We start from the raw sequence: 57,671 nt of genomic DNA on the forward strand, positions 1-57,671 counted from the left end.
TGTTCTTTAGTTCTTTTTTCATAATAAGCTGAGTTAGATGTCAACTTATTTCAGGACGGGACAAGCATAAAAAAGCAGTCCTAAAAATTAGGACTGCCTTTTTATCATGTTACCTTATTTAATTATGCGACTTTCTTTTTACCACCAATACTTGCTAAAAATAAATAACCGATTGCTCCTGAAAATAAAGATCCGATGAGTACTGCAAATTTTGCTTCTTCAATAAGCATGGGATCAGTAAAAGCTAATATAGATACAAAGATAGACATCGTAAAGCCTATACCGCCTAGTAAACCTACTCCAAAAATATGTTTCCAATTTGCACCCTCAGGCAACGTACATAACTTTAATTTCGTAGCAATGAAAGATATCCCTAATATTCCTACAGATTTTCCAACGACTAAACCGCCTATTATACCAATACCCAAAGCAGTGGTCAATCCGTGCACCATTTCACTTTGTATAGTAATATTGGTATTTGCGATTGCAAATAAAGGGATAATGATAAAATTGACGGGAGAAGTGAGTATATGTTCTAATTTTTCTAACGGTGATTCATCGTCTGTGGCATTTGTCGGCAACGATAGTGCTACCAATACCCCTGCTATTGTGGCATGTATACCTGAATGATGAATAAAATACCAGATAAATACTCCTGGTATCAAATAGGCCCATATTTTTTTTACTCCAAAAAAATTAAGCAACAATAAGAAAGCAAAAATTCCTAATGCAATGAATAAATAATTATAATGCAGATCGCTGCTATAAAACAGTGCAATAACTAAAATAGCCAACAAGTCATCAACAATTGCTAAAGCCGCTAAAAAGATTTTTAGACTTGCCGGAACCCGATTGCCCAATAAAGTGATCACGGCTAAGGCGAAAGCAATATCTGTAGCCATAGGGATACCCCAACCATGCTCAGTTGGTAACCCTTTATTAATATACAAATAAATAAGAGCTGGTAAAATAGCTCCACCCACAGCAGCCAATATGGGTAATAATGCTTTCTTTGGAGAAGATAACTCGCCCTCTACCAATTCACGCTTGATCTCCAAACCTACCAAAAGGAAAAATATTGCCATCAAGCCATCGTTAATCCAAAGCAGTACTGAATAATTTAACTGAATATGATCTGTTTCAAAACCTACAGTTGTATTTAATAGGGTACTGAATGAATCTGCTAAGGGACTATTGGCTACTATTAAAGAAAGAATAACGCAGATAAATAACAGAATACCGCCAATATTACTTGACTGTAAAAACTGCTTGAAAATTTTTAGATTAATTAATTTTGACATGAAGACTGTTTCATTTAGTGATCAATAAGGAAATATACAAGCTCCAAAATGACTGTGGAACTTTAACTATGTAATTCTACTAAGATAAGTTTTTCTTTTATAATAACAGGTGTTTTTGCCTCAATAATCATGGTTTTAGAATGAAAAAAACTTTCAATGTTAACAAAATCAACTTCACAAAACACTTAACAAAAACTTCACATACATTTTACGCAGAGATTAAAAACGATGTTTATCTTTATAATAAATAAAAAACAGAAAGATGATTAAAGATTTTGAAGTACAAACATTAGAAAGCTACACGGATGTAATCGAATTTACATTTGATGGAGATGATTTATTATCGGGTGAAGATTAACCTACATTGATAAACAATTTGTCGCACGCTTAAAGCGTGTTTTTTTTTATCTTATACATTCATAAAATAAAAAGGACCAATGTAAGCCATCAGTCCCTTCATATTATACCAATAATAGATTTTAAATACCTTGTTTTTAATGAACCTATGAAGGATGCTAATTAAACAGCGTGTATTTTGGCTGATCCATACCATACATAAGCAATGGTCAAATTAACTATTCAGGAGATAAAATCTTTATTTTTTCAACCAGCTAAACCAGCCGGAGCTCCATTCTTTCTTTTTCTCTAATGCCTTTTCATGCTTCGGAAAAAACTTTAGAATATTTTGTATTTTTTGTTTGCCGCTTTCTGTATCATTCAATTCAAATGAAGCTTCGGCAGACATCAACAACATTTCGCACCAATCATCATCTTCTTCCCAATTCTGACTTTTATACATTTCGTCAGACTCTTGAGCAATTCGAATAACATTGTTCCAGTCATTTAAATGAAAATAAGTACGGATTAAATGAAGCAGTATTAAATAAAAATCACCATGTGATTCCTCTTCTTCCAATGTTGCTTTTGTAGAGCTATACGCCACCAATAAATCCTGCAATGCTGCTGTATAGTTTGCAGTTAAAAAGTACGACTTCCCTCTGAGGTAATGTAACTTGCGATAATCAATTAATGCCATCTCCTGTATGGGTTTTGTCGCTTCATAATTATTAGCACAGGCGATACATTGTTCATATTGTTCCAATTGGAAATAGTTTTGCATTAACATGTACCAATTTGAAGCATCATCAGGTTTGCTTTCCAGCTCTTTCTGCCAATCCTTTAACGTTTCAGAATCTCCACGATGATTGATTAAATCAAAACGAGCATTTTGAATTTCCATATAGGCCTGACGCGTAACAAATAAATCTTCCTCATCGTATTCAGCATATTCTGAAGATTGAATCAATTCATCATATTCCCGAGAAATTGTTTTTAAACGCTCTTCAGCTTCCTTAATATACCCGAGCTTAAATTCGCATTTCGTTACATAAGCTGAAATTCGAAGGTAGTTTGGTAAATCAAATTCTTTAAAACTATCATCCAATAATTCATGATAATTGATTAGTGCATCTTCAAATTCATTTTTTTCAAAATAGGCATCTGCCATGGTATTATACAGCTCCCAGAATCTACTATATGTCAGTCCTTCTTTACAGATCTCAATCACTTCATCGTATTTTCGTTTACTGCTCAGTGCTAATGCATAATTATTACAGCACATGGACATGAGCTGATGGTTAATGAAGTAATTCGCTTCAAATTTATTTTCGTGGAAATAAGCTTTAAATGCGAGGTATGCTCTTTCAAAAAACTGTAAGCGATAATTCAATAAGGCCATATCGAGTATTGGTGAGCCAATTGAATTTTCGAATTCCGAAAATTCGCAACCGGAATTAAAATAGTCAATAGGTCCATCTTCCGGCCAATTTAATACAACGGGCAATTGTTTATGAACTTCGTAATAAGTGAGTATATAACGGTATATAGTAACTGAAAAACCACCTAATTCGACAGCTTTTACCAGATAGGGTAAAGCTTCTTCATAGTTACCACCTTCAAGAATATAAGTTCCGGCAAAGTGATAGGGTACAAACCAATCAGGATTAAGATCTATATAACGTTTTGCTTCGATGAGAGGATCGGATAAGTCCAATCCCAGTTCTTCACGAAAATTACGTTGGACCATAATTGCAAAGTAAATACATTGCTTGTTTTCTAAGCCACCATTTAATAGATCGATTACCTGTTCATAAAACTTAAATATCTCTGCGTCAAGTTCAGGATCTTCATTTCCATACAACACAGCCTTAGTACCGGCCCAACCGATCATGTCATAATCATGATACTCCATTGCAAGCTGTCCTATATCTAGGTAAAGCAATACATTATTGGAAAGAATATCATGTTTGTATTTTTTAAATTCAGCTAAGGCTTGTTGATGTTGATTTAAATTTTCACGGAGTATCATTGCTTTAAAGAGTAAACTCTCTGTTAGCAAAGCACATTTACTAATACGATCATGGGCGTATAGCACTTCATAAATAGATAGTAATTCATTAATGTTACCTATAGATTCATTAAACTTTTCATGCAAATAATTTAAATCAGCTTTAAAACGGCATACGTTCTCCAGTTCATCTTCATGAATACTCAACCTATCTATATACGATGCATACTCATCGTAATCTAGATCTTTATAAAAGAATCGTGTTGTTTCCAACAAACCAAAAAGAGCGGCCTCATTATTGGGCTCTATTTCAAGAATAGATTTATAAATTGTAATAACTTCCTGAAAATCTTCTAATAATAATTCCTTACTATCTTCTTCTGAATTTTGAAAATCAAGTTCTTTAAGTACAGTAGCTTTTAAAATAAGTGTGGGGATATCTTGAGGATTCAGTACCAGAAAAACTTCTAATTCGGACAAACAATCCTCATATCTTCCTTCCTCATACAAATTAACTAAATCTTGAAACTTCATAAACTACGGCTCTTTTATATAAAAATAAAAATATATTCCAAACTTCAAAAAAGTTAAAAAAAATAAAGCTTAAAAGAGCTCATTATTAAAACGATAAATAATCGAAAGTCTGTAACAACAAAAAAGGAACCCTGATGGGTTCCTTTCCAATATCTAACAAATTGACTCAGGGTTAAAACTCTATTTTACTGCGTCAATAACTGCTTTGAAAGCATCTGGGTTGTTTAAAGCTAAATCAGCTAAAACCTTACGGTTTAAACCAATATTTTTAGCGTTTAATTTACCAATCAACACTGAATAAGATAATCCTTGTTGACGGGCTCCAGCGTTAATACGTTGAATCCATAAAGCTCTAAACTCGCGTTTTTTGGTTTTACGGTCGCGGTAAGCGTACTGTAAACCTTTTTCTACTGTATTTTTAGCAATAGTATATACTTTGCTACGTGATCCATAATAGCCTTTCGCTAATTTAAGGATTTTTTTACGTCTTCTTCTCGAAGCAACTGCGTTAACCGAACGTGGCATATTTTTAAAATTATTTGGTAAAAGGCGTCATGTTTCTCAATGATCTTACAACCCTGTACCCGGTTAAAAAATTATTATTAATTAAATCGAATAAAACTTATTTACCGATAGCAAGCATACGTTTAACGTTGCCCATATCGCCATCAGATACATAACTTGTTGTTGTTAAGTTACGTTTACGTTTTGTGCTCTTTTTTGTCAAGATGTGGCTTTTGAAAGCGTTTTTTCTTGCGATTTTACCTGTTCCAGTAAGCTTAAAACGTTTTTTAGCGCTGGAATTGGTTTTTACTTTTGGCATAATACTTTAAATTTTATATCAATCTGTTAGAATTTTTTTATTATTTTTTAGCTACCAATTTAGGCGCCAAAGTTAAAAACATACGTTTTCCTTCTAATTTCGGTAATAATTCTACTTTACCTACTTCTTCTAACGCTTGTGCAAAACGCAATAACAGGATCTCTCCTTGTTCTTTGTGTACAATTGCACGGCCTTTAAAGTGTACGTAAGCACGAACTTTCTCACCGCTTTCAAGAAATTTGATCGCATGTTTCAATTTGAAGTCAAAATCATGTTCACTGGTATTAGGTCCGAAACGGATTTCCTTAATAACAGTTTGTTTTGCATTAGCTTTGATTTCTTTTTGTTTCTTCTTTTGCTCGTAAACAAATTTACTGTAGTCGATAATTTTACAAACCGGCGGAACAGCATTTGGCGAAATCTCAACTAAATCAAGTTCCAATTCATCTGCAAGCTCTAAAGCTTTACGTGTAGGATATACTCCTGTTTCCACATTGTCACCTACCAAACGTACCTCAGGCACACGGATTAGTTCATTAATGCGGTGATCTGGTTCTTTCTTCCTCATTGGTGGTCTAGGACCACCTGGTCTTTTTAATGCCAAATGTTTAAATATTTAAACGGTTATTTCTTTAATTAATACTTCTCTAAATTCGTCAGCAGTCATGGATCCCATGTCTACTGAACCATGTTTACGCACAGAAATCGTGCCACTCTCAGCCTCTTTCTCCCCTACAATCAACATATAAGGCAGTTTTTTCACCTCTGCATCTCTGATTTTGCGACCCACTTTTTCATCACGCAAGTCTATCAGTCCGCGAATATCGGAATTATTTAGCGATTCTAAAAGGTTTTTCGCATATTCTTCATATTTTTCTGACACTGGCAAGATGATAAATTGTTCTGGGGCAAGCCATAATGGAAATTCGCCAGCACAATGTTCGATCAATACAGCAATAAAACGTTCCATAGAACCAAATGGTGCTCTATGAATCATCACTGGTCTATGCTTTGCATTATCAGAACCTGTATACTCCAGTTCGAAGCGCTCAGGTAAATTATAATCCACTTGAATAGTACCTAGCTGCCATCTACGTCCCAAAGCATCCTTCACCATAAAATCCAGTTTAGGTCCATAGAAAGCTGCCTCGCCATATTCCACGACAGTCGATAATTCTTTTTCTGCAGCGGCCTCGATAATTGCACTTTCTGCAAGAGCCCAATTTTCATCGGTACCAATATATTTGGTACGATTTTCTGGATCTCTTAATGAAATCTGTGCAGTATACTCTTCAAAACCTAATGCTTTGAAAACATACAACACCAAGTCAATCACTTTTTTAAATTCTTCCTTAACCTGATCTGGGCGACAGAATAAATGTGCATCATCTTGTGTAAACCCTCTTACACGTGTCAAACCATGTAATTCTCCAGATTGTTCGTAGCGGTAAACCGTACCAAATTCTGCAAAACGTACAGGAAGATCTTTATAAGAGCGTGGCTTTGTTTTATAAATCTCACAGTGATGTGGACAGTTCATCGGCTTCAAGAAAAACTCTTCGTCTTCAACTGGAGTTCTTATCGGCTGGAATGAATCTTCGCCATATTTATCATAGTGCCCAGAAGTTACGTACAATTGTTTATTACCAATATGAGGTGTCATCACGGGTTCATAACCTGATTTTAACTGAGCCCTTTGTAAAAAATCTTGTAATTTTTGACGCAAAGCTGCTCCTTTCGGCAACCACAATGGTAATCCTGCTCCTACTTTCTCTGAAAAAGCAAACAACTCTAATTCCTTACCTAATTTACGATGATCACGCTTTTTTGCTTCTTCAATGAACTTCAAATATTCTGTTAATTCAGAAGCTTTTGGAAACGTTACCCCATAAATACGAGTCAATTGTTTACGAGACTCATCACCTCTCCAGTATGCACCGGCAACATTTGTTAATTTGATTGCTTTGATAAATCCCGTATTAGGAATATGTGGTCCACGACATAGATCGGTAAATTCTCCCTGTGTATAGAATGTAATCTTTCCATCTTCCAGATCTTTAATCAGATCTAATTTATATTCGTCTCCTTTTTCAGTAAAATATGCAATAGCATCAGCTTTAGAAACAGCTTTACGTTCGAAAATTTCTTTACGTTTTGCTAGTTCTAGCATCTTATCTTCAATTTGCTTAAAATCATCAGATGAGAATTCACGATCTCCAAAATCAACGTCATAATAGAAACCCGTCTCAATCGCGGGACCTATACCAAACTTGATACCTGGGTAAAGATCTTCTAATGCCTCTGCTAATAGATGCGCAGAAGAATGCCAAAAGGTAGATTTACCATTTGTATCATTCCAGGTCAACAACTTTACTGCAGAATCTTCTTCAATAGGACGAGATGAGTCCCAAATCTCTCCATTCACTTCGGCGGCTAACACATTTCTAGCTAAACCTTCCGAGATTGACAATGCTACTTGAGCAGCTGATGTTCCTTTTTCGTACTCACGAACGGAACCATCAGGTAATGTAATTTTAATCATCAACAAATATGATTATTTTTAGTAATTATTTATAAAACAACACCTTACAGATACACAACATACTAAATTGTTAATTATCAATAAGGCTTAATAAATTAAATCTATTCCTAGACCTATTATCCATCAAATATACTGAAAATAATCCATAATTGTACTTTTAAGTCTTTATTGCACTCCCATCATTGATCGACACATTTTAGTTCTACCCTTCAATTGGAAGATAGCACATCATAATGCAAACATAACATAGGAATATTCATCATAGAAAAGCTGAACTAACAGCTCATGATGAAATATTCGCTAATGATAAACATGGAGATATATAGAATCCTGTCTGCGACAAATAAGATCGTCAAGTGATTTGACTATCTAATCTAAAAGTAATGAATTGAAAACAATCCCGATATCACAATCTTTTTTATTATTTTTGCAATCTTAAATTCATTACTATGTCACATCAAGTTCCAGAAGACGGCACTTTACTTCCGTTGATGGAAGAGTTCTATACAATTCAGGGAGAGGGATTTCACACAGGAAAAGCTGCATATTTTATTCGATTGGGAGGATGTGATGTGGGGTGTCACTGGTGTGATGTTAAAGAAAGCTGGGATGCCACTTTACACCCGCTTACTTCTGCTGATCAGATTATTGAAAATGCAAAAAAATATCCTGCAAAGACAGTTGTCATCACTGGAGGAGAACCTTTAATCTACAATTTGGATTACTTAACAAGAGGTCTTCACGCAGCTGGAATTCAAACTTTTATAGAGACATCTGGTGCCTATCCACTAAGTGGCGAATGGGATTGGATCTGTCTTTCTCCAAAGAAATTTAAAGCTCCAAGAAAAGATGTTTTAGAAGCTGCCGGTGAATTAAAAGTCATTGTTTTTAATAAAAGTGATTTTGAATGGGCTGAAGAACATTCTAAATTAGTAAACAACGACTGTAAATTATATTTGCAACCTGAATGGTCCAAATATCCTGAAATGACCCCACTGATCATTGATCATGTCAAAGATAATCCTAAATGGAATATTTCACTTCAAACACATAAATATTTGAACATCCCTTAATCTAAATTTGGGATTAATAATAAAGCATAAAGGCGATCAATGATCGCCTTTATTTTTGAATGAATATTTTTTCGACTCTATTTCAAGTACTTCTCCTGAAAATCTGGTAGTGAATATTGTTGTACTTCGGAACTAATCTTCAAATCCTTAACCAGAATATTACCTTGCTCATCAGTATCAATAAAATCTAAAGTAGGTTTCAGAACAATCTTCCCATTAAAATCCAATAAACCTTGCTTATTGTTTTCAGAAAATAGCAAATATGATCCTACAAAGTTGCTGATATTGCTTAAGCCTCCAATAAGTGAGACTCCTGAAGCATTAATGATACCATATCGATCTTCTATTGCATACACCATGTTCTCATCATTAACAGCATAAAGCACTTCAAAACCTACATGATTTATCTTTTTTGCTTCATCATCAATAATCCAAAACAAACTACTACTATCAGAAACTATTGCTCTTTGTTTATTCAATACATCGATTGAATAAAAATTTGCAGGCTCCACAATTGTTCCATCCGCTTTTTTAACCCCAAACAAATGCTCATCACCATATGCGGCATTCTGCTGTGAAAACCATTTTAAAGGTGCTTTAAGTTCAAATGCATCTTGAAAAACACTTGCATCATCTAAGTTACTACCTTCATTTTCTGAAAGCTTAACAATTTTAACCTCATGAGGTAATTCAAATTCCTTTAAGTCACTTAGCTTAGTCAAAGCTGAGACTTCAAAACCTAAAGAATTATGCACCTGATCATTTAATTTCAAAACTGCTCCTGGTACATTAATCAAAAAGGGTAAACTACTTAGATAATAACTCGGTAGATCCGGAGCATACCAAATTGTCATTGCAACTTCACCTAAATAAGGGTCAACAACTTTCAACAATGCTTTTATACAGGAAACACCGTTGATGGTTTCTTTTTCGGCCCCGTTTTCCAAGATAAGATAAGCATCTTTTGGATCAGTCGGATTCTTCAATAAGGGATAATCTGAAGACAGCACATCCTGTGAAAGTAGATCATCACCTTTTGTAAATGAATATTCCTGTTTTTTAGTCCGATCTGCAATCAGAACGTGCCCTAGATTATCAACTGATTTAATCTTCGTAGGTGAGGTAAAAATCATAACCTCCTGAGCAGTAGTTCCTCCTTTTAAAAATGGCTCATAGAAATCTAACGCAAATTCAGGCACAGACTTTTCTAATTCTTCCACAGCGATCTGTCCTTTAAAACTCAATTTCATCTGCCATAGGTTATCCTGAGCTGTAGCAGAATGGGATAACAGTATAGTAAGAAATACAACATGAACCAATTTTTTCATACATTACAAATATAGCTCCTAAACAACAAAAGATAGACCAAAACGATCTATCTTTCACAATTAAAATTAATTTACTTTATTTCTCCACATTTTATTGTTTTAAATAAAATAGTGAACCATGGTTTACATATGCTGTTCTGCTAATTGCCCTATTACAAAATAACATGCCTAAAACCATTATTTCTCTATTAAAAGTTCTTTACAACGTTATTATACTTTTGGTTTTCACAGCTTGGTCACATGCAAAAGCAATACGTAAACTATTCAAAGCATCTTCCGATTGCTTCTTTAAATCCAAATCCTCTACAATTGCTTTTTGAAAAAACAACTGTTCTCTATTACAAAGATCTTGATGTGTAGGTTCGTCTTCTAAATGAATCCATTCATCCGCTTTTAAAAATTCATTATTTACATCAATATCAGCATGATGTACACGAATTGATTCTGTTTTGGTATGTGCTTCCACCGAATCCGACACTCCTTCTCTGACAGCATGATTTGGCACAATAGATACCGCCCCTTTAGGGCCAAACACATCTTTAACAAAAAAAGCAGTTTGACTGACCATAGGTCCCCATCCTGCTTCATACCATCCTACAGAGCCATCATCAAAATGTAACTGAAGCTGTCCATAATTATAATTCGTTTCGGGTATATCATTTGTCAATCGAGCTCCGATAGCGGAAACTCGAACAGGCTTAGCGTCTGTCATTTGACACATCACATCAATATAATGAACACCACAATCTACTATTGGACTTAAACTATTCATTAAATTGCGGTGTACATCCCACATATAACCATGACTCTGCTGATTGAGATTCATACGCATGACCAAAGGTGTTCCCATCTTACGGCTAATTGCGATAAACTTTTTCCATGAAGGGTGATATCGTAAAATATATCCTACCACCAATTTTTTATTATACTTTATTGCTGCATCGATAACATTTTGAGCGCCTAGTACTGTATCCGCTAAAGGTTTTTCAAGAAAAACATGTGCTCCTGCCTCAAAAGATCTGATTGCATAATTTTCATGCGTATCGGGATAGGTTGAAATACAGACTGCATTTGGTTTTGTTTGCAGTAACGCCTCTTCAAAATCATCAAATTCCGGATAAGCTGCCTGAAGCGATTTATTCAATCTACTTTTACTTTCTCCCCTGGATACCAGCCCAACAATTTCAAAACCCGGTAAGTCATGATAGGCGCGGGCATGAGATGCTCCCATATTACCACACCCGACTACTAATATCTTAATTCCTACGTCCATACCTAAACAAATGGTGTTTTTCCCGGCTGAGGAATCCCGCGATTATCAGCTTGCATTTTCCAATCATATTCTAATGAAGTAGGGCCTAAAACTTCTGTCGATTGCATAATCTGATCATACGTAATCGCTTTCCCCGTATAAGCGGCCGTTCGAGACCAAATTGCAAGTAGGGTACTATTCGCAAGGTGTGGTCCATCGTTAATCACTTTTTTATCACGGATGGCTGCGAAAAGTTCATCATGCTGGGTTTGATACATATTATTGTTCCGTCCAGTAAACTTCCACGCTTTGTCACCATAAATCTCGAAGTTTGAAGGAATATTTAAGTTTGCACGACCGTTCTTTCCTATGACGTCCACTGAATTTCGGGAATCAGTTCCATTTTGTTGACGACAAGAATGAAAGGCCTTTAATCCATTGCCATAATCAAATTCAATAGACATATGATCATAAACGTTGCCGAATTTATCCAACTCTCGGGACTGTCTTCCTCCAGTTGCAATAATAGTCTTAGGAACAATATCTCCTAATGCCCAAGACATCATATCAACACTATGTATAGCTTGCTCGACAATAAGATCGCCAGAATATCTTTGGAAATAGAACCAATTACGCAACTGATATTCTAAATCTGACCAACCGGACTGTCTTTCCTTATGACTTAACTCTCCTCCAAATCTAAAAGTAGAAACAGATTGTATATCACCAATATCACCTTGTTTTATCCTTTGAAAGATTTCACGGTTTGGTGTTGCATACCGAAAACAGAAACCACTCACCAAACAGAGATTCTTTTCTTTAGCAATCTTTACGCTTTCAAAAACTCTTTTCAAGTTTGGAATATCTACTGCAACAGGTTTTTCGCAAAAGATGTGTTTTCCTTTTTTGACGGCCTCTTCCAAATGATCTGGTCTAAAGTTTGGTGGAGAACAAAGTAAAACCACATCCACATCGGTATTCATCAATTTTTGAAATCCTAAAAATCCTAAAAAGATGTTTTTGCTATCGACCTTTACTTGATCATTTGATATCTGTCTCAATGAATCTAAACATAGGTCTACTTGATCTTGGAAGATATCTGCAACAGCGGTAATGACGACATTTGGATCTGCGCGCAATGCTTGAGAAGCGGCCCCTGTCCCCCTACCGCCACAGCCTACAAGTCCGATCTTAATTTTCTTTGGAGCACTGTTTGCATACAAATTAAGGCTTGATGCAGCCAGAGCAGTCCCCAGAACTACGGTATTTGTTTTCTTTAGAAAAGAACGGCGATTTAGATTTTCTAAATTCATATTTTAGCTTATTATTTTCGATTGTACAAGTCCCTATTCTTCTTACAGACATCGAGAATTTAAAATTAATATTAAATTTTATACTAAAAAAGTATAAATAGCTTCCAAATGTAATAATGTTGTGCATCATAACAACATCACGCAAAAAGAAGCTTGAAGCATACTTTAACGTAATTTCTATCGCTTATTAAATATTTTAGTAAGGTAAAATATGTTTAATTTCAATGCAGAAATGTCATATTTACGCTATCTCTATTTTATTTTTATCAATTAATAGCTATTTAAATTTGATTTCTATTAACAAAATACTATTTTTGACACATTATTAATACAAACATGATTTTTGCTCACGGACATCACTTTCATATGCATCATCGCCATTGCGGCGATATGTAATAAGTGTGTTTCTACGTGAAGCATTTTTTCCCTTGTGTTTGATTTCTATTTATTAATAATTTACAGCTAACATTATAAAGCTTTGAAAAATCTTAAAATTGCTATCCAAAAATCGGGTAGATTAAACGAAAAATCAGTTCAATTACTTAAAAACTGTGGTCTCGACTTCGAAAATTATAAAAGTTCTTTAATAACAACCGTTTCCAATTTCCCTCTTGAAATTCTTTTCCTTCGTGATGATGATATTCCAGGATATGTAGAGCAAGGAATTGCTGATCTCGGAATAGTTGGTGAAAATGTCATTGATGAAACTGAATCTGAAGTTAATTATCTACAACGTCTCGGTTTTGGAAAATGTACTTTAAAACTAGCGGTTCAAAAAGATAGTGATATTAAAGATTTAAGAGATCTTAATGGAAAATCTATTGCAACTTCTTATCCTGTTATTTTAAAGAAATTTTTAGATGAATACCGCATCGAGGCAGATATTCAGATGATATCCGGATCTGTTGAAATTGCCCCTGGCTTAGGTTTGAGCGACGCTATATGTGATATTGTCTCTACGGGCGGAACTCTTAAAAATAATGGATTAAAACAGTTTGCCGATGTCCGTAAATCTGAAGCAGTTCTTATCGGTCGTCCAGGATTGGAGGATAACGAAATCTTAGCAGAACTTTTACAGCGAATCCAGTCGGTGTTAATGGCAAAAGAAACTAAGTACGTTGTTCTGAATGTTGAGAAAGTTAATTTACCTACTATAACAGGTCTTTTACATGGTGTAAAATCACCGACTGTTGTTCCTTTAGCAGAAGAAGGTTGGGTTGCCGTTCATACCGTTATTTCAGAAGATGATTTCTGGGGTAAGATCAACAAGCTAAAGTCTGCAGGTGCCCAAGGAATTGTGGTCATGCCGATCGAAAAAATTATTATGTAGTTAATAAGCGCACTGCGCTTAAAATAAAATTCATCATGCTTAAAACTTTTGAATATGCTCAGTTAAATCCCATTGAATTGCAGGAATTAACAACGCGTAATACTGATCCTTCGCATGCTATCCAAGATACTGTCTTAGATATTATACAAGAAGTTCGTCAAAATGGTGATAAAGCTTTGATTAGCTATGCACAACAATTTGACAAAGTTGAATTAGAAAAACTTTACCTTGATGCTAACGATATTGATGCACTGGCATCAACGATTAATCGCGAACAACAAAGGGCTTTAGAAATTGCGTTCCAGAATATTCATAAATTCCACTCTTCACAAGTAAAGCGTGAGCGAGTTGTAGAGACCACGATAGGTGTAAAATGCTGGCGGGAGATCCGCCCTATTGAAAAAGTGGGTCTTTATATACCGGGAGGCTCCGCTGTTCTACCAAGTACACTATTAATGTTAGGTGTACCAGCACGAATTGCGGGATGTAAAGAAATCATTGTTTGTTCTCCTCCCCAAAAAAGTGGAAAAATAAACGGTTTCGTAGCCTATTGTCTCAAATTATTAAAAATCGAACGCATTTACCTTGTCGGTGGTGCTCAAGCTATAGCGGCAATGGCTTTTGGATCGGAAACGATCCCTAAAGTTGATAAAATATTTGGACCTGGCAATCAATTTGTGACAAAAGCAAAAAGCATTGTTCAAGGTATGGCCAATGTAAGTATCGACATGCCTGCTGGTCCATCTGAAGTTTTAGTAATTGCTGATGAAACTGCCACACCTGCTTATGTAGCTGCAGATCTATTAGCTCAAGCTGAACATGGTGCGGACAGTCAGGCTGTACTGGTAGCAACTTCCAAAGATATTATTGAAGCTGTAAATCTTGAATTAGAAAAGCAACTTGCTATTTTACCCCGTTTTGAATTAGCAAGCAAAGCAATCGAGAACTCCTATGCGGTGTTAGCAACTGATTTAAATGAGGCACTGGCGTTTAGTAATTATTATGCACCAGAACATCTGATCCTAGAAACCGATCAATGGGAACGTCTTGTTCGTCTTATTTTAAATGCAGGTTCTGTCTTTTTAGGACACTTAACGCCTGAAAGTGCGGGAGATTATGCTTCTGGAACAAACCATACTTTACCCACATCAGGATATGCAAGATCCTATTCAGGTGTATCTGTAGATTCATTTGTAAAAAAGATTACTTTCCAACATATAAGTCCGGAAGGACTACTTAATATTGGTTCTACTGTGGAGATCTTAGCAGAATTAGAGGGACTTCATGCACATAAGAATGCTGTTACCATTCGAAAAGAAAATTAAAAATTTCAAATTAAAAGAAAAGCCTTTCAGAAATTCTGAAAGGCTTTTTTATTAAAATCTTATTTCGATTTAGTTTTTCAATGCTTCACCAACTTTTTTAGCTTTGTCACCAACAGCTTTAGCGGCATCTTTGGTTCCTTCACCTACAGCTTTGGCAGCATCTTTAGTGCCTTCAACTGCAGATTTTCCAGCTTTAGCAGTCGCTTCGGCGGCTTTATCGATAGCATGACCAGTTGCATGAGCGGCATCCTTAACACCTTCTTCAACATCTCCCGCTACTTTAGCAGTACCTGAAGTAATTTTTTCCCAAGCAGTTTTTGTTTCATCTACCGTTTTACGTGCAGCTTCTTCAGCTTTCTTATCTCCTTTTGCTATTGCAGCATCTAGATCTTTTTGAGCTTGCTCATATTTAGCTTTCGCATCAGCTGCAGCAATGTCCGCATGTTTATCTAAACTATCAAGAGAATTATCTAACTTTTCTCCGACTGTGACTTCTCCATCACTATTTTTATCTTCTTTTGGCGTGTTATTACAAGCCGCAAAAGTTAATGAAACTCCTGCGAATAATGCTAAAAATGCAACTTTTTTCATTTCGTATATTTTTTTGGTTAACAGATTTAACCAAACAATATTTATGCCAATTATGCTTTAGGATAAATTGTGCCTTTTGCCGCTTCTAGTGTATTCTTAAGTAATCCTACAATCGTCATCAAGCCCACTCCTCCAGGTACAGGAGTTATCCATGAAGCTTTAGGAGCGACTTGCTCAAAATCTACATCTCCATATAATTTAAAGCCAGATTTTGTTTCTGTTGAGTCTTCTCTATTAATACCTACATCAATTACAACTGCGCCATCCTTCACCATATCTGCAGTAACAAAGTTTTTCTTCCCAATTGCAGCAACAATAATATCCGCACGTAAAACTTCTGTTTTAAGGTCTTTTGTACGACTATGTGTTAAAGTAACTGTACAGTTACCTGGATTAGAGTTTCGTGCTAAAAGAATACTCATTGGTGAACCAACGATATTACTTCTACCTACCACCACAGCATGTTTACCTGCAGTTTCAATTTTATAATGATCCAGCATCAACATAATACCATAAGGTGTTGCTGGGATAAAGCAAGGAAGATTTCGTTGCATTCTGCCCAAATTGATGGGATGAAAACCATCTACATCTTTTCGGTAATCTATTGCTTCAGTTATTTTATCGGGATCGATATGCTTTGGAAGTGGCAACTGCACGATCAAACCGTCAATATTTGCATCCGCATTTATTTCTTGAATTTTCGCGATCAATTGTTCTTCAGTCACATCAACATCGTAACGAATATTAGTAGATTCAAAACCTACCAATTCACAATTACGCATTTTACTCGCCACATAAGTTTCACTACCTCCGTCGTTTCCAACTAGGATAGCCACTAAATGAGGTTTACGTCCAGCTTGCGCTGTAAAATCAGCTGTATCTTTTTTGATATCTTCTTTGATTTTAGCTGATACGAGTTTACCGTCTAATAAATTCATTTTTATAGGAATAGGATTTTTTAAGTTTCTAATCTAATTTCAGTACCGCCATAAATGCCGATTGCGGTATTTCAACGTTACCTACTTGACGCATTCGTTTTTTACCTTTTTTCTGCTTTTCCAAAAGCTTACGCTTACGAGAAATATCACCGCCATAACATTTTGCTGTTACATCTTTACGTAAAGCAGAAATTGTCTCACGGGCAATAATTTTCATTCCAATAGATGCTTGGATACGAATTTCAAACTGCTGGCGAGGTAGTAATTCTTTTAATTTTTCACAAATTTTCTTACCAAAGTCATACGCATTACTTCTGTGAATTAGAGATGACAATGCATCTACAGGTTCATCATTTAAACGGATATCCAAACGGACCAAATCCGATTGACGATAACCTATCTGGGTATAATCAAAAGAAGCATAGCCCTTGGAAATCGTTTTTAACTTATCATAAAAATCAAATACAATTTCACCCATTGGCATCTCAAATACCAATTCAACACGGTCTGAAGTTAAATATGACTGATTAATGATTGCACCACGTTTTTGGATACATAAAGACATAATTGGTCCTACGAAATCAGATTTAGTAATGATATTTGCTTTAATATAAGGTTCCTCAATAGCATCTAATTTACTTGGATCTGGTAAATCGGATGGGTTATGAACCTGAACTTCTTCCTTATCTTTTGTTAAATACGCTTTGTAAGAAACGTTAGGAACAGTTGTGATAACAGTCATATCAAACTCACGCTCAAGACGCTCTTGGATAATCTCCATGTGAAGCATTCCTAAGAATCCACAACGGAATCCAAAACCTAGCGCTGCTGAAGACTCTGGTTCAAACACTAAAGATGCATCATTCAATTGCAAACGGTGCATAGATTCACGTAACTCTTCGTAATCTTCTGTATCAACAGGATATATTCCGGCAAAAACCATTGGTTTTACTTCTTCAAATCCTTGAATAGCACCATCACAAGGTCTTTCCTTATGAGTGATTGTATCGCCAACTTTTACTTCACGTGCTTCCTTAATCCCGGAGATGATGTATCCAACATCTCCTGTTCTAACGACATCTTTAGCAACTTGATTTAATTTCAAAGTTCCAATCTCATCCGCAGAATATTCTTTTCCTGTAGCAACAAATTTCACTTTATCACCTTTACGGATCTCGCCATTTTCAACTTTGAAATAAGCCATGATACCACGGAAAGAGTTATAAACTGAATCGAAGATTAAGGCTTGCAATGGCGCATTTGGATCTCCCACTGGTGCTGGAACCCGCGCTACAATGGCTTTTAAAATATCAGGAATCCCAAGGCCTGTTTTACCAGATGCTGGAATAATATCTTCTCGGTTACCACCAATTAAATCAATGATCTGGTCTTTCACTTCCTCTGGCATAGCACCAGGAAGATCCATCTTATTCAAAATTGGAATAATCTCTAAATCATGCTCTAATGCTAAATAAAGATTGGAGATCGTTTGTGCTTGTATACCTTGAGAAGCATCTACAATTAACAAAGCTCCTTCACAGGCAGCAATAGAACGTGATACTTCGTAAGAAAAATCGACGTGTCCGGGAGTATCAATTAAATTTAAGATATACTCCACTCCGTCTTGTATATAGTTCATTTGGATAGCGTGACTCTTAATGGTAATACCACGTTCACGTTCCAAATCCATATTATCTAGTAATTGTGCCTGCGCTTCACGTTGTGTAATGGTGTTGGTATACTCCAATAATCGATCGGCTAATGTACTTTTACCGTGATCAATGTGTGCGATGATACAGAAATTACGTATTTGCTTCATATAGGATTTTTAAAAATCGTTTCTAAAAAGCAAAGATACTTTTTTTGACAGACATTTAAGCTAAGCTGTCCCCTATTTATGCACATAATTTCATGATTTATCGATTAAGATAAAAAATGTTTTCGATTTGCTGTGACGTTTTCGACTTGCCATTCAATCTCAACTGTAAACTCTTGCGATCGTATCGGACAGTCTTTTACCTGACAGTAGCTGCAACATTCAGGGAGGCATGGATCTGCGTGAATAAAAAACTCCGTTTCAACAGACATTTTGGTATTAACGATTTTATCTAAAATCGAGATTTCATCGTGTACTTTAATTAAAGAATAATAATTTGGAAGTGTCAAGTGACAATCTACATGCAATTCATTGCCATATCGTTGCACGCGCAGATTGTGTATATCAATCCAATCTGTATGACGGTTTTCCTGCAAAACTTGAACGACTTCTTTTACAAGATCTACATCGGACTCATCCATAAGTCCACCCACTGACTGCCGTAACAATTTATACCCATTATATAAAATAAAAGTGCCCAAGACAAAAGAAATAGCAATATCGATCCACTTTAAGCCTGTTAATTTCATAAGAATAAGACCGACTACTAGGCCTATTGTACTATAGGCATCAACTTGTAGATGTTTACCGTCGGCTTCCAATGTAAGAGAACCCAATGCTCGCCCTCTTTTCATAATGTAGAATCCAATTATAAAATTAATCAGGGCCGTAACAGAAACTAAACCGATCCCTTCTTCCAAATTTGATAATGTAGATGGGAAAAAGATATTGTAAAATCCCTTTACCAGTATGATTGATCCGGCTATAAAAATAAGTCCCCCTTCCAAGAAAACAGAAAAGAATTCAACTTTTCCATGGCCATACGGATGATTGTTATCTTTAGGTTGAGCGGCTAAATAAATACTATAGAAAGCAAAACTTGAGGCAATGACATTGACAATACTTTCCGCAGCATCGGTGAAAATAGCATTGGAAGCAGTAAGGAAATACGCGACAAATTTGATGATCATCAATCCTAGCCCTGTCAAAAGGGATAGAAGAACTAATCTTTTTTGCTTAGACATAATATTACTTTATTTTCGCGACAAAGGTAGTCATATAACGCTACGATTTCCTTTTTAGTTTGAAACTACTAATCTTTTATCATACTCTTTTACGTCTATACAGACTAACAAATGAAATGGTGATCAATGCTAAGCTGAATTATCATTATAAAATTTATAGTAAATTTCTGAGATGGTAACATCGGTAATATACGAGATGAAAGATTAGAATAGCTGTTACTCCAAAGCAATCAAAATCTTAATAATTTTACATATTTTCAGTAAAAAAGAAGCAATCGTTTGTCTTTTTTCAAGAAATTAAAGTATTATTTGCATTCTAAATAATATCTTTGTCTTACCATGAGCACACAATCATATTTATCAGATAGGATAAACAACTTATCCGAGTCGGCTACGCTTAAAATGACTAAGCTTGGTCGCGAATTAGCCTCAAAAGGCGTTAATGTTATCAGCTTAAGTGTTGGCGAACCAGATTTCAATACTCCTGACCACGTTAAAGAAGCTGCTAAGGTAGCTTTAGACGAAAATTGGACACGTTACTCGCCAGTTCCGGGATACCCAGAATTACGTCAGGCTATTGTGAATAAATTGAAGATTGAAAATAATCTTGATTATGACATCTCTCAAATCGTAGTTTCTACAGGTGCAAAACAGTCTTTATCAAATGTTATTTTAACACTTGTTAATCCTGGTGATGAAGTTGTAATACCCACCCCATACTGGGTTTCTTATTCAGAAATGGTTGTTTTAGCTGAAGGAAAATCGGTTTTTATCAATACTGAAATCGATAATAACTTTAAAATTACTCCTGAGCAACTTGAGGCCGCTATCACGCCTAAAACTAAATTGTTCATGTTCTCATCACCAAATAACCCTACAGGTACGGTGTATAGTAAAGATGAGTTAGCTGCTTTGGCAAAAGTATTTGAAAAACATCCACAGGTATTTATCTTATCAGATGAAATCTATGAACATATCAATTTTGTAGACAAACATGAATCTATCGCTCAATTTGATAGCGTCAAGGACCGTGTGATTATCATTAATGGTTTCTCCAAAGCATTTGCAATGACCGGCTGGAGATTAGGTTATATTGCTTGTAATAAAGAGATCGCTGCTGCAAATGATAAATTACAAGGACAAACGACATCGGGAACATGTTCGATATCACAACGTGCAGGAATCGTTGCTTATGAGCAAGGATTAGCATCAGTGAATAAAATGAAAGAGGCATTTGCTCGTCGTCGTCAACTGGTTTATGATCTATTATCCGCAATTCCAGGAGTTAAAACAAACTTACCTGAAGGCGCTTTCTATTTCTTCCCAGAAATCAGTTCTTTCTTTGGAAAAAAAGATGAGAATGGAAATGTAATCAACAACTCATCTGACTTAGCACTTTATCTATTGAATGTGGGTCATGTTGCAACAGTTGGTGGTGATTCATTTGGAAATGATAAATACATCCGTCTGTCCTATGCTGCATCGGATGAAAGCTTAGTAGAAGCTTTAAGACGTATCAAAGAAGCATTAGGCAAATTAGCATAAACTTTTATAACCCATAACAAAAGAAGAGGCTGTCTTTAAAGATAGTCTCTTCTTTTGTTATATACTCAGATTAGCCCAATTTGCTACGTAACATGGCAAGGGAACAGATATGATTTATCTTGCCGCGGTATGGCGTATTCATAAATCCTTCTGCTAATTTTATTTCGGCATACGGCATATCAAAGCTGTTGTATGGGTTTTACGTCAATTCCGAATACAAAATAAGCTCCCCAATATGATGTTCAATAAATTCAACTAAAAATCAGACTTTCCCTAAGTGCATCGATTCTGTACGAAAAGCTCTTTTAATTTAAACAAAAGGCTAAACAATATCAGAATTTTACTCGCCAGTAAACTCAACTAACTTAATAGTAAAATAATATTTCTCTAAAAGCATGTTACGTAGGAATACCTATAAGCCATTCAGAGTTAATAATAAGCAATAGCGTAAAATGAACTACCGTAAGAATAAAGACAAACGGCCAAATTTCAATATACATTGGCCAGTGTGATGAATCAATTGGACATGGCGAATTACTACACCGCTGCAACGCAAAATGGTTTACCTAAAACACAAAGACAAACGGCTAAATTGGTATATACATTGACCAGAGTGATAAATCAATGAGCCATCGCGCATTGCTATCATACCTTTAAGCAAAATGAATGCGCAACACCACTTGTTAAAACTGCCAAGCACACAGGGACCTTTACCCTATTGTGGCCTTTCCAAATCTCAAAGCGAAAATTATGGAATGAAAAACATATTAGATTTTCTCAATCTCAAGTCTTGCTACAGACACTAGTTTTTTTTTAAATTATTGGTATCAATACGATTCAATGTAAAAGAAAAAGTACTTCCTGAACCATATTCACTATCAACAGTTATAGTCCCCCCCTGTGCTTCGATAAACTCTTTACTGATACTCAAACCCAAACCTGTACCTTCTTTTTTTGTTCCCGGAATTCGAAAATACCGTTCAAATATTTTATCCTTATACCGATCTTCTATACCTTGTCCAGCATCTTTAATTGCAAATTTCACTTTATCCTCACTAGATCCAATAGAGATCCCAATGATAGCATTTTCATAGGAATAACGTACTGCATTTGAAAGTAAGTTGGTCAATACCCAGGCTGTTTTTTCATTATCAGCGAGCACATCTGGTAGGTTATTTTCCATTTGCAATTGCAATTCTATATGTTTTTGTTCTGCCATCGCTTTTGTTGCCCGTATAGCATATTCTATGAGTTCGCTCACATTGGTCGGTGCTACATTTAACTGAATGGTCCCACTTTCAACCTGCGTCATATTCAAAAGCTCACCTGTAATTTTCAACAACCTCCCGGTATCCTCGCGGATACTTTGAACAAGATTATTTTGATCTTCATTGAGTACACCAATTTGTTTATTTTCTAAAAGTTGTAACCCCATCTTTATGGAGGCAATCGGTGTTTTAAGTTCATGCGATATGGTTGCTATAAAATTCGTTTTAGCGAAATCCATTTCTTTAAACTGGGTAATATTACGCAACATGATGACCTGTCCTATAAATTGAGAATCTAATTCTCCCGTCGGTACAATATTGATATCGACAATTTCCTTCTCAAAATAACTTTCTTTACCATTTGCATAAATCTTAAGAAGAGTAGCTTCTCGTTGTTTCTGATCCTGAAAAATATCTTTGATAAAATCACGTATCAGATCATTTGTCACCGCTACATCCTGTATTTGCTTTCCAATTAGCTGTTCATTTTGTAAACCAGAAATTTTCAAAGCTTCTTCATTCGCGAATAATACCACCTTCTGTTCATCAATCCCAATTACAGGATCATGCATGTTATTAATAAGAGTATCTATTCGTTTTTTCCCTTTTAATATTTTATCCAATTTACTTTCGGCATATTCTTCTAGTTTTTCAGCCATTGTATTAAAAGAATTTGCAAGCTCTCCAAATTCATTACGTTTATCATAATGTATTCGTTTTTTATAGTTTTCATTTGCAATCTGCTTAATGCTTTCTGTCAATTCTTTAATAGGATTTGCAATATTTGATGGCAGGTTAACGATCAGAACAAAAGCAATCAGAAAACACAATGTTCCGGTAATGGAAATGACAGCAATGGCTTTTTCTGCAGTTACAGAAGCAATATCACTTTTACGTTCTATGGCTTCCATATTGAGACGCATCAATTCAGTAATGTCTTTTCTTATTTTGGAAAGCAGCGTAACATCCGCTTTATTTTCAGTAAACTGATAGAAATGTTTTTCGACCATCTTTGTAGCCTGCACCTCTCCGATTTCAGTAACATTATGCTTTTGTTTCTCTAGATTTTCCTTAAAATCATGTAACGCTACTGGATCAACATCATATTCTTCCAATGCCAACAGCATATTGCGGGCATATTGCAAAGTATTATAATTGGCAACGAGAATATTATTGGTATCCCTTTTCAACTGATTGACATACCAGCCACTTACCACAACCAATAGTACAATCATCAGAAAAAGTGACCCAACACCAAAAGTTAATTTTGTCTTTATACGCATTATGAAAGAATTATAAGATCAATTTTTTCGTTTGAAAGCTTCGTCAGAAGTTTATTAAAAGTATTTGTTGCCCAAATGATTTTGATTAATCCCAAATGTGGCTTACCTATACAAACTGTCGTTATCTGTTTTGCTTCACATTGCTCAATAATGGCTGTAGCGATCTTGCTATGATTAACCTTTATAATCTCGGCGCCCAATTCTGTTGCTAATTTAAAATTATTAATCAAATGTCGCTGTTTATCCAGCGCTATTTTAGAAACACTTTCTTTAGGCGTTTGTACATAGAGAACAAACCATTTACTATTATAATAGTTTGCTAACCTTGCAGTCTTACGAATTACGATCGTAGCAGTCTTCTCATTTGAACTTACACAAGCTAGAAATTGCTCCTTCTTCATATATTTATGATGAATAACCTCCGTCTCAACTTTCCTTTGCACCTGTGAAGCAACTTCTTTTAAAGCCAGTTCACGTAATTGCAAAATATGATCACTATTAAAAAAATTTGCTAATGCCATTTCTATCTTAGCAGCATCATAAATTTTACCATCTTTCAATCTATTTATCAACTCTTCAGCTGTTAAATCAATATTAACGACCTCATCGGCCAATCCCAGCACACTATCGGGTATACGTTCCTGTACATCAACACCTGTTATATTCTTAATCTCATCATGCAGACTTTCAATGTGCTGAATATTGACTGCGCTGATCACACTGATACCTGCATCCAATATATCGACAACATCCTGCCAACGCTTAGCATTGACACTTCCTTCAATATTACTATGAGCAAGTTCATCAATTATGACAATTTCAGGATGTATGTTAATAACCGCCTGAACATCCAATTCTTCAAGCTCTTTTCCCTTATAAAAAAGTTTACGTCTGGTTATCAACGGAATACCATCCAATAATGCATGTGTTTCTTTTCTATTATGAGTTTCAATATAACCTATTTTAATATCTACCCCACTATGTAGAAGCATATGTGCCTCTTGTAGCATACGATAAGTCTTCCCTACACCAGCGCTCATACCGATATACAGTTTAAATTTTCCTTTCCTAGATTTTTTTATCAGCCCTAAGAAATGTTCCGCATCTTTTCTTTCTTCCATATAAGTGTAGATCATGTTATTAGCTCTCTTGTTATTTTATAAACCAGTATAAAACAACAAGAGAAATAATAATTTGATTAAAAACGTAATGCCAAAGAAGTAATTCCAATCATATTATCTTTTTCCAAAGAATCATTTCGATCAGCAAAAATAGCATCTTTACTCTGTAGTCTCTTTAACTCTGTTCGCCATACTAAATTTGAGAAAACCACATAATCTACTGAAAAGGAATAACCAAATGTTTGAAAACCATTTGTAGTTCCGGTATTAATAATTATCCCTTTCTTATCTTGATAATATTCACCTCGTAAAGCTATAGCAAAATCATCATGAGGTTTATAGGAAGCGATCAAAACTGGAGTAAACCATGTGTTATAATGACTGCTTCCTTTTTCTTTTTGTTCAGCACCAATATCAAACCCTGTTATAACCGTAAATTTATCATGCAGTTGGAACTGTCCATAAAAATTATGAAAATACCGCATCTGACGAACAGAATCGGCTTTATCATTACCAATAAACGAACTGCTGTTTAAAGTTATTTTATCCGTGGGCCTATACGTTAACTGATGCCCAAAAGCGGGGGTACTGTTTCCGTCAATCCGCTGAATTCTTTGCCAGCCATTTAAAACTAATCCGCTCATCATCCATTTACCGTCATCGGTCGTATACGATATCTTAGCTCCTGTTTCAAAATAAGGAGAGTTATCCGCTCCTATACTACGTGTCAGGGTATAGCAATCCTTACTAATGGCGCTTTCAAATCCAATATGAGATGGCAAAACACCAGCATCAATCCATAAATTATGCTTTTCTGAAATCTTGATACCGACATTTGCTTCGTAGATATTTTTCAACGTTACTGGTTCAGCAGCATAATTTGCATTCATATAAGTACCAGCCGCCAATGCCAGGTTAGTCCTGATTCTATCAGATTCATAATTTAATTTAATCATTCCAAAATTTAAATTAACCTCATTATTACGATGATGACTGTATACATATCCTGGTCGGGAATTATTTTTAGGGTTAGAAAAATCGTACTGACTGTATACTTCAACATAGCCACTAATCGTTAACGGATTTTTGATCTCAACGTTTTCTTGTGCTTGCAAAATATGGATAGTTCCTAATAACAATAGGGAACTGATGATATATTTTTTCATCTTAATTTTATCATTTTGTTGATAGAGCATTCGTGTATATCATGCTTAACATCCATAGCAGATGATTTTACAGCTTGATTTCACATTTGTTAATTGATTGTATAAGGATGCTATGAAATATCCAGACTGCGTACACATCACTCTTGACAGAATTACATTTATTCGAATGTGTATGACATGGATATTTCATATTAAATTATTTTGCAGATAATTGGTCTAATGCAATATTCAACTTTAATACATTTATTTTCGCAGGACCAAATAGTCCGATTAATGGTTTTTCGGTATGCTCATGAATTAATGTCATTAAGTCTGCTTCTGCAATATTTCGGATCTTAGCAATACGTTTCACCTGAACCTGAGCTGCCTGTACTGAAAAGTGAGGATCTAAGCCACTCGCACTTGCAGTAATAAGATCAGCAGGTATTTGTGCTTTTGTAATAGTGGGATTATGCACCAAAAATGTATCTATCCTACCTTTTACCTCTGCCAGATATGAAGGGTTTGAAGGGCCTTTGTTACTTCCCGCAGATCCTGCTGCATTATAGCCAGCCGCAGAAGGACGGGACCAGAAATAGTGATCATTTGTAAAGGCCTGACCAATGTTGCTGTAATAAGTCCTACCTTTAAAAGTGATGATTTCACCTTTACCTTCATTTGGAGCTACTTGAGCAATGGCCCATACAGCAAAAGGATAGATGACTGCAAAAAAAACAATTAGGATAAAAGTCAGCTTTATAGCTGGAAAAATATGCTTTTTCATGATTTCGTTTTTTTAAATAAATAAGGATACAATAAGATCAATCAATTTGATGCCTACAAATGGCACCAAAATACCCCCTACTCCAAAAATGAGCAGATTACGACGTAACAGTGCACTTGCACCTATCGGTTTATAGGCCACCCCTTTCAAAGCCAATGGAATTAAAAATGGAATAATTAGGGCATTGAATATCACGGCAGATAAAATGGCGCTCTCTGGACTATGTAATTGCATAATATTTAATCCTTGCAACGCTGGAATAGCCGTAATGAATAAAGCAGGAATAATCGCAAAATATTTCGCCACGTCGTTTGCAATACTAAAAGTAGTAAGAGTGCCACGAGTCATCAATAATTGTTTACCGATCTCCACAACTTCGATCAATTTCGTCGGATCATTATCCAAATCAACCATGTTGCCTGCTTCCTTAGCAGCTTGCGTCCCACTATTCATTGCAACACCAACATCTGCCTGAGCCAGTGCTGGAGCATCATTTGTACCATCTCCCATCATGGCAACCAGACGGCCATTAGCTTGTTCCATTTTGATGTAGTTCATCTTATCCTCTGGCTTAGCCTCAGCAATAAAATCATCGACTCCGGCCTTTTCGGCAATATATTTTGCCGTCAATGGATTATCGCCGGTTACCATAACTGTTTTGATACCCATTTTCCGTAAACGTTCGAACCGCTCTTGAATCCCTGGTTTAATAACGTCCTGCAATTCAATGACGCCTAAAGCAATTTCGTTTTCACAAACAACTAAGGGTGTACCTCCATTTTGAGAAATTTCAGTAACCTGATCGGTTATATCTACTGGAAATACATTTCCGGCCTGCGTAACGATATTACGGATCGCATCAGTCGCACCTTTACGAATACGAGTCTGATCAAAATCAATCCCGGAACTTCTTGTCTCTGCCGTGAATTTGATAAAAACGGGTGCATTGATTGGATATGCCAAAGGATTAACACCAGCCAACTCAATGATTGATTTTCCTTCAGGAGTTTCATCACTCATTGAACTTAATACAGCAGCTTTAATCAGTTGCTCTTCGGCTATGCCCTTCGTTGGGTAAAAATGTGTTGCTTTACGGTTACCAATGGTAATGGTACCAGTTTTATCCAATAATAGGACATCAATATCTCCAGCCGTCTCTACTGCTTTTCCGCTTTTAGTAATGACATTTGCCCGCAACGCTCTATCCATTCCTGCGATACCAATTGCGGATAATAATCCGCCAATCGTAGTGGGTATTAAGCAGATAAATAGTGAAATAAAAGCTGCAATTGTGATGGGCGCATTGGCATAATCTGCAAAAGGTTTTAAAGTCACAGTAACAATAATGAATACCAAGGTAAAACCTGCTAAAAGAATGGTCAATGCAATTTCATTTGGTGTTTTTTGACGACTTGCTCCTTCTACCAAAGCGATCATTTTATCTAAAAAACTTTCACCTGGTTCGGTAGTTACTTTTACCTGTATCTTATCGGACAATACTTTTGTTCCGCCTGTTACACTACTTTTATCCCCTCCAGCTTCACGTATGACAGGAGCCGACTCTCCAGTGATCGCGCTTTCGTCTATAGTTGCCAAGCCCGCAACAATCTCTCCATCAGAAGGAATGATATCACCTGCTTCACATATAAAGATATCACCTTTCACAAGTTGTGAAGAAGAAATCATACTTCCATTTGCTAATTTTGCAGGGGTTTCCTCTCTTGTTTTACGTAAACTGTCTGCTTGTGCTTTTCCTCTAGCTTCAGCAATCGCTTCCGCAAAATTGGCAAACAACAGAGTAAGCAATAAAATCAAAAATATGGTGAAGTTATAACCAAAACTACCTTGTGATGATTCTCCTAACAATATCCATAAACTGACTACTAGCATCACAAAAGTTCCGATCTCTACCGTAAACATTACGGGATTACGAAACATCAGTTTAGGGTTCAATTTCACGAAAGACTGTTTGCAAGCTTGCAACAACATGTCACTCTGAAATAATGATTGATTCTTATTCATTTTTAAATATTTATATTGACGAAGTAAACGATCGTGTTAGCTTACCTAAACCAGTGATCGTTATCATTCAAATGAGATTAACGCATAGAAAAATATTCTGCAATAGGACCTAAAGCTAATGCTGGGAAAAATGATAATGCAGCTACAATAATGATTACTGTAAATACCAAAATCCCAAAAGTTGCTGTATCTGTCTGTAAAGTTCCCTCGCCTTCAGGAATAAATTTTTTCTTAGCCAACAAACCTGCAATTGCTACTGGTCCGATAATCGGCAAGAAGCGTGATAAGATCAAAACGATACCAGTACTGATATTCCACCAAGGTGTATTATCACCTAAACCTTCGAATCCACTTCCATTATTTGCCGATGAAGATGTATATTCATATAAGATCTCACTGAAACCATGAAAACCAGGATTGTTTAATGTTGATGCTCCTTGTCCGGGAAATGCGGTTGCTAAACCTGCACTGATTAAGATTAGAAATGGGTGAATCAATGCAATAATCATCGCAATCTTCATTTCTCTAGCTTCTATTTTTTTCCCTAAAAACTCGGGTGTGCGTCCCACCATCAGTCCACTGATAAATACAGCAAGAATAATGAAGATGAAAAAGTTAAGGATACCAACTCCTGCACCTCCATAAAAACTATTTATCATCATTGCTAATAATTCATTCATTCCGGAAAGTGGCATTGAACTATCGTGCATGGAATTAACAGATCCCGTTGAAATCACTGTTGTCACAATACTCCAGAATCCAGATGTTGCTGCTCCAATTCGGATTTCTTTTCCTTCCATCGCACCTAATGACTGATCAATTCCCATATTTGTTAGAGCAGGGTTACCATTCATTTCCATCTTGACATTTGGAATTGCCAATAGCAAGAACCCTACCGTCATCACGGCAAACATCATCCAGGATAACTTTCTCCTCTTGATAAAATAACCAAAAGCGAAGATCATGGCAAATGGAACGATCATCTGTGCCGCCATTTCTACCATATTGCTCAAATAGGTAGGGTTTTCAAAAGGATGAGCCGAATTGGTTCCAAAAAAACCACCACCATTTGTTCCAATATGCTTGATTGCAACAAACGCTGCAGCAGGTCCTCGCGATACTTGAACGGTATCACCTTGCAAACTTACAATTGTATCCTTACCCTCAAACGTCATGGGTGTTCCTTGAAAAGCAAGTATAATAGCTACAATAAAGGATAATGGAAGCAGAATTCGCGTACAAGATTTAATAAAATATTCATAAAAATTACCTAAATCTGTAGCTGTTCTATCTCTAAAAGCTCTAAAAAGAGTTACTACCGCAGCCATACCAGTACCTGCACTGACAAACTGTAAAAACATCAACCAATATTGACCCAAATAACTCACCCCAGTTTCACCAGAGTAATGTTGTAAATTACAGTTCACAACAAAAGAGATTACCGTGTTGAATGCCAAATCTGCTGTCATGCTTGGATTTTGATCTGGATTTAAAGGTAAACTTCCTTGCGTCATCAGTACCAGCATTCCCACCAGAAACCAAATCATATTGATGGTGAGCATCGCAACCATATGCTGCTTCCAACTCATTTCAACTTTTGGGTCTATACCTGTTAGTTTATAAAATAATCTTTCAATCGGATTGAAAACGGGATCAAAGATTGTTTTATCTCCAGCAAATACTTTCGCAATATATTTTCCTAAAGGAATTGCTAAAGCGATCGTACCAAGAAACATGACGATTATGGCTATTATTTCTGTATTCATAATTAAATTTTAAATATTATTTCATTCACAGTTTGATTGTTAAAACTGCTCCGGCTTTAGTAATACATACACGATGTATGCAAACACGCCTACTGCTACTATGAGTAATGCTATCATCGTTTGCTATAATTTTAATTTTCCATTATCGTTTTGAGGTATTCCTTCCTCAATTCTTTTGGCAATATGGCCAGATGCTTTTTTAAACTTGCTGGACTTTCTTCTATGGACAGCTTAGTCAGAAATTCATTTTCGATCGCATTACGTGTATATTGGTTTCCTCCCTGATATATCAAATTCACCACTTTTGCAATTTCTTCGGCGTCTGCATACTCATATTCATTACCTGAGCTCATCTTTTTTAAGCATTGTTCGGCTAATTTTCCTAATATGATATAATCAGCTACGGTATGATCTCCTAATTCTTTATCTGAAATCCAATTACTGGATTCTGGTATCCATTCTTCTAGGGTACTTATCATTTTTGTTTTCATTCTATTATTTTTTCATTTGTTGATGACTGCTCGAGTAGTACATAATAGCTGCTATATATCAAGATTATCTACTTCGTGGCTTCACCTTAAATCTGATCAAAAAAGTCAATTGATTTAAAAAACAGTGCAAAACAAATTACACCAACAAGTGTCAATATTATGGCTATCATCTTTATTAATTTATGTGCTGAGAATATCTACAAATTTTACAAGTGCAAAAGTCACAATTGCGACAAAGGCAATTTTCAATAATCCGGACGTTATGCCGGATTTCCAGTACCTGTCGTACTGCCTGATTTTTTTCCATTTTGAATTTAACATGAGTATTCATTTTGGAAGTGCTGGATGCCAATTTTATTCCAACTCTGCCAAGAAACAGACAAAACACTACACAACAACTCATTATATTAAAAACAGAAATATTTACCAACAAAAAAGCCTATCATTTTGATAGGCTCTTTATCATAATAGAAAGATTTTCTTCAAAAGATATCGTGTAAACTGCTGTAAGGTTATAAGGGATTCTTATACGTAAGTATTGCACTGCTCTACGGTATTGCTAGGTACCAACCTTGACATAGGGTATACCTGTAAGCAGCGTTCTTGCTTAGTATTAGCAGGGTGAGAGTGCTATATAAGGTGAACTTACTGTGGACTTATAGTGGACTCACCGTGGATACAACACCTATTTGGTACGACCTTTTTATCAATAAAGTCCCTATTACATGCTATTGGATCTTCAGTTTGTTTATTGCAAGAGCAGGAATAATAGTTTTGTTCAGTTTAAATAACAATTAAGAGATTACGGGGGAAACAGTCATCTCTGTATGGAATTCGTTAACAAAAGTTTGAAATATAATTATGAAAGTAATAACTAAACAGTCGTCCACGTGGGAAAATAACAATAAAGAGCATGAAGCCTCCGTAAGACCAGAAACCTCTAGCTCATGGTATTAATTTATACTCTTCGATCTTACGATAGAGTGTTGCAATACCAATTTCCAAAAGACGAGCAGCCTCTGCTTTGTTTCCTTGAGTATGATGTAGTACTTTTTGAATATGCACTTTTTCGACACTTGCCATGGAGAAGGCAGATAACATTTTTACACCTGAATCAACGGCTACACTAGCAAAAGGAAGCGTGTCAACACACAATACATCATTATCTGATAAAATCACACTACGTTCTATGCAATTTTTAAGTTCACGAATATTTCCTTTCCATTGATGGTTTTCCAATGCAGTAATATATTCAGGCGAGATTTGTAATTCTTTTCTCTTAGCACGCAAAGAAAAGATTTGTGTAAAATGATTTGCCAATAAATGAATATCTTGCTTACGTTCACACAGTGCTGGCAAATAAATACTGAATACCGAAAGACGATAAAATAAGTCACTTCTGAAATGTTCATTTGCTATTTCTTCTTCCAAATTACGATTCGTAGCTGCAATAATACGAACATCTACACGTGTTACTTTTGTTTCTCCAATTTTTAAAAATTCGCCAGTTTCTAATACCCTCAAAATTTTAGCCTGCAATTCCACTGGCATTTCGCCGATTTCATCAAGAAAAATAGTGCCTTTATTTGCCTCTTCAAAAAGTCCTCTTTGATCTTTCATTGCACCGGTAAAAGAACCGGCCTTATGTCCAAATAATTCACTTTCCAATAGTTCTTTACTAAAAGCGGCACAATTAATGGCGACAAAATTAAACTTACTACGGTTACTTGCCTGATGTATCGCTTGTGCAAACACTTCTTTTCCAGTTCCTGTATCACCTGTTAATAACACTGTCGTATCAGTAACGGCAACTCTTTTTGCTAAATCAATTGCATTTAAGATTGATTTCGATTTCCCGACAATCTTGTCAAAGGAATAGCGGTCCCCTAGCTGCTCTTCGAGTTTTTGAACTCTTTTTGCCAATGCTACCTTTTCGCTTGCATTATTTACTAATGGAATAATCTTATTGTTATCGTCTCCTTTGGTAATATAATCAAAAGCTCCATTTTTAATTGCCTGTACGCCATCCGGAATATTTCCATATGCTGTCAACAAGATAATTTCAGTTAACGGGTACTTCTGTTTTATTACTTTGGTGCTATCTACACCACTTCCGTCGGGTAATTTAACATCACAGATTACAACATCAATATCTTGCTCTTCCAAGCGTTTTAATCCTTTCTTTAAATCTGAAGCTTGAAATACTTCAAAGCCTTCTAGAGTAATAATTCTAGCAAGTAGTGTACGAATCTTTTCTTCGTCGTCGATGATTAGGATTGTGCTCAATGATTAAAATTTAGATATCAAACTTAAGTAAATTTTAGGCGAAACTTATTATAGGCGAAACTTATTATCTATATCAGATACAACTTGTACTTAACGACCAAAATGATCATAGTTATCAGTTGCAAACTTTTCAAAACGTGTTAACAGGGCAATATTATCACGTTCCAATTGCGTTAGCTCTTTTGTTACATCATTGGAAACTGGGACATACCAATCCACCGGATCAAAGAATTGACGCACATTAATTTTAGTAAAAGCATATCCATGACGTGCAAAAATAGTATTTCGAATAATCTCTAAATCCAACTTCTTCAAATTTTTTAAATCGGCTTCTGTGAGCTTTGTTTTTGACGCATTGAGCGTATATACAACAGGCGATGCTGCACGATATAAATCATTAATAAAGGTGTAAGTTGAATCTCCGTCTGCCATCGTCTTTGTTTCCTTTTTTGACGCATACCAGTCAATTAATGGTTCGCTATTTTCATCATTAGGTAACATGAGATTAGCATTATAAACGAACTGTTTTTTTATTAATTTGAAATTCCGTTTTTTCACATTTACACTTTGATCAAATGCTGTCCAAGATCCCTCTAAAGTATCTTTATTCAATTTGAACTCAAATCTTCCGTCAGATTTTTTATCTCCGGGCTCATCCAAGATAAAGGTGATCAAATTTCCATTTTCTTCTATTTTCCCTACCAAAGGTCTTAAATTTCCTTTAACCACATTTTGCGCAATGACTGTATCAGCTGTGATTCTTTTAATTGTCAAATTAATTTTAGGACTATAATCGAATTCCGCAGGAAATTCGCCTTGCTTTTCAAGAATTTCTTCCGAAACTTTTTCATCTACAGTAAAATCGCCTACCCAATTTCCATATAATTCTGGATGAATCTCATCTTCGACCATAGCTCCCGAAACTGATTGGTCTGAAGATTTTTTATCTGTTTTACTATTGCAAGAGGTTAGCAGGACGAATGCCAGTGCCATATAGAAAAGTCTTTTCATATTATTTATTACGGTTAATTATCCATTCTGCAATTAGTAGATTTGGAATCCAGCCTAACCAGGCCACCAATTGGTATAGGTCCATGGGATAGGGATGAAAGAAATAAACTAATACAAGTTTCCAATAGCGCAAAGTTAATGCCGAACATGTCAATGCAAAACTTCTGATCATAAAATTTTTATGTGCTTTAAAATCTCCCGTTTTTGCTTTTAGAACAGCTTGAAGTGTAAAGTAAAACCAAAATATTGCAAGTAAGGTAAAGGCAATTTGAGCAACTGGTCCACCGTTAGCTTGCATTGCGATTAAAAAACCAGAGGGTGCTGCAACAATTAAAATAGCACCAACATATAAATAACCAAATGCGATATGTAAACGTGGGTATGTTCTTAAAATGGTGCTACTAAATTGTGTAAATCCAGCTGGAAGCGCTAAAATTGCAAAAGTAACATGGGCATAAAACACATATCTGTACCAGAAGATCTCCGTTATTTCAGTCTGTTTAATCTGTAAAAAAGAAGTATCTAATTCAAAATTTCGATATTGCCAAATAATTTCTGCCATTAGGATACAGCTATACCCAAACAGTAATAATAGTACTAAATTACCAATGATTTTTTTCCAACCCAAAGTCATCTCTTCCGATTTGATTTAATTAAGGTAATTTAAAAAATTACCTTAATTTTCAAAATTTCACTTAACAACCAATGGTAATGCCGTTCACAATAACCGCTTCTTTCTTTACGACCACGATACCATCACAAACAGCATAAGTCTCATAATCTCCATCTTTAAGATGCTTCCCTCCTTTTATACGAACATTATTACCAATACGACAGTTTTTATCTAGGATTGCATTTTCAATATAACATCGTTCACCGACGCCTACTGGCGGAGGTGCCTGCGTACTTCCTAATTCCAAAACTTCCTCCAGTTGTTCATAATAATCACTACCCATCATATAGGTGTTTTTAATCACTGTACCATGTCCTATACGGGAGCGAATACCAATGATTGAACGCTGAATTTTATCGCCATTAAGAATACATCCATCTGCAACAATTGTATTGTTTAATGTAGTTCCTGATATTTTAGAAGGAGGCAACATCCGTGCTCTTGTATAAACTGTTTCATTAAACAAATTAAAATCAGGGATATCATCGGTTAAACCAATATTTGCTTCAAAAAAAGAACTAATTGTACCAATGTCAGTCCAGTACCCATCAAATTGATAACTCAGTACATTTTTGGAATCTATACTTTCAGGAATGATTTCTTTCCCAAAATCCATACCTGGATTTTCTTTCAGTAAGGAGGCCAATACACCTTTTGAAAAAACATAAATCCCCATAGAAGCTAAATAATGTCTACCGCGCTTATCCATCTCTTCTGATACTTCGGACCCCCAGTTTAAAAGTTCTTCTTTATTAGGCTTTTCTATAAAGGAGGTAATAACATTATTTTCATCCGATTTTAAAATTCCAAATCCTGTTGCATCTTTACCAGTGACAGGAATAGTTGCAATGGTGACATCTCCTTTGTTTTTAACATGAAAGTCGACTAATGCAGCATAATCCATTTGATACAATTGATCACCTGACAGAATAAGTACATAGTCATAATCGACATTCAGCAGATTTTTCTGTGTTCTCCTCACAGCATCAGCTGTTCCTTCGAACCACCGATCGCCTTCATTATTTTGATCTGCAGCTAATATATCTACAAATCCTTTACTAAAAATACTGAAATTATAAGCGTTTTTAATGTGCTTATTTAAAGATGCCGAATTATACTGTGTCAGAACAAAGATTTTATTATATCCGGAATTTAAGCAATTCGAAATCGGAATATCCACCAAACGGTATTTACCAGCAATTGGTACAGCTGGTTTTGAGCGCTGTTCGGTCAAGGGATACAAACGAGTACCTCGTCCACCCCCCAAAACAATAGAGACTACTTTGTGTGACATATTATTTCAATAATTTAGTGTACAAATCCAAATATTTTTGAGCTGACTTATTCCATGAAAAATCCAAATGCATTTCCCTTTGTCTAATTTCTGACAACAAATCGACCTGATTAACTATTTCTAAAGTCCTTATCACACCCTGTACTGCATCTTCAACATGTGCTTCGGGAAATACGATACCGTATCCACCTGTCTCTTGCACGTCAATAACTGTATCTTTGAGCCCGCCAATACCTCTTACTACTGGAATTGTCCCATACTGTAGGGCATATAATTGATTTAATCCACAAGGCTCCACTCTTGAGGGCATCAATAACAGATCTGTTGCTGCATATACTTGATGTGCAAGTGATTCATTATACCCAAAATAAACTGCAAGCTGTTTTGGGTATTTTTCTAAAATCTGTTGCAAAGCATCCTGAATATCTTGATCTCCTGAGCCTAAAATAAATATACTCATTTTGGATTTAATATTTCCCAAAAGTTGATCAATTATTTCAGCTAATAAATCTGCTCCTTTTTCTATCGCAAATCGGCCTATAAATGACATTAATGGTAAAGAAGGATCTAATTTATACTGTTCACATAAGCTTTTTTTATTTTGTGATTTACCTTTTTCAACTGTATTAAGATTATAATTCGAATCAATTAAAGTATCTAACTGCGGATTCCAATAATCTGTATCGATCCCGTTAACAATGCCGTATCCTTTTTGCGATTCGGATGAAAACAAAGATTGTAGACCATTTGCTTCGATAAATAATTCTTTTAAATATCCTTCTGAAACCGTAGAAAATGCATCGCAACATTTAACCGCTGCTGCCATGGGATTAATTACACCATCCCAATCAAGCAATCCCCATTGCCAAGAATCGAAACTTGGCAATAAAATACCTTTACTCCAATTCATCCAGCCTTGGTACTGTCCATTGTGAACTGTAAAAAGTGTTTTAACATGCGAAAACTGTTGAAATTCATAACTGTATTTCAATAAAAAAGGAACCAATCCGACATGATGATCATGACAATTGATCAAATCGGGTTGTATGCCATCTGCTTTTAACCAATGTAAAAAAGCATGTTGAAATGACAGCCATTGCTCAGATTCATCAGGGTAACAGTATACTTCCTCACGATCTAATTTACCGGGTATGCGAATGAGATATAATGGAAATCCGAGCAGATCATTTGCTTCCTTCAAAATTTCATAATGCAATAATTCCGATCCTTGATAGAAAGCTCCGTAGGCAATATGATCAAACTTATTTTCTTGTGTAAATTTTCGATTGTACCAAGGCATAACAACGGATGCGTCAACACCAAGTTTACGCTGATATTTAGGTAAAGCTCCCAATACGTCTGCCAGTCCGCCTACCTTTGCTACCGGAAAACATTCAACACTTAAATGTATTACTTTCATTATGCTTTTCGTTTTAATATTATACCTCCTAAAGGTGGTAAAGTTATCGTTATCGATTGCTCAAAACCCATCCAGTGAATATGTGTTGAATTGTAAGCTTCGCCGATCAGTCCACTCCCATTAAATTCTAATTGATCTGAATTCAAAATTTCTTCCCATACGCCATTTTTTGGTATACCTATCCTAAATTCTTTTCTAACAACTGGGGTTAGATTTAATACGACTAATAAGTTGTCTTTTTCTTCATATCCCTTGCGTAAATACGCGTACACGCTATTGGTATAATCTCCTTGTTCTACCCATTGAAACCCATCGCCTACAAAAGCTTTCTGATAAAGTGCAGGTTGACTTTTGTACACACGATTTAAGGCGGTAACAAATCTAAGCATACCTTTATGTGGCGAATAATCCAGTAAGTGCCAATCCAAAGATTTGTTTTCATTCCACTCTGCTGTTTGTGCAAATTCATCACCCATAAATAACAGTTTCGTCCCGGTTAATGTAAACATATACAAATAAAGTGCTCTTAAATTTGCGAATTTTTGCCATTCATCACCCGGCATCTTATACAAAAGAGATTTTTTTCCATGCACAACTTCGTCATGAGATAATGGCAACATAAAATTTTCATGATATGCATACACAGTTGCAAAAGTCAATTTGTGATGATGATATCGGCGATTAATAGGATCTTCTTTGAAATAATCTAACGTATCATGCATCCAACCCATCATCCATTTCATGCCAAAACCTAATCCTCCTACAGATGTTGGCTTACTTACACCAGGCCAAGATGTTGATTCCTCTGCGATGGTATGAACATCTGGGAAATGATGATAAACAGCTTCGTTAAATTCTTTTAAAAACTCTACAGCTTCCAAATTTTCTCTTCCTCCAAATTTATTGGGTTCCCACTCGCCTTCATTACGCGAATAATCAAGATAAAGCATGGAAGCAACGGCATCCACACGCAAACCATCCACATGATACCGGTCCAACCAAAAGAGCGCATTACTAATGAGGAATGATCGCACTTCGTTTCGACCATAATTAAAGATATATGATTTCCAATCTGGATGAAATCCCTTCCTTATATCTTCGTGCTCGTAAAGGAAACTACCATCGAAACGATATAATCCATGAGCGTCACCAGGATAATGTGAAGGTACCCAATCTAAAATTACACCAATATTATGCTTATGTAAAGATTCGATCAAATACATTAAATCTTGTGGTCCCCCATAGCGTGAAGATGCAGCAAAATAACCCGCAATCTGATAACCCCAAGATGGATAAAAGGGGTGTTCCATAACAGGAAGAAACTCGACATGTGTAAATCCTGTTTCTATTATATAGGGAACTAATCGATCTGCAATTTCGCGATAGGAAAGCAAGCGATCGGGATCTGAAGGATCACGTTGCCAGGAACCCAAGTGCATTTCATACACCGACATAGGTTTATCCAAACTATTAAATTGAGCTCTTTGTGACATCCAGTTTTTGTCCTCCCACTCATACCAAGTTGTACCGACAATTGACGCAGTTTGTGGTGGTAATTCACTAATCAACGCAAAAGGATCAGCTTTTTCCAATTGCTCTCCTGCCATTGAATTAATATGGTATTTATATACTTCTCCTATTCCAATATTTGGAATAAATCCCTCCCAGATACCACTTCCGTCCCAACGCACATGCAAAAGGTGTGTATAAGGATTCCAACCATTGAAATTTCCAATCACGGAAACTTGACTTGCATAAGGTGCCCAAACGGCAAAATAAACTCCTGATTGACCGCTATACTCAACAACATGAGATCCAAATTTCTCATATAATTTGTAATGTCTTCCAGCTCTAAATAATGATATGTCGAATGCTGTAAGTAATGAAAATACTTCTACTGGTTGACCCATGATCAGATTAGGTGTTAGGTTTAATAATCGTAAATTATGTTATAATTAAGTTTCTGAAATCTTTTTCTACTTGGATGTAATCATTGCCTGATTCATCTTTTAACAAGTTGAGTTCAACACCATCTGCCTTAACTGTTCTTACTTCAAATGGAATGCCGATCAGATAAATTTTGTAATCATCAAACCTTTCATTGTAAAGTCCTTCCACTTGTTGCAGTATCACTAAGCTATTATCTGTCCCTTCTAAAAGGAAGTGTTTTTCAGCATAGACACTTTGTTCATAAGCAAAGGTATCGCCATGATCAGCATAGGTATAAGAGTCAAACTTACCTCTACTGAAATAAACATTCAATTTCAATACATCAATTTTTTGCTGAAATGTATATTGCATGACGGGATATTCAGGAATTATACTTCCTCCTTTTACAAAAATTGGCATTTCATCTAGGGGAGTATCAATAGTATGTTCCTGTAAACCTACATATTTCTGTAAATTGAAATAATAATACCATTCTCCTTCAGGAAGATAAACCACTTTATTTTTTTGCCCAGGATTAAGAACAGGTGAGACTAAAATTTTATCTCCGAAACAAAACTCTTCCTCTCGTATTAAATTTTTAGGGATATGTTGTTCCACCAAGGAAATCGGTCTTAAAATAGGTTCTCCATAACGATGTTGTTGCCAAAAAATGGTATAGATATAAGGTAGTAATTTATACCTCATTTCAATAAATTTCTTACATATTGCTTCCCATTCGGGGCCAAAACTCCATGGTTCACGGTCGCGTGTATCACCTGCGGAATGTACGCGCATGAATGGAGAAAAGACACCAAATTGCATCCAACGTGTAAACAATTCTCCATCCGGTTCTCCTGTAAATCCTCCAATATCGGTTCCGCAAAAAGAAAGTCCCGAAACGGATAATCTTTGCAACTGCAGAAGACCAATACGAAGATGTTCCCATGTTGCAATATTATCTCCAGTCCATACCGAAGAAAAACGCTGTGTACCCGAATACGCTGCTCTCGTGATAGTAAAAGGTCTTTTATTTTTATATAGCTTTTTTAAACCATCATACGTAGCACGTACCATCTGCATGCCATATATATTGTGCGCTTTCCTGTGGGAACCTCGATAGCCATCATAGTTATGTCTTACGTCATCCGGAAATGTACCTCTTCCAAAAACAGCAGGTTCATTCATATCGTTCCAAAATCCAGCAACTCCGTCATCAACCAAGCCTTTGTATAAAGTACCCCACCATTCCCTTACAGTTGGATTTGTAAAATCGGGAAACTGACATCTTCCAGGCCATACAAAACCTTCCATAAAATAATCATCACCTCGACGACAGAAATATCTATTTTGCTGTCCTTCCTTAAATACCCAATAATTTTCATCAACCTTAATACCAGGATCTATCATAACCACTGTTTTAAAGCCGTTGGCAGCTAAATCTGATATCATTTTCTTAGGATCCGGAAAATATTTTTTGTCCCAGGTGAAACAGCGATAGCCATCCATATAATCGATATCGAGGTAAATAGCATCGCAAGGGATTTCTCTTTTTCTAAATTCTGCTGTTATATCTCTTACATTCTGCTCAGGATAATAACTCCATCGACATTGATGGTAACCAATCCCCCATAATGGAGGCATATAATGGGTTCCAGTAATACTATGATAACGTTTTACCACATCGATCATATTTGGGCCATGAATATAATAATATTGCATCTCACCGCCTTCGGACCAGAAGCTTGTACGTTGTTTATTTTCTGAAGCAAAATCGAAGAATGTTCTGAATGTATTATCAAAGAAAATACCGTAGGCTTCTCCACCAGTCACTCCGATATAAAAAGGAATTGTTTTATAAAGGGGATCTTGATTAAAAGCATAGCCGTAGGTATCCGAATTCCAGTTTTTAAATCGTTTACCTCGAAGATTTAAATTGGTGGCTTTGTCTCCCAAGCCGAAGAAAGCTTCATCTTCATGTGCCTTTTTACTGCAATATACATAATAACCGCCAAAGTCTGGATTTTCCTCCCAATGCATTGGTTTATCATCGGTATTGAATACTTTACCTGAAAAATCTTGAAATGAAACCAAAAAATCTGCTTTACGGATAGCGCAGATCACTTTATTTGTTTTCACGTAATAACTTGTTTCATCTTCATCTACAGAAAACGATACTGCGTGCTGATCTGTATCGATAACAGCATAAGAAAAGTCATCTAAAAAAGATCCTTGAGGAGCCAAACGAACGCGAATAATTTCATCAGAAACTATTCGAATTTCCACTTTAGCAATACCATCTGTAAAATAAAATGTATTCCGGTCCTTAGAGCATGCTCTTACTCTTGCCAGGTATTTTTTCTCTATAGTAGGAAGGTCTAATACAGGATTATTAACATGATGTACATTATCTTCAGCAGAGTTTGCATCTAACAGATCATTTGCAATTTCCTCTTTTTTTATCGAGTCTCCCATAGTATTTATCTTTAAATAATTTAATCAGTTTAAGCTGAACTTAAATTACGATAAATAATACAAAAACTCGCTACATCATGTGGTAAAGAATAAACTTAATTTCATTTTATAGCTTATTTGCTACGGATAGCTTCCACAGGATCTAATCTTGAAGCCATCAAAGCCGGAACAATACCTGATATCAAACCAATTAACGTCGAAATAAAGACCGTCAAGAGTACCATCTTTATACTCACGACAATTGCTAACCCAGTACCAATTTTAACCAATAATGTGATCAGAAACACGATAGATAAGCCAATAGCACCTCCTAATAGACAGAGCACAATTGATTCGATCAAAAATTGAGACAATATAAAAAAGTTCTTAGCTCCTAATGCCTTTTGAATACCAATAATATGTGTACGTTCTTTGACACTCACAAACATAATATTGGCTATACCGAATCCACCTACCAATATCGAGAAAATTCCAATACAAAAACCGGCTAGATTTACAATGCCAAACATTTTATCCAGTTGTGAAGTTATCATGGTTGTTTGATTAATTGAAAAATCGTCCTCTCGTTGTGGAGAAATGCGGTGAATTGAACGCATTAAAACTTTAATTTCACTTTCAGCTTCTGCTAAAGAATACTTTGACATCACTCGAACAGCAATACTTGGTGAAAAATTATCGTAATTAACTAGATTTCGAGCAAGCTCAAAGGGAATAAATGCACTATTATCAGGAGAAGTGTTGATTAGAACTCCTTCCCCTTCCTTCTTTAATACACCAATTACCTGTACCTTCCTTCCCAGCATGTTGACATATTTTCCCAGAGGATCACTATTTGGGAAAAGTCCCTCTGCGATGACAGCACCTAAAACAGTCACTAATGACCCTGCACGGGTTTCGCTTTCGACAAAATATCTACCTTTTTCAACATTCAAATTCTGAATACTGTACTGATCCTGTGTACCTGCTGAAATAGACACTCCTGAGGCGTTATTATTTTTATATTTAATCGTAGAATTACCGATATCAATCATATAGGCAATTTTATCTGCTGTCGTTATACGTTCTTTCAGCATTAAATAATCCTCGTACTTTGGTTCTGGTCTATTGAGATATTTCCACCAAGGGAAATCGGGACCTCCAGTCCAAGGCCATTTCTGAACATATAATGTATTTGATCCTATTTTTTTAACAGAATCTTCAATATTATTTCGTAATGTATCAACGGCTGAAAAAACACCAATAATCGTTAAAATACCTATTGTCACCCCTAATAAGGACAATAAAGTACGTGTGCGGTTATCTTTTAGCGCCGACAGTGCGAATTTTGCACTTTCCTTAATGAGACCTATTGCTAGCATATTCAGGTTCTAAATTACAATTAAGTTTTGATTTTATGTCAAAATCAATTCATTAATCAATTTAATCCAGAAAGAAACTCCCTTTTAACTAAAAAATTGACTACCTTTGTATGCTTATTTATGTTCCAATAAGTCTGTTATAGGGAACTTAAATACATATAAAAGGCAATCATTTAAAATATCAATATTAAAGATGAAGTTATCTCAATTTAAATTCAACTTACCAGAGTCTCTTTTGGCGTCTGAACCAACTGAAAATCGTGACGAATCACGCTTAATGGTTTTACACCGTGATACTGGTAAAATTGAGCATAAAATTTTTAAAGATGTATTAGATTATTTTGATGACAAAGATGTCATGATTTTAAATAATACAAAAGTTTTTCCGGCGCGTCTATATGGCAATAAAGAAAAAACTGGTGCTACAATCGAAGTTTTCTTGTTACGTGAATTAAACAAAGAACTTCGTTTATGGGATGTATTGGTTGATCCAGCTCGAAAAATCCGTGTAGGAAATAAACTTTACTTTGGAGATGATGATTTATTAGTTGCTGAAGTTGTTGACAACACGACTTCACGTGGACGTACAATCCGTTTCTTATTTGATGGAACTGATGAAGAATTCCGTCGTAATATTGAGATTTTGGGTGAAACTCCACTTCCAAAATACATTACTCGTAAAGCAACACCTGAGGATAAATTTCGTTATCAAACAATTTATGCTAAAAATGAAGGAGCTGTTGCAGCACCAACTGCAGGTCTTCACTTCTCTCGCGAGTTGATGAAACGTTTGGAACTAAAAGGTGTTGATTTTGCTGAAGTAACTTTACATGTTGGATTGGGAACTTTCAGAACGGTTGAAGTTGAAGATTTAACAAAACACAAAATGGATTCTGAGCAGTTTATCATCACTGAAGAAGCTGCTAAAACAGTAAATAAAGCTATTGACTTAAAAAGAAGAGTTTGTGCCGTAGGAACGACTTCAATGCGCGCAATTGAATCGGCTGTTTCTGCTGATCGTCACTTAAAACCAGCGAACGATTGGACGAGTAAATTTATTTATCCGCCATATGATTTCAGTATTGCAAACTCAATGATTACGAATTTCCATACTCCAGAATCTACTTTATTAGTAATGATTGCTGCTTTTGGTGGTTACGAACACGTTATGAATGCTTATGAACAAGCGGTTAAAGAAAAATACAGATTTTACAGTTATGGCGATGCCATGTTGATTATCTAATCGACAATTAAAAAATATAGACGTGGATAAATAGTATATTTATCCACGTTTTTTGTTTTCAATCCTTTTATATTCATCAAAACCCATGATCGATCAAAGCTTTGTTTTAATAGTTGCGGCTGGCAAAGGTAGTCGTATGCAGTCAGATTTACCGAAACAATATCTATTGATGAACGGGAAACCAGTCTTGATGCATACGATAGAGAAGTTCTATACAAGTACCAAACAACCCCATATCATCATAGCGATTGATCCAGCAATGGAGTATTTTTGGAAATCTCTTTGTCAAGAATACAAGTTCACTATTCCTCATGATATTACTTATGGAGGAGAAACCAGATTTCAGACGGTCAAAAATGGAATTGCATTTATCAAAAAAAAGCAACTAAATTTACAGGAAATTGCTATCGCTGTACATGACGCGGCTAGACCTTTAATAGCCACCAATACAATTGATCTGGCCTTTGAACAAGTGAAGGTTTCTAAAGCGGTAATCGTTGCTCGTTCGTGTACTGATTCTGTTCGTATGACGACAGCAGATACCAACTATGCAATTGATCGTAATCATATTTGGCTTGTACAGACACCTCAGATTTTTGAAGGAGGTTTATTAGAAACAGCTTATGAACAGGATGAAGAGGCGACTTTTACAGATGATGCTTCCGTTGTGGAAAGATTAGGTATACCTATTCATATTGTGATTGGTGATTATAAAAACATTAAGATAACTTATCCTGAGGATCTGGAAATTGCACAGATCTACTCAAAAGTATAGAAGTGTATAATTACACCCTGATCTCAAGTTGATCGTAAGCTAAAGTAATATTTGCAGGAAGTTCCTTTACAACATCTTTATGCAGCCCCATTCGATGACCAATATGTGTTAGATAAGTTTGTTCAGCTCCTATTTCTTGAGCAAAAGCTACAGCTTCATCCAAAGTCATATGCGAAACATGGCTTTCTTTTTGTAAAGCATTTATAACTAAAACTTTCAATCCCTGAAGTTTTTCTTTTGTTAAATGGGATACGGTCTTTGCATCTGTAATATACGCAAAATCGTCTATTCTGAAACCTAATACAGGCATTTGATAATGCATCACTTCCAAAGGAAGAATTTCCTTTCCAAACAATTGAAATGGTTTTAATGCTTCAATTTCCACTAATTCTAAACGCGGTATCCCAGGGTATTTTACTCCAGAAAAAGCATAGTAAAATTCTCTTCTTAACGCATCATGAAGAACATCTGTACCATAAATATCTATGGAAGACTGTTGCTTAAAATTAAATGCTCTAACATCATCAAGACCTGCGATATGATCTTTATGTGAATGTGTCATTAATATCGCATCCATATGCATCACATGCTCGCGTAACATTTGATATCTAAAATCTGGACCCGTATCTACGACAATGTTTCTATCGTTATAACTAATCAAAATAGAGGAACGAAGACGTTTATCAAAATGACTATTTGATAAACAAACAGCACATTGACAAGCGATAACAGGTACACCCTGTGAAGTTCCAGTTCCTAAAAATTTGACTATCAACGTTTTGATTTTAGTTTAGTAATTTGTGTATAAATAGTAAGGTGCTTCTCATTAACGCGTGATTGATCGATGTCGATTTCAGTTAAAATAGCCATCAAGGACTGAATTTTCATCTCTAAATTAGAAAACTTATTCACGACAACTACAAGTGAACTCTGTAACACACACGCTCCTGTCTTAAAAGTCCCTTTCTCGTACCTCACCCTATATCCCTGATCCTTAAAAAGTTCTTCGATCTTATCTAAACTTCCTTGTGTATATGCTACCAATTTTTCCCTTATTTATGCTTGTGCCTATATTCAAACTTAGATAAATTTGCTCAGATTTGCAATACAATTACCTCCAATTGAACAGGAAATATACAGGTTGCAAAGCACTTTTATCGTTGTTGATTGCCTATACAATTCTGATTTTTCTGATAAACCTGTCTGGAAATGATTAGCAATCAGTCCCTAAATAATTGTATATGAAAAGCTTTATACATTAAATTTTAAAGATTACTTCGCCAATCGAATTATTTCTTCACCAAAGATATCCCAGCTATATTTTTTCTTTTCCTCTTTCATATTTTCACGAAAGACACTTCCTTTATTTTGATCATAAAAAGATGCTATTCCTTTTGCAATTTCTGCTATATTAGGTTCGACAACGGTACCAACGAGTCCATCATGCACCAGTTCTGGCAGTCCGCCTACTCGAGTAACGATCATAGGAAGATCAAAGTGATAGGCTACTTGGGTAATACCGCTTTGTGTGGCAGTTCTATAGGGTAATACGACAACATCGGCTGCACAGAAATATTTACCAACTTCATCATTCGGAATAAAGGAAGTGTGGAGATAAATACGGTCTTGCAAACCGTATTTTTGAATTAGTGACTGGTAAAGATCCTCATCTCCATAAAACTCTCCAGCTAACAATAATTTTACATTTAACTCCTGAAGTTCTACTTTTCCTAACGCTTCCAAAAGCATATCCAATCCTTTATACTGGCGTATAAAACCAAAAAACAAGACAACTTTGTCTTCCACTGGTATCTTCAGCGCTGCTCTTGCTTGTTCTAGACTAATGCTAGGACCATAGTTATCGTATAAAGGATGTGGTGTATAAGTTGCAGGTATCTTAGAATTGATCTCTTTTAAATCGTCCAAAACACTTCTACTCATCGTAACACAACCATCAACAGCATTTAAGAAGTATTTCGCTAATATTTGATCTCCAATTCGATGTTCATGTGGAATAATATTATCCGCAATACAGACTACTTTTGTGTGTTTGTTTTGACGTACAATTCTTTGAATCGTTCCAAGGCAGGGCCCAAAGAAAGGCATCCAGAAGCGCACGATTAAGAGATCATAATTTGCTTTCTTTAATTCTAGTCCTATTTTAATCCAGTTAAAAGGATTGACAGAATTCACCTTTGAAAAAATTCGTAATCCATTTGGTGCGGATTCATCTGAAAATTGCGACTTACCAGGAAATAAAAAATTTGGATACTGGAGTGAAAAAGAATAAATATCCACTTCATGTCCCAATTGCTGATAATGCTCGGCCAATCGTTCATTAAACGAAGCTATTCCCCCTCCTCTTAATGGATATGCAGATCCTAAGATAACAATGCGCATTTCTATTAATTATATTACTTTCTCGATCTGATAATTATTACGATCTGTACTATTTCTCGAAACCAATTCTGCCAAAAAACCGGTTAGAAACAATTGTGAACCAATGATAATCGCTGTCAGTGATAAAAAAAACATCGGCTGATCTGTGACATCTCTAAATGGTGTTCCAGCGGCGATACTCATCAATTTATGACAGATCAAGTATAAAGTAATAATAAGACCTACTAAAAAACTCACTACACCCATTACACCAAAGAAGTGCATAGGACGTTTAGCAAATTTTCCAACAAAAAATATGGATAATAAATCAAGAAAACCCTTTACAAAACGACCTGCACCAAATTTGGTTGTACCGTATTTCCTTGGATAATGCTGTACAACCTGTTCTTGAATATTGGTAAAACCTGCCCATTTCGCTATAACAGGAATGTAACGATGCATTTCTCCATACACTTCAATGTTTTTAACAACATCTTTACGATATGCTTTCAAGCCACAATTAAAATCATGCAAATTATTAATTCCCGACATACCTCTTGTCACAGCATTGAACAGTTTAGTAGGTAATGTCTTTGTAAGTGGATCATAGCGTTTCTGTTTCCATCCAGAAACTAGATCTGCCCCTTTATTCATTATACGATCATACAATTCCGGAATTTCGTCAGGACTATCCTGTAAATCGGCATCCATTGTAATTACCACATCACCTTGAGCTGCTGCAAAGCCAACATTTAAAGCAGCAGATTTACCATAATTACGTCTAAATTTGATTGCTGAAATATTGTTATTGCTCTTTTTTAATTCTTCAATTATAGCCCATGATTTATCCCTGCTTCCGTCATCAACTAAAATAATTTCATAAGAAAACTGGTGTTTAGCCATCACACGGTCTATCCATGAGGTTAGCTCTGGTAAAGATTCTTCTTCATTAAGAAGGGGAACAACAACTGAAATATCCATATGTACGTTGATCATTGTCAATATATTTGCTTTATAAACAAGTTAAGGTATCGTCATTCTGACAACACCTTAACGTAATGATTTTTTTTAAATTTATCCTTTTAAACAGCAGGATTACTGCTAGCTTTTTGACCATTTTTTGTCAAAGCAGCTAACATTAGGGCAAACAAAAAATAAGGAAGTAAGGTGATAATAAAACCTTTTGCACGAGCGCCCAAAGTCATGTTTGCAACCGATTCATTATCTTTCTCCATTTGTTCAATGCTTACATCTATTGTTTTTTGCTTTTCTTCTTCACTGGCAAAACCTGTACTTCTTTCCATACTTTCAATCCGAGCATTCATCATTACATGAAAATTTTCTTCCTGAAGAGTTGGTTCTACATATTTTAAATAGGTAAAAGTACTTACTGAAGCGACTATATGATTAATTACAAGCATGATGTAAATACATTTCAACGCCTTACTAAAGTCCCAGATACCTCCCATTTTTTTTCGTAGCGCAAAGGTTATTAAAACCGTCACACCTAAAAATAAAATAAAATTAAAAAATGGATTGCTGTACTGCAATAAGGCTGATCCTTCTAATGGCTTTACTACATAAATGGAACATAATCCTAAGATAAATGAAATCATCCCTAAGCCAACACCATATAGGATACTTGTAATCTTACTATTTTTGTCAACACCAACTTCCATTACCCCTTGTAAAAGTTAGTAATAATTTGATAAAGAGCTGCATCAAAAGCTTTGTTTTCACTGTGAGATTCATACTCTTCAAACTGCGCATCTTTAGGGTTAATCTCACTGAAGAAACTTATGATTGCATAAAATAGCTCATAAACCTCACTTGATGGATTGATTGTTTTTGCAGTTTTTGCAATTTCTGCATATGTACTTTCTACTAAAATTTGATTGGCAATGATATCTTCATAAATCTCATGCTCATCTTGAAACTCATCTTCATCAACCAATAAAAACTCCTTCAAGTAATCATCTAAATCAGGATCAATCTCATCATCTTTACATTCTCGTAAGTATAAAAATATATTCAATAGTTCTGTACCGCGATCTATTGTTTCATCTTCGATTTTCTCCCATTCTTCAGACTCCAAATAATCTTCTTCTAATTTTTGAATATCAGTAGAAAAAAAGTTCATCAATAACAGATCGACATATACTTCTCTTAACTCATCAAATAGTGGATAGTCATCAAAAGCTTCATCCAATAAAGCCAATTTATCGATATATTTTCCATCGGTATCAAAAACATGCTCAACTTTTGTTAAAAATTCTGATTTTGTTTCGATGTTATCTACTCTACCGTAGGTATTGATCCCTGCAGCAACAGCCGCTTTAATATTCGCTTCCATTATTAAGCATTTTTTATGATTTGACCATTATTGATCACTAATTTAACTTTTCCTTTTAACTCTTTTCCGAACAAAGGACTATTTCTAGATTTGGATCTGTTTGATTCTTGATCAAAAATCCAATTTTCATTCATACTGAATAGCACCAAATTGGCCACTTCACCCTCTTTTATCTCAGGTAAAGTTAATCCAACTACCCGTCGTGAATTTACAGCTAATTTTTCAACTATCTGTTGTTCGTTTAATCCTGCTTTGATTAAAAGAGGTAAAACAGTCTGTAAACCAATTATACCATTTTTTGCGATATGAAATTCAACATTTTTAAATTCAATTTCATGCGGAGTATGTTGTGAAACAACAGCATCAATAACACCATCCTTCAATCCTTTTATTAACGCTTTTGCATCGGATTTGGTACGCAACGGGGGACTTACTTTATAATTACTATCAAAATCAACAATTTCATCATCAGTAAAAACCAATTGATGTGCGGCAACATCACAGGTGACCTGAATTCCTTTTGCTTTTGCCTTTTTTATTAAATCTACCGCTTCGGCTGTACTAATTGTAGTAAAGTGAATAGGTGACTCAGCATATTCAGCTAGATAAAGGTCACGAGAAACCATCAAAGACTCTGCAAGATTAGGAATACCTTTCATACCTAAATAAGTACTCATCACCCCTTCGTTCATTTTATTACCTCCCGCCATTGAAGCATCTTCTGGATGAGCAATGATTAAGCCTCCAAATCCGCGCGCATATAACAATGCACGGCTCATTAAACCAGCATGCTGCATACTTTTATTACCATCACTAAAAGCAATGGCACCAGTCTGTTTCATATCATACAACTCAGCCATTTCATGGCCTTCGCGATTTTTACTCACCGCTCCGATCGGTAAAATATCTACCAAATTACCTTTTGCAATATTGACAATTAAAGCGACTTCAGCCCTGCTTTGGATTGCCGGTTGCGTATTGGGCATCACAGCAACGGCAGTGTATCCTCCAGCTGCGGCAGCAGCAGATCCAGAAGCAATATCTTCTTTGGTTTCCAAACCTGGTTCACCAAAATTAGCATTTAGGTCAAAGAAACCTACAGAAAGGATGTTTCCTGAACCATCGAATATTTCTATATTTTTATCAGCGACTTCAATGGAATTTGCAATTTTGGAAATCTTTCCTTTTTCAATGAATACATCAACCACCTGTTGATCAAATTCATTTCCCGGCAAAACCACTTTGACAGAAGTAATTAATACGCTTTTCATATGCTTAAGAAGTTGAAATTTATTGGATTTGAATAGTAAGTACGCGCAGTTTTAAAGCACACTAATACTCTTTCCTTAGTAGAATTCAATAAAAATAGTGAGTTTTCTCTTTGAAAATTAGAGGAAGGATTATTTTTAATACGTGTAGCTTTAGACTGCTTCATTTCAAAAAACAAAGTTACAAAATACTATCGATTCTCCATTGAATTTTAGAAAATATTCACGTAGCTATCGCTATTCTGTTCCCCACTGATAATGATTAAAATTAAAACCAGCCAGACTCAACACCCGATCCACGACTGTACCTGCTAATTCATCAAAAGTTTTCGGTAAACTATAAAACGACGGTGATGCCGGGCAAATAATACCACCTGCATCAGTCACAACTTTCATATTTTGAATATGAATATGACTTAAAGGCGTTTCTCTAGTTACTAAAATTAATTTTCTGCGTTCTTTCAATATGACATCAGCTGCCCTTGTTGTTAAATCAGAAGAGATACCATGCGCGATACGTGCTAAAGTCCCCATTGAACAAGGACAGATAATCATGGTATCAAAACGTGCAGATCCCGAAGCAAATGGCGCAAAAAAATCATTTTTACTGTAAAATTGGAAAGGGAATTGTTCATAATCTTTATTTTGCAACTCCTCCTGCCACACAACTTTGGCATTGTCTGACATTACTACTCCCACTTCACTGATCTGATCTTTTAATTCCATCAGTCGATTTAGCAGAACCTTAGCATAGATGGAACCGCTTGCTCCTGTTATTGCTACTACAATTTTTCTAGACATAATTTCCTTTTAATAAACAAAGCTATAAAAAAGGGTCGAATAAGGAATATTCGACCCTACATCTACCTATGAAAAACAAACCCTTGGGAGGGGCGTATACAAATATACCATAAGTGTGAATATTTTAAAGGATTTTTTTAAAAAAAAGAATAATTGTTACAACTATATTCCTAAAAATAGTTAAAAACACCTTATTTATTACCTAAAAGCCTGATAAATTAAAACTTAACAAGGTTATCTACATGTACAACCAATGATTATTAATAAAAAATAATCTGTACAATTCTTTCATAAATTCAGATTTTCATCATATTTTTTTTCTATTTTAGTTACCGTTAAGATCGTATAATACTAGAAAATGAGTTTAAGTATATTAGAACAATACATCGAATCTGGAAATAGTAGAGATTTAGATTTGCTTTTAACTAGCAACCCAGCCTTAATCTTAGAAGAAACAAGTCACGGCATTTCGCCTTTATTACTAGCTTGCTATTTTCATAAACCTCAAATCATCCGCGTTCTGCTTCAGCACAATCAAGGCTTAAATATTCATGAAGCAGTGGCTGCCGGCTTGGATAATTATATAGAAGCGATGATTAAACAGTTACCTTCAGTTGTTAATGAGGTCTCCACACATGGTTATTCTGCCCTCGCTTTAGCGACCCATTTTAATAAAGAAGATGTCGTTCGTCTATTACTTGCACATAAAGCCAATCCTGATATCCCTACCCAAAATGAGGAACATCTCTACCCGCTTCACATTGCTCTTCTAAATAAAAACACGGCAATTACAAAGCTACTTATTGAAGCTGGAGCTAATGTTAACAACAGACAGCAAACAGGTCTTACCCCATTGCATTTAGCAGCACAACAAGGAAATATTGAAATTATCGTTTTACTCCTTGAACATGGAGCTATTATTGAATTGAAGAACTCCAATAACAAAACAGCATCAGATCTCGCTGCCTCAAAAGGCTATAGTGATATTGCAACAATACTTAAGGATGTGTAAACTAACGCCTCAGCAATTCTAAGCCAATCCCACAACGTAAGCATTGTTTTGAATCGCAATACTTCCTTTTTATATGCAACAACCCTTGTGAGTGTGCCGCATGCCACGCCTTAACCCCTATATCTTCAAATTTTTGAATAATATTATTTCTTTCAGTCGGTAATTCTTCTAACCATCGCATTGCCTTATCTTTTAAATGCTCCAGCTTAAAGTAAGCCCCATAAGAAAATGTTAATGCAATAAATGCATTAATAATCAAGCTATTTTGACTCATTTCACTTAAACTATGATCACTAGTCGCTAAGGATTGCTTCGCAAAACTAAAATGGGTCTTCCAGTAATGAGTAACCCGTATATGATCAAGTAGCGATCTAAATTCACTTAAATTTTCAATCGCTAAAATTCCTTGTAGACGAACACTTTCATTTTGTAACAAACTGGCTAATTGAGCTATTCGAATAGTGGGAAAATTGTGAGGTCGCATCCGTGAAAAAAGCAGTGGAAAATGAGTTTCTTTTAAGGAATAGGCTTTTTTAAGATAAAGATATTCCTTTTGTAATTGTAGAGGATATGCTTCGTCAAAAGTAGAATTTAAAAAACCCGCCTGACCAAAAATCATAGCTTCCAATTTACTGATATCTGTCCTATATTTCAGCAATAATAAATTTGACAATTGCTCGCCTAAAGCCTGAAAAGCTTCTGCATTTACTTTAAATCCGAAACTTCGAAACAGCCATATGAAAAATATTTTCTCCCAATCTCCATCAAATTTTTGCAGTAATTCAAGTATCAGTCTTGACTTATCTTCCATTCTTTCTACTGCCATACGCTCCACCCAGCTCTCCACTTTAAAACTATCTAAATGAAGTATCTGACTTTCACAGGGAATCCAACGTTGCCCATCCATTAAACGCTGATATTGTCTCAGTAATTCTTCAGAAACATAATCCGACAGCCTGAGTGTTGGAACAAGGGAGCCATCTTCATGAAACACTTCTTGATCATGATCCCACACAACATGTAAAATTACATTTGCATATTTTGCATCTTTTTGATGTCCATGTAGAAACCAATCTGATGATCTGACATGAATCTCCACATTACCTGTCCACAACTCACTTCCGATACGGGTTTTTGAAAACAAGAAATCTGGTCCTGCATTGTCATTATGTTCACCTACATGTAAAACTTGGATGGATTCGCCATTTACGGTTTTTAATTGATCTGTGTGATACAGACGCAACCTCCATATGAATTGCAAAAGATCTTCAGGAATAGCCATAACCTAAAGATAATCAAATAATTTAAAGTTTATATATTTACGATAATTTCCAATTGATCATCCGAAATTTTCATAATTTCTTTCAATTCACCTTTTACCTGCGGGGCTTTTATCCCGCCATCCAAAGTACGTTTACTTTTAAAAACCCTAGCCTCATCCCACAGATTAGCTTCAATAAATAGGGACAATGTCTTTGCTCCACCCTCAATAATAATAGATTGCACATCCATTAAATACAATTGATACAAAATATTTTGAGGAAGATACCAATCATAATTTTCCAATTCGATATACTTATTATGACCAGACCATTCCGTCTTCAAAGCATTAAAAATAATGGTTTCAGCTTCATCGTTAAAAATCGCAGCTTCAGCGGGAACGGAAAGTAATTTATCTATCAATATACGTTTCGGATTTTTTCCATTCCACTCGCGTACGGTCAAGCTAGGATTATCAACCAATGCAGTCTTAGCACCCACTAAAATTGCATCTTCCTCAGCTCGCCATTTATGAACCAACTGCTTACTCGCCACATTACTAATCCACACTTGCTCCCCTTCTTTTCCAAGATACCCGTCTGCACTTTCTGCCCATTTGAGAATAACATAAGGGCGATTTTTTTGAACACGTGTCAAAAATCTGCGATTTAACCACAAAGCCTCCTGTTCTAATAGTCCGATCTCAATAGCTATTCCTGCATTTTTTAAAATCTCTGCACCCTTACCGTTCACTTTGGCGAATGGATCTAAACATGCTATATATACTTTTTTAGGCTTGTATCTTGCAATAAGATTTGCACAAGGTGGTGTCTTACCATAATGTGCACAGGGTTCAAGACTAACATAAAAAATTGACTGTCTTAATTTAGTTGCGGCCTCATCCCCATAATGGTCCAATACCTGCTGAATAGCATTTACTTCGGCATGAGCTCCACCGTAAGGTGATGTAAAACCCTCTCCTATAATTTGGTCATCACAGACAATAACAGCACCCACCATTGGGTTAGGGCTTGTAGTACCTGCTCCCAGAACGGCCAGTTCCAGGCATCTCCGCATGTAGCTTTCTTGCATATTCATATACAAAAGTATCAAAACAATACTGTAACAGAAAATACTAGAAATATTGTAAATTTTGATTCTTCAGTAATTCTAAATATAACATGAGGATTGATTATTTTTTAACAACATGAGTTCCAAATAAAAAAGACTTCAACAAATAAATTGTTTGATATCTGCGGTAATTATAATTGTAAATAAAACAAATTTATCTAAGTTTGACCAATGGAAAATTTACAAACCTACGACAGCTTGTTCCAAAAAGACCTAGCTACATTTTATGACGCAGAAGAAATCAAAAACATCTTCTATATAGTTATTGAAGATGTTTTAGGACTTTCCAGAATGCAATATAGCTTAAATAAAGAACTGACATTGTCAGAAGAGGAAAGCACTCACATTTCGAATATTTTAAAAGATCTGCTAAAACAGAAACCCATACAGCACATCTTGAAAAAAGCTGATTTCTATGGAGAAGTTTTTGAAGTCAATCCTTTTGTGCTCATTCCACGATCAGAGACAGAGGAATTAGTTGATATGATTATCCGCAATCATCGAGATCAGGCACCTCTACGTATTATCGATATCGGAACTGGATCCGGCTGCATACCGATTTCACTTAAAAAGCATTTGCCGGAAGCCCATATTTCTGCATTGGATATTTCTAAAGAAGCTATTGCCACAGCCAAACGTAACGCACTCCGTTTAGATGCACCAATAAATTTTGTGAATGCAGACATCCTAGAATGGGAATATATCTTTCAATCCCAGCAATATGATATTATCGTCAGTAATCCTCCTTATATTACACCAAAAGAAAAAGAGGAAATGCATCCAAATGTATTAGAATTCGAGCCGCATTTAGCTCTTTTTGTGGAAGAAACTGCTCCTTTATTATTTTATGAGACGATAGCTTCTTTTGCCCAGAAGCATTTAACAGCTGAAGGTGACTTATATTTTGAAATTAATCAGTATTATGGGGATGAAACAGTCGATATGTTACGAAAAAAGGGGTTTAAAACAGTGATATTACATCATGATATGCAACAAAATCCAAGAATGATACATGCTAAAAAATAAGGTGATAAAAATTTAATCATTTCATTACCAAATAGTAATAAAATAATTTAAGAATATTCAACTTAAAAGTTGGCACATATCACCTTTTTTTCTACCTTTGCATCACTTTCAAAAACGAAATTTATTTCAAAAAAGGAAGGATTCCGTAGCTCAGCTGGTAGAGCAATACACTTTTAATGTATGGGTCCTGGGTTCGAATCCCAGCGGGATCACCAAAAGCTTCACAGAAATGTGAAGCTTTTTTGCTATTACTGGATTTCAATAGAACCATTCGGATCGTTGCCATCCACTGGAAGCTAAAGATATTATACGGTAATTGTAAAACTGCACCAATTGCATTTCTACCATCGAGAATGTACAACAAATGACCAACAGCTTTTCCCTAGATAAAACTCCATGTTGTACTGTGCCTAAAATATTCCGCACTATATTGCTCCAGTTTTATGTTTTTCACCCCACTTTCCAAGTTCATCAATAATAAGTTTCAATTCATTTCCGATTGGAGTTAATTCATATTCAACGCGCGGAGGGACTTCAGCGTATACCGTTCGTTTCACAATTTTATTTTCCTCCAACTTACGTAGTTGTAAGGTAAGCATACGCTCGGTAATGTTTGGTAAACATTTTTTCAATTCTCCAAATCGGAGTTTTCCGTTAATTAGATAGCAGCAGATCGCCAGTGACCACTGACCGCCAATTATGTTAGAAGCATAAACCTCCAAACATTCATTTGCTAAAGCCTGCTTATTTGCAAAGTTCGTTGAAGTTGCTTTTATTTTTGTCATTACTTACATTTTTTATAGTACCATACAATGAGCATCTAACATACAAAATTAATGCTTCATCAATTACTTTTGTATAAGAATTTTAAAATTAGAAGACATATGAAAACATTAGTAATTGTTATTCATCCCGATGCAGAAAATTCCATAATCAATAAAAGATGGATGGAAGAAT

The 57,671-nt window shown here is 35.6% G+C and carries 49 protein-coding genes and 1 tRNA gene (1 of these 50 running past the window's edge); 10 read left to right on the plus strand and 40 right to left on the minus strand.

What is annotated here, in order from left to right; all coding sequences use genetic code 11:
* Nucleotides 1-122 precede the first annotated feature (122 nt).
* From nhaA to thrS, 6 genes are all read right to left on the minus strand, one after another.
* Nucleotides 123-1,301, minus strand: a complete 1,179-nt coding sequence (nhaA, locus tag ACFS6I_RS15155) for a Na+/H+ antiporter NhaA (RefSeq protein WP_380921849.1) — start codon at nt 1,299-1,301, stop codon at nt 123-125.
* Between the two features lie 595 nt (nt 1,302-1,896).
* Entirely contained in the window at nt 1,897-4,182 is a 2,286-nt protein-coding gene (locus ACFS6I_RS15160) for a tetratricopeptide repeat protein (protein WP_380921851.1), read from the minus strand.
* Between the two features lie 180 nt (nt 4,183-4,362).
* Nucleotides 4,363-4,707 carry a 50S ribosomal protein L20 gene (gene rplT / locus ACFS6I_RS15165; protein WP_021191518.1) on the minus strand — a complete coding sequence of 115 codons (345 nt, stop codon included), beginning with the start codon at nt 4,705-4,707 and terminating at the stop codon, nt 4,363-4,365.
* A 97-nt stretch (nt 4,708-4,804) separates the two neighbouring features.
* Nucleotides 4,805-5,005 carry a 50S ribosomal protein L35 gene (gene rpmI / locus ACFS6I_RS15170; protein WP_021191519.1) on the minus strand — a complete coding sequence of 67 codons (201 nt, stop codon included), beginning with the start codon at nt 5,003-5,005 and terminating at the stop codon, nt 4,805-4,807.
* A gap of 40 nt (nt 5,006-5,045) precedes the next feature.
* Complete coding sequence (gene infC, locus ACFS6I_RS15175; RefSeq protein WP_021191520.1) at nt 5,046-5,609, minus strand: translation initiation factor IF-3; 564 nt, start codon at nt 5,607-5,609, stop codon at nt 5,046-5,048.
* Nucleotides 5,610-5,621: 12 nt separating this feature from the next.
* On the minus strand, nt 5,622-7,547 hold the full coding sequence (gene thrS / locus ACFS6I_RS15180) for a threonine--tRNA ligase (protein WP_380921854.1): 1,926 nt from the start codon (nt 7,545-7,547) through the stop codon (nt 5,622-5,624).
* Nucleotides 7,548-7,996: 449 nt separating this feature from the next.
* On the opposite strand from thrS, the gene ACFS6I_RS15185 reads away from it, so the two are divergent.
* Nucleotides 7,997-8,620 (plus strand): 7-carboxy-7-deazaguanine synthase QueE, encoded by a 624-nt coding sequence (locus ACFS6I_RS15185; RefSeq protein ID WP_021191521.1) that lies wholly within the window; start codon nt 7,997-7,999, stop codon nt 8,618-8,620.
* 77 nt (nt 8,621-8,697) lie between these two features.
* Here ACFS6I_RS15185 and ACFS6I_RS15190 read toward each other — a convergent pair whose 3' ends face one another.
* The 3 genes from ACFS6I_RS15190 to ACFS6I_RS15200 all read right to left on the minus strand — a co-directional run bounded on the left by ACFS6I_RS15190 (nt 8,698) and on the right by ACFS6I_RS15200 (nt 12,513).
* Nucleotides 8,698-9,948: a hypothetical protein gene (locus ACFS6I_RS15190; protein ID WP_380921856.1), complete on the minus strand. Its 1,251-nt coding sequence runs from the start codon at nt 9,946-9,948 to the stop codon at nt 8,698-8,700.
* 199 nt (nt 9,949-10,147) lie between these two features.
* Nucleotides 10,148-11,221, minus strand: a complete 1,074-nt coding sequence (locus tag ACFS6I_RS15195) for a Gfo/Idh/MocA family oxidoreductase (protein ID WP_021191524.1) — start codon at nt 11,219-11,221, stop codon at nt 10,148-10,150.
* A gap of 2 nt (nt 11,222-11,223) precedes the next feature.
* Entirely contained in the window at nt 11,224-12,513 is a 1,290-nt protein-coding gene (locus ACFS6I_RS15200) for a Gfo/Idh/MocA family protein (RefSeq protein WP_183915322.1), read from the minus strand.
* 478 nt (nt 12,514-12,991) lie between these two features.
* Between ACFS6I_RS15200 and hisG the strand changes: the two genes are divergently transcribed.
* The gene (gene hisG / locus ACFS6I_RS15205) at nt 12,992-13,843 is read left to right on the plus strand and encodes an ATP phosphoribosyltransferase (RefSeq protein WP_380921859.1); all 852 of its coding nucleotides are present in this window, start codon (nt 12,992-12,994) and stop codon (nt 13,841-13,843) included.
* Between the two features lie 35 nt (nt 13,844-13,878).
* Nucleotides 13,879-15,168, plus strand: coding sequence for a histidinol dehydrogenase (hisD, locus tag ACFS6I_RS15210; protein ID WP_132843211.1), 1,290 nt, complete (start codon nt 13,879-13,881; stop codon nt 15,166-15,168).
* Nucleotides 15,169-15,237: 69 nt separating this feature from the next.
* Here hisD and ACFS6I_RS15215 read toward each other — a convergent pair whose 3' ends face one another.
* From ACFS6I_RS15215 to ACFS6I_RS15230, 4 genes are all read right to left on the minus strand, one after another.
* Nucleotides 15,238-15,759, minus strand: coding sequence for a hypothetical protein (locus ACFS6I_RS15215; protein ID WP_380921861.1), 522 nt, complete (start codon nt 15,757-15,759; stop codon nt 15,238-15,240).
* Between the two features lie 50 nt (nt 15,760-15,809).
* A complete protein-coding gene (locus tag ACFS6I_RS15220; protein ID WP_132773762.1) occupies nt 15,810-16,697 on the minus strand; it encodes a bifunctional 5,10-methylenetetrahydrofolate dehydrogenase/5,10-methenyltetrahydrofolate cyclohydrolase in 888 nt (295 codons plus the stop codon).
* A gap of 28 nt (nt 16,698-16,725) precedes the next feature.
* The gene (gene lepA, locus ACFS6I_RS15225) at nt 16,726-18,516 is read right to left on the minus strand and encodes a translation elongation factor 4 (RefSeq protein WP_380921864.1); all 1,791 of its coding nucleotides are present in this window, start codon (nt 18,514-18,516) and stop codon (nt 16,726-16,728) included.
* A 104-nt stretch (nt 18,517-18,620) separates the two neighbouring features.
* Nucleotides 18,621-19,598: a cation diffusion facilitator family transporter gene (locus tag ACFS6I_RS15230; RefSeq protein ID WP_132773763.1), complete on the minus strand. Its 978-nt coding sequence runs from the start codon at nt 19,596-19,598 to the stop codon at nt 18,621-18,623.
* A gap of 339 nt (nt 19,599-19,937) precedes the next feature.
* Here ACFS6I_RS15230 and ACFS6I_RS15235 point away from each other — a divergent pair, with 339 nt between their 5' ends.
* A complete protein-coding gene (locus tag ACFS6I_RS15235; protein ID WP_380921866.1) occupies nt 19,938-21,143 on the plus strand; it encodes a pyridoxal phosphate-dependent aminotransferase in 1,206 nt (401 codons plus the stop codon).
* 802 nt (nt 21,144-21,945) lie between these two features.
* Here ACFS6I_RS15235 and ACFS6I_RS15240 read toward each other — a convergent pair.
* From ACFS6I_RS15240 to ACFS6I_RS15315, 16 genes are all read right to left on the minus strand, one after another.
* Complete coding sequence (locus ACFS6I_RS15240) at nt 21,946-23,694, minus strand: HAMP domain-containing sensor histidine kinase (protein ID WP_380921868.1); 1,749 nt, start codon at nt 23,692-23,694, stop codon at nt 21,946-21,948.
* Nucleotides 23,694-24,815, minus strand: coding sequence for a sensor protein KdpD (locus tag ACFS6I_RS15245; protein ID WP_132771815.1), 1,122 nt, complete (start codon nt 24,813-24,815; stop codon nt 23,694-23,696). Before ACFS6I_RS15245 ends, ACFS6I_RS15240 begins: the two co-directional genes overlap by 1 nt.
* A 77-nt stretch (nt 24,816-24,892) precedes the next feature.
* Nucleotides 24,893-25,981, minus strand: a complete 1,089-nt coding sequence (locus tag ACFS6I_RS15250; protein ID WP_380921871.1) for a porin — start codon at nt 25,979-25,981, stop codon at nt 24,893-24,895.
* 196 nt (nt 25,982-26,177) lie between these two features.
* Nucleotides 26,178-26,744, minus strand: a complete 567-nt coding sequence (locus ACFS6I_RS15255) for a K(+)-transporting ATPase subunit C (protein ID WP_380921873.1) — start codon at nt 26,742-26,744, stop codon at nt 26,178-26,180.
* 12 nt (nt 26,745-26,756) lie between these two features.
* Nucleotides 26,757-28,766 (minus strand): potassium-transporting ATPase subunit KdpB, encoded by a 2,010-nt coding sequence (gene kdpB, locus ACFS6I_RS15260; protein ID WP_380921875.1) that lies wholly within the window; start codon nt 28,764-28,766, stop codon nt 26,757-26,759.
* Between the two features lie 77 nt (nt 28,767-28,843).
* Nucleotides 28,844-30,532: a potassium-transporting ATPase subunit KdpA gene (gene kdpA / locus ACFS6I_RS15265; RefSeq protein ID WP_380921877.1), complete on the minus strand. Its 1,689-nt coding sequence runs from the start codon at nt 30,530-30,532 to the stop codon at nt 28,844-28,846.
* A gap of 39 nt (nt 30,533-30,571) precedes the next feature.
* A complete protein-coding gene (gene kdpF / locus ACFS6I_RS15270) occupies nt 30,572-30,649 on the minus strand; it encodes a K(+)-transporting ATPase subunit F (protein WP_084825336.1) in 78 nt (25 codons plus the stop codon).
* 14 nt (nt 30,650-30,663) lie between these two features.
* On the minus strand, nt 30,664-31,023 hold the full coding sequence (locus ACFS6I_RS15275) for a DUF7674 family protein (protein WP_183915338.1): 360 nt from the start codon (nt 31,021-31,023) through the stop codon (nt 30,664-30,666).
* Nucleotides 31,024-31,968: 945 nt separating this feature from the next.
* Nucleotides 31,969-33,309 (minus strand): sigma-54-dependent transcriptional regulator, encoded by a 1,341-nt coding sequence (locus ACFS6I_RS15280; RefSeq protein WP_380921880.1) that lies wholly within the window; start codon nt 33,307-33,309, stop codon nt 31,969-31,971.
* Nucleotides 33,310-33,399: 90 nt separating this feature from the next.
* Nucleotides 33,400-34,320, minus strand: coding sequence for a YARHG domain-containing protein (locus ACFS6I_RS15285; RefSeq protein ID WP_380921882.1), 921 nt, complete (start codon nt 34,318-34,320; stop codon nt 33,400-33,402).
* A 1-nt stretch (nt 34,321) separates the two neighbouring features.
* Complete coding sequence (locus tag ACFS6I_RS15290) at nt 34,322-34,882, minus strand: DUF2306 domain-containing protein (protein WP_380921884.1); 561 nt, start codon at nt 34,880-34,882, stop codon at nt 34,322-34,324.
* A gap of 133 nt (nt 34,883-35,015) precedes the next feature.
* Nucleotides 35,016-36,287: a glucose-1-phosphate adenylyltransferase gene (locus ACFS6I_RS15295; protein ID WP_021188128.1), complete on the minus strand. Its 1,272-nt coding sequence runs from the start codon at nt 36,285-36,287 to the stop codon at nt 35,016-35,018.
* A gap of 1 nt (nt 36,288) precedes the next feature.
* On the minus strand, nt 36,289-37,707 hold the full coding sequence (locus tag ACFS6I_RS15300; RefSeq protein ID WP_380921886.1) for a glycogen synthase: 1,419 nt from the start codon (nt 37,705-37,707) through the stop codon (nt 36,289-36,291).
* Entirely contained in the window at nt 37,707-39,617 is a 1,911-nt protein-coding gene (gene glgB / locus ACFS6I_RS15305) for a 1,4-alpha-glucan branching protein GlgB (protein WP_380921888.1), read from the minus strand. Before glgB ends, ACFS6I_RS15300 begins: the two co-directional genes overlap by 1 nt.
* A gap of 34 nt (nt 39,618-39,651) precedes the next feature.
* Nucleotides 39,652-42,108 carry a glycoside hydrolase family 31 protein gene (locus ACFS6I_RS15310; RefSeq protein ID WP_380921890.1) on the minus strand — a complete coding sequence of 819 codons (2,457 nt, stop codon included), beginning with the start codon at nt 42,106-42,108 and terminating at the stop codon, nt 39,652-39,654.
* Nucleotides 42,109-42,221: 113 nt separating this feature from the next.
* Nucleotides 42,222-43,466 (minus strand): ABC transporter permease, encoded by a 1,245-nt coding sequence (locus ACFS6I_RS15315; protein WP_132771824.1) that lies wholly within the window; start codon nt 43,464-43,466, stop codon nt 42,222-42,224.
* A 193-nt stretch (nt 43,467-43,659) separates the two neighbouring features.
* Between ACFS6I_RS15315 and queA the strand changes: the two genes are divergently transcribed.
* Both queA and ACFS6I_RS15325 read left to right on the plus strand, forming a co-directional pair.
* Complete coding sequence (queA, locus tag ACFS6I_RS15320; RefSeq protein ID WP_045752934.1) at nt 43,660-44,709, plus strand: tRNA preQ1(34) S-adenosylmethionine ribosyltransferase-isomerase QueA; 1,050 nt, start codon at nt 43,660-43,662, stop codon at nt 44,707-44,709.
* An 85-nt stretch (nt 44,710-44,794) separates the two neighbouring features.
* A complete protein-coding gene (locus ACFS6I_RS15325; RefSeq protein WP_380921893.1) occupies nt 44,795-45,484 on the plus strand; it encodes a 2-C-methyl-D-erythritol 4-phosphate cytidylyltransferase in 690 nt (229 codons plus the stop codon).
* A 10-nt stretch (nt 45,485-45,494) separates the two neighbouring features.
* Here ACFS6I_RS15325 and ACFS6I_RS15330 read toward each other — a convergent pair whose 3' ends face one another.
* The 8 genes from ACFS6I_RS15330 to ACFS6I_RS15365 all read right to left on the minus strand — a co-directional run bounded on the left by ACFS6I_RS15330 (nt 45,495) and on the right by ACFS6I_RS15365 (nt 52,285).
* Entirely contained in the window at nt 45,495-46,259 is a 765-nt protein-coding gene (locus ACFS6I_RS15330) for an MBL fold metallo-hydrolase (RefSeq protein ID WP_380921895.1), read from the minus strand.
* Nucleotides 46,256-46,528 (minus strand): hypothetical protein, encoded by a 273-nt coding sequence (locus tag ACFS6I_RS15335; RefSeq protein ID WP_021188135.1) that lies wholly within the window; start codon nt 46,526-46,528, stop codon nt 46,256-46,258. The genes ACFS6I_RS15330 and ACFS6I_RS15335 overlap by 4 nt, the downstream gene beginning before the upstream one ends.
* Nucleotides 46,529-46,756: 228 nt before the next feature.
* Nucleotides 46,757-47,884: a glycosyltransferase gene (locus ACFS6I_RS15340; RefSeq protein ID WP_380921897.1), complete on the minus strand. Its 1,128-nt coding sequence runs from the start codon at nt 47,882-47,884 to the stop codon at nt 46,757-46,759.
* Nucleotides 47,885-47,893: 9 nt separating this feature from the next.
* Nucleotides 47,894-48,844 (minus strand): glycosyltransferase family 2 protein, encoded by a 951-nt coding sequence (locus ACFS6I_RS15345; protein ID WP_168128203.1) that lies wholly within the window; start codon nt 48,842-48,844, stop codon nt 47,894-47,896.
* Nucleotides 48,845-48,945: 101 nt separating this feature from the next.
* Nucleotides 48,946-49,542, minus strand: coding sequence for a DUF4199 family protein (locus tag ACFS6I_RS15350; protein ID WP_380921899.1), 597 nt, complete (start codon nt 49,540-49,542; stop codon nt 48,946-48,948).
* Nucleotides 49,542-50,216, minus strand: coding sequence for a hypothetical protein (locus ACFS6I_RS15355; RefSeq protein WP_380921901.1), 675 nt, complete (start codon nt 50,214-50,216; stop codon nt 49,542-49,544). The genes ACFS6I_RS15350 and ACFS6I_RS15355 overlap by 1 nt, the downstream gene beginning before the upstream one ends.
* Nucleotides 50,217-50,218: 2 nt before the next feature.
* The gene (locus ACFS6I_RS15360; protein WP_380921903.1) at nt 50,219-51,487 is read right to left on the minus strand and encodes a dihydroorotase; all 1,269 of its coding nucleotides are present in this window, start codon (nt 51,485-51,487) and stop codon (nt 50,219-50,221) included.
* A 234-nt stretch (nt 51,488-51,721) separates the two neighbouring features.
* Nucleotides 51,722-52,285, minus strand: a complete 564-nt coding sequence (locus ACFS6I_RS15365; protein WP_132771829.1) for a UbiX family flavin prenyltransferase — start codon at nt 52,283-52,285, stop codon at nt 51,722-51,724.
* A 358-nt stretch (nt 52,286-52,643) separates the two neighbouring features.
* Between ACFS6I_RS15365 and ACFS6I_RS15370 the strand changes: the two genes are divergently transcribed.
* A complete protein-coding gene (locus ACFS6I_RS15370) occupies nt 52,644-53,297 on the plus strand; it encodes an ankyrin repeat domain-containing protein (RefSeq protein ID WP_346596808.1) in 654 nt (217 codons plus the stop codon).
* Nucleotide 53,298: 1 nt separating this feature from the next.
* Here the strand turns inward: ACFS6I_RS15370 and ACFS6I_RS15375 are convergent, their stop codons facing one another.
* Nucleotides 53,299-54,579 (minus strand): DUF2851 family protein, encoded by a 1,281-nt coding sequence (locus ACFS6I_RS15375; RefSeq protein WP_380921906.1) that lies wholly within the window; start codon nt 54,577-54,579, stop codon nt 53,299-53,301.
* A gap of 29 nt (nt 54,580-54,608) precedes the next feature.
* Nucleotides 54,609-55,655 carry a bifunctional diaminohydroxyphosphoribosylaminopyrimidine deaminase/5-amino-6-(5-phosphoribosylamino)uracil reductase RibD gene (gene ribD, locus ACFS6I_RS15380; protein WP_168128183.1) on the minus strand — a complete coding sequence of 349 codons (1,047 nt, stop codon included), beginning with the start codon at nt 55,653-55,655 and terminating at the stop codon, nt 54,609-54,611.
* 204 nt (nt 55,656-55,859) lie between these two features.
* Between ribD and prmC the strand changes: the two genes are divergently transcribed.
* Nucleotides 55,860-56,714: a peptide chain release factor N(5)-glutamine methyltransferase gene (gene prmC / locus ACFS6I_RS15385; RefSeq protein WP_380921908.1), complete on the plus strand. Its 855-nt coding sequence runs from the start codon at nt 55,860-55,862 to the stop codon at nt 56,712-56,714.
* Between the two features lie 139 nt (nt 56,715-56,853).
* Nucleotides 56,854-56,929, plus strand: a tRNA-Lys gene (locus tag ACFS6I_RS15390).
* 210 nt (nt 56,930-57,139) lie between these two features.
* On the opposite strand, the gene ACFS6I_RS15395 is transcribed toward ACFS6I_RS15390, so the two are convergent.
* Nucleotides 57,140-57,499 (minus strand): winged helix-turn-helix transcriptional regulator, encoded by a 360-nt coding sequence (locus tag ACFS6I_RS15395; protein WP_183915363.1) that lies wholly within the window; start codon nt 57,497-57,499, stop codon nt 57,140-57,142.
* Nucleotides 57,500-57,598: 99 nt separating this feature from the next.
* On the opposite strand from ACFS6I_RS15395, the gene ACFS6I_RS15400 reads away from it, so the two are divergent.
* Nucleotides 57,599-57,671, plus strand: the beginning of a protein-coding gene (locus ACFS6I_RS15400; RefSeq protein ID WP_380921910.1) for an NAD(P)H-dependent oxidoreductase. The gene runs 458 nt beyond the window's last position; only the first 73 of its 531 coding nucleotides appear in the window; it begins with the start codon at nt 57,599-57,601; its stop codon lies beyond the right edge, outside the window.

The organism is Sphingobacterium anhuiense (assembly GCF_042686355.1).
GTDB classification, from domain to species: Bacteria; Bacteroidota; Bacteroidia; order Sphingobacteriales; family Sphingobacteriaceae; genus Sphingobacterium; species Sphingobacterium anhuiense.

Excerpts from the sequence above, each read along its gene's own strand:
- nhaA (WP_380921849.1), bottom strand. The coding sequence starts at position 1,301 with ATGTCAAAATTAATTAATCTAAAAATTTTCAAGCAGTTTTTACAGTCA.
- ACFS6I_RS15160 (WP_380921851.1), bottom strand. The coding sequence starts at position 4,182 with ATGAAGTTTCAAGATTTAGTTAATTTGTATGAGGAAGGAAGATATGAG.
- rplT (WP_021191518.1), bottom strand. The coding sequence starts at position 4,707 with ATGCCACGTTCGGTTAACGCAGTTGCTTCGAGAAGAAGACGTAAAAAA.
- rpmI (WP_021191519.1), bottom strand. The coding sequence starts at position 5,005 with ATGCCAAAAGTAAAAACCAATTCCAGCGCTAAAAAACGTTTTAAGCTT.
- thrS (WP_380921854.1), bottom strand. The coding sequence starts at position 7,547 with ATGATTAAAATTACATTACCTGATGGTTCCGTTCGTGAGTACGAAAAA.
- ACFS6I_RS15185 (WP_021191521.1), top strand. The coding sequence starts at position 7,997 with ATGTCACATCAAGTTCCAGAAGACGGCACTTTACTTCCGTTGATGGAA.
- ACFS6I_RS15190 (WP_380921856.1), bottom strand. The coding sequence starts at position 9,948 with ATGAAAAAATTGGTTCATGTTGTATTTCTTACTATACTGTTATCCCAT.
- ACFS6I_RS15195 (WP_021191524.1), bottom strand. The coding sequence starts at position 11,221 with ATGGACGTAGGAATTAAGATATTAGTAGTCGGGTGTGGTAATATGGGA.
- ACFS6I_RS15200 (WP_183915322.1), bottom strand. The coding sequence starts at position 12,513 with ATGAATTTAGAAAATCTAAATCGCCGTTCTTTTCTAAAGAAAACAAAT.
- hisD (WP_132843211.1), top strand. The coding sequence starts at position 13,879 with ATGCTTAAAACTTTTGAATATGCTCAGTTAAATCCCATTGAATTGCAG.
- ACFS6I_RS15215 (WP_380921861.1), bottom strand. The coding sequence starts at position 15,759 with ATGAAAAAAGTTGCATTTTTAGCATTATTCGCAGGAGTTTCATTAACT.
- ACFS6I_RS15220 (WP_132773762.1), bottom strand. The coding sequence starts at position 16,697 with ATGAATTTATTAGACGGTAAACTCGTATCAGCTAAAATCAAAGAAGAT.
- lepA (WP_380921864.1), bottom strand. The coding sequence starts at position 18,516 with ATGAAGCAAATACGTAATTTCTGTATCATCGCACACATTGATCACGGT.
- ACFS6I_RS15230 (WP_132773763.1), bottom strand. The coding sequence starts at position 19,598 with ATGTCTAAGCAAAAAAGATTAGTTCTTCTATCCCTTTTGACAGGGCTA.
- ACFS6I_RS15235 (WP_380921866.1), top strand. The coding sequence starts at position 19,938 with ATGAGCACACAATCATATTTATCAGATAGGATAAACAACTTATCCGAG.
- ACFS6I_RS15240 (WP_380921868.1), bottom strand. The coding sequence starts at position 23,694 with ATGCGTATAAAGACAAAATTAACTTTTGGTGTTGGGTCACTTTTTCTG.
- ACFS6I_RS15245 (WP_132771815.1), bottom strand. The coding sequence starts at position 24,815 with ATGGAAGAAAGAAAAGATGCGGAACATTTCTTAGGGCTGATAAAAAAA.
- ACFS6I_RS15250 (WP_380921871.1), bottom strand. The coding sequence starts at position 25,981 with ATGAAAAAATATATCATCAGTTCCCTATTGTTATTAGGAACTATCCAT.
- ACFS6I_RS15255 (WP_380921873.1), bottom strand. The coding sequence starts at position 26,744 with ATGAAAAAGCATATTTTTCCAGCTATAAAGCTGACTTTTATCCTAATT.
- kdpB (WP_380921875.1), bottom strand. The coding sequence starts at position 28,766 with ATGAATAAGAATCAATCATTATTTCAGAGTGACATGTTGTTGCAAGCT.
- kdpA (WP_380921877.1), bottom strand. The coding sequence starts at position 30,532 with ATGAATACAGAAATAATAGCCATAATCGTCATGTTTCTTGGTACGATC.
- kdpF (WP_084825336.1), bottom strand. The coding sequence starts at position 30,649 with ATGATAGCATTACTCATAGTAGCAGTAGGCGTGTTTGCATACATCGTG.
- ACFS6I_RS15275 (WP_183915338.1), bottom strand. The coding sequence starts at position 31,023 with ATGAAAACAAAAATGATAAGTACCCTAGAAGAATGGATACCAGAATCC.
- ACFS6I_RS15285 (WP_380921882.1), bottom strand. The coding sequence starts at position 34,320 with ATGAAAAGACTTTTCTATATGGCACTGGCATTCGTCCTGCTAACCTCT.
- ACFS6I_RS15290 (WP_380921884.1), bottom strand. The coding sequence starts at position 34,882 with ATGGCAGAAATTATTTGGCAATATCGAAATTTTGAATTAGATACTTCT.
- ACFS6I_RS15295 (WP_021188128.1), bottom strand. The coding sequence starts at position 36,287 with ATGTCACACAAAGTAGTCTCTATTGTTTTGGGGGGTGGACGAGGTACT.
- ACFS6I_RS15300 (WP_380921886.1), bottom strand. The coding sequence starts at position 37,707 with ATGAAAGTAATACATTTAAGTGTTGAATGTTTTCCGGTAGCAAAGGTA.
- glgB (WP_380921888.1), bottom strand. The coding sequence starts at position 39,617 with ATGGGTCAACCAGTAGAAGTATTTTCATTACTTACAGCATTCGACATA.
- ACFS6I_RS15310 (WP_380921890.1), bottom strand. The coding sequence starts at position 42,108 with ATGGGAGACTCGATAAAAAAAGAGGAAATTGCAAATGATCTGTTAGAT.
- ACFS6I_RS15315 (WP_132771824.1), bottom strand. The coding sequence starts at position 43,466 with ATGCTAGCAATAGGTCTCATTAAGGAAAGTGCAAAATTCGCACTGTCG.
- queA (WP_045752934.1), top strand. The coding sequence starts at position 43,660 with ATGAAGTTATCTCAATTTAAATTCAACTTACCAGAGTCTCTTTTGGCG.
- ACFS6I_RS15325 (WP_380921893.1), top strand. The coding sequence starts at position 44,795 with ATGATCGATCAAAGCTTTGTTTTAATAGTTGCGGCTGGCAAAGGTAGT.
- ACFS6I_RS15340 (WP_380921897.1), bottom strand. The coding sequence starts at position 47,884 with ATGCGCATTGTTATCTTAGGATCTGCATATCCATTAAGAGGAGGGGGA.
- ACFS6I_RS15345 (WP_168128203.1), bottom strand. The coding sequence starts at position 48,844 with ATGGATATTTCAGTTGTTGTTCCCCTTCTTAATGAAGAAGAATCTTTA.
- ACFS6I_RS15350 (WP_380921899.1), bottom strand. The coding sequence starts at position 49,542 with ATGGAAGTTGGTGTTGACAAAAATAGTAAGATTACAAGTATCCTATAT.
- ACFS6I_RS15355 (WP_380921901.1), bottom strand. The coding sequence starts at position 50,216 with ATGGAAGCGAATATTAAAGCGGCTGTTGCTGCAGGGATCAATACCTAC.
- ACFS6I_RS15360 (WP_380921903.1), bottom strand. The coding sequence starts at position 51,487 with ATGAAAAGCGTATTAATTACTTCTGTCAAAGTGGTTTTGCCGGGAAAT.
- ACFS6I_RS15365 (WP_132771829.1), bottom strand. The coding sequence starts at position 52,285 with ATGTCTAGAAAAATTGTAGTAGCAATAACAGGAGCAAGCGGTTCCATC.
- ACFS6I_RS15370 (WP_346596808.1), top strand. The coding sequence starts at position 52,644 with ATGAGTTTAAGTATATTAGAACAATACATCGAATCTGGAAATAGTAGA.
- ACFS6I_RS15375 (WP_380921906.1), bottom strand. The coding sequence starts at position 54,579 with ATGGCTATTCCTGAAGATCTTTTGCAATTCATATGGAGGTTGCGTCTG.
- ribD (WP_168128183.1), bottom strand. The coding sequence starts at position 55,655 with ATGAATATGCAAGAAAGCTACATGCGGAGATGCCTGGAACTGGCCGTT.
- prmC (WP_380921908.1), top strand. The coding sequence starts at position 55,860 with ATGGAAAATTTACAAACCTACGACAGCTTGTTCCAAAAAGACCTAGCT.
- ACFS6I_RS15395 (WP_183915363.1), bottom strand. The coding sequence starts at position 57,499 with ATGACAAAAATAAAAGCAACTTCAACGAACTTTGCAAATAAGCAGGCT.